This window comes from Pseudoalteromonas sp. SW0106-04, from assembly GCF_001293805.1.
Lineage (GTDB): Bacteria > Pseudomonadota > Gammaproteobacteria > Enterobacterales > Alteromonadaceae > Pseudoalteromonas > Pseudoalteromonas ruthenica.
In genome coordinates this window covers 115,343-173,013 of record NZ_BCAI01000006.1, presented here as the reverse complement: position 1 = coordinate 173,013, position 57,671 = coordinate 115,343, and the positions used below count along the sequence as shown (strand labels likewise).

Here is a 57,671-nt window from a genome sequence, read left to right as displayed (position 1 = left end):
GTCGCTAAAATCAACACCAGCATCAATAAAACTCTGCGCTAAATCCGCCATCATTTGTGGCTTAACCGACAACACGATGACATCGGCCTTTTTAATCGCTTCAACGTTATCCGAGGTGGTTTGTACACCAAAGTCAGCGGCGACCTTCGCGAGTTTTTCCTGATTACGGTTGGTAGCAATAATGCGTTCTTTCGCAAAACCGTTTTTCACCATGCCGCCAATAATGGCGTAGCTCATGTTTCCAGTACCAATAAACGCGATGGTTTTTTGTGACATATAAACCTCAACTTGTTGTGTTATTAGAATATACGATTCAACGTCCTAGATGCGCTCTCCAAATATAGCAGTGCCCACTCGGACCATGGTTGAACCGGCGGCGATGGCCGCATCCACATCAGCACTCATGCCCATGGACAAGGTATCTAGCTGTGGATATTGGGTCTGTAGTTTATCAAAGCAAGCCTTTAATTTCTCGAAAGATTGCAGTTGCGCATCGAAACTGTCGGTTTTTGCCGGGATTGCCATTAATCCGCGCAGGTGCAGCTGTCGACTATTGTCAACGAGTTCAGCCAACTGCGGCAATTGTGCTACTGAACAGCCAGACTTATTGTCGTCGTTATCGATATTCACTTGAATGAGAATATTGAGCGGTTTCATATTCGTGGGGCGCTGCTCATTTAAGCGCCGAGCAATTTTTTCCCTATCAACGCTTTGCACCCAATGGAAGTGCTCGGCAATCGCTTTGGTTTTATTACTCTGAATGGGGCCTATAAAATGCCATACTATTGTCTTATGGTCGTTCAGTGCTTGCACCTTCTCAACACCTTCTTGGACATAGGATTCAGCAAATTCTCGGTGACCATGATCAAAAGCCGCTAAAATATCTTCTAAGGGTTTTTTCTTAGAAACGGCGATTAAAGTGATGTCTTTTTCATCGCGATTGCATTTTTTTGCCGCCGTAGCGATTCGGGCGTAGGCGGCATCGAGTCGTTCTGCTATTGTAACCATAAAGTTATCAGTTAGTTGTGGAGTCCTGTTATGGATATTACTGAATTATTGGCCTTTAGTGTGCAACACAAGGCCTCGGATTTACACCTTTCAGCCGGTGTATCGCCGATGATTCGTGTCGACGGCGACGTGCGCCGTATTAACATTCCCGTGCTTGAGGCCAAGGAAGTCAGCGGCCTTGTCTACGACATTATGAACGATAAACAGCGCAAAGAATACGAAGAAAACCTAGAAGTGGATTTCTCGTTCGAGGTTCCTGACTTGGCGCGTTTTCGTGTTAACGCCTTTAATTCTAACCGAGGCCCAGCAGCGGTGTTTCGTACCATCCCCAATGAGGTGCTGACCTTGGATGATTTGGGTGCGCCGGAGATATTTAAAACCATCTCGGAAAACCCACGTGGTCTGGTATTGGTGACTGGGCCAACAGGTTCTGGTAAATCAACCACCTTGGCGGCGATGATTGATTACATCAATAAATCACGCCACGACCATATCCTCACCATAGAGGACCCGATAGAATTCGTACACCAAAACAAGCTAAGCTTGATTAACCAGCGGGAAGTTCACCGTGATACGCACAGCTTTAACAATGCCTTGCGCAGTGCGTTGCGTGAAGACCCCGACGTTATCTTGGTCGGTGAGCTGCGGGACTTAGAAACCATTCGTCTAGCGATGACCGCCGCAGAAACAGGTCACTTAGTGTTTGGCACCTTGCACACCACCTCAGCACCAAAAACCATTGACCGTATCATTGACGTCTTCCCCGGTGAAGAAAAAGACATGGTGCGTTCGATGCTTTCAGAATCATTGCGTGCGGTTATCTCGCAAACACTGTTGAAAAAAGTGTCGGGCGGGCGAATTGCGGCGCACGAGATTATGATAGGTATTCCAGCGATACGAAACCTTATTCGTGAAGATAAAATCGCGCAGATGTACTCGTCGATTCAAACTGGCGCTGCGCATGGTATGCAGACCATGGACCAGTGCTTACAAAACTTGCTAAACCGTGGCCTTATCAGCACACAGGCAGCACAGGCGAAAGCCCATGATAAGACCCAATTCGGAATGTCGGGTCAGTAGTAGGATTAACACCATGATACAACCTTTAGCGCATTATTTGCAGAAGATGATCGCCTTGCAGGCATCGGATTTATTTGTTTCTACTCATTTGCCGGTCAGTGCCAAAGTGAATGGCGAGCTTACTCCCCTTGATGACTATGTGCTCAGTGATGATGAGGCATTGACCTTGGTTGAGTCGGCAATGTCCGATAAACAAATCAATGAGTTTCACAACTCTAAAGAATGTAACTTTGCCATTGCCACCGATGAGGGGCGTTTCCGTATTTCGGCATTTTGGCAACGTGATCAGGCGGGGATGGTTATTCGTCGTATCGTTACCACCATACCCGATGTTAATGAACTCGGTTTGCCTTCAGTTCTTACCGATGTGATCATGAAAAAACGTGGTCTAGTGTTGTTCGTCGGTGGTACCGGCACCGGTAAGTCAACCTCATTGGCGGCACTGCTGGGTTATCGTAACCGCAACCAAAAAGGCCATATCCTCACCATTGAGGACCCAATTGAATTCGTCCACGAGCATAACAAAAGTATCATTACCCAACGTGAGGTTGGACTTGATACCGAGAGTTTTGAGGCTGCACTGAAGAGCTCGCTGCGTCAGGCGCCGGATGTGATTCTAATTGGTGAGATCCGCTCGCAAGAAACCATGGAATATGCGTTAAGCTTCGCTGAAACGGGCCACCTGTGTGTTGCTACCTTGCACGCCAACAATGCCAACCAAGCCATTGACCGTATTATGCATTTGGTGCCCAAGGAAAAGCACGACAAGCTCAAATATGATTTAGCCCTTAACTTGCGCGCTATTATTGCTCAGCAGCTGATCCCTACCACAGATGGTAATGGTCGTGTGGCAGCGATTGAGGTGTTACTAAACTCACCGATGATTGCCGAGCTGATCAAAAAAGGCGAAATCGGCTCCATCAAAGAGGTGATGGCTAAGTCCAAAGAAATGGGCATGCAAACCTTCGACCAAGCGCTGTTTGATCTGTACAAGCAAAATCTTATCAACTACGCCGATGCACTGCACCACGCTGACTCACCGAACGATCTTCGTTTGATGATTAAGCTTCGTAACAACGAACAACAAGGTGCAGGCTTCCTACAAGGGGTAACGGTGGACGGCCTTGGCGACGATAGCGATAGCTAAACGCTCAAGCGTAAGAAGTATCAGGGCGTTTTTTTACGCGCTGATACTCACCGTGCTACTGCCCGCTCAGGGCAGGGAGCAAAGTATTGACATCTATTTGCGTGATGATGTTTATACCGATTATGTGGCCTTTCTGGCTGGGCGCTCGCCCTTAGCCGTTAGCGACTTTAGCGGTAAGCGTGTGCGTCGGGATGTGGTCGATATGATAGTAGCGCAGCAAGCGCTGCGTCTAGGCGGCTTTGAGTACTCGTTTAATTACCGTGTCGGCAAGATTAATTTTCGTAATACGCGGTTGCTGGAACAAGGTAAATTATTAATTAGCTTTGATACCTATTGGCGTGCTGATGCGCTAATGCTTAGTGAAGCGGTTTTTGTCAGCGATGCGGTGATCCGTCAAGGTGAGTATTATGCGGGAATTTATAGTCACCCAGATAACACGCGAGTGCAGGGTATAACATCGCTGGCCGATATGACTGCACTCACCGCTGTATCCACGCCGCGCTGGCGCAGTGATTGGCGTACCTTGCAGGCACTGCCGTTAAAACGCATGATTAAAGAAGATGAATGGTTATCGCAAGCGCGTATGGTGTCAATGCAGTGGGTCGACTTTATGTTGATGCCACTGATGCCTCAGTATAATAATCATTACCAACTGGATAACATATCACTGAAGGCGCATCCGCACTTTGTTGTGCAAATAAAAGACAGTCGCCACTTCGTCGTGTCTCGTAATCACCCCCAAGGTCAGCAGGCTTTTAAAGCACTCCAAAAAGGGCTGGCCAAACTGCGCGAGCAGGGCCGAATTCGAGCAGCTTACGAGCAAGCGGGGTTTATACCTGATTTATCGCAGATGGCAGTGCTTAATAGCCCCCTTGAGCGGCAAAAAAGCTCTCCAGAATAAGCACCGCAGAGGCATTATCAATATTGCCTTTACTTAGGTTTCGGTAGCCGCCCTCGGCGAATAGCTGTTCCTTGGCGGCGGCCGTGGTTAGTCGTTCATCTTGGGTTTGTACTGGCAACCCCGTTTGATTGTGCAGGCGATTAGCAAACTTACGTGCCCGGCGCGTGAGCTCTTGCTCGCTGCCATCCATATTCAGTGGTAAACCTACTACTAACAAGTCTGGCTGCCATTCATCGACCAGCGCCCGAACATCATCCCAATTAGGAATACCATCTCGAGCCTTAATAGCGCGCAGGCCATTGGCGGTACCGGTTAACTCTTGGCCGATGGCGGCGCCAATACTCTTGGTACCAAAATCAAAGCCTATTACACTGCGTTGGCCCATTTTTAAGCCTGAGAACTCACTCATGCGTGACCCGCCTCCAAACTGAGCTTATTCGCATCAATCCCCATAAGTTCTAAAGCTTTATGCCAGCGCTCGTTGATGGGGGTATTGAAAATAACCTCGGGGTCGGCTTCCATAATTAGCCACGAGTTTTCCAACAGCTCTTGCTCTAACTGACCCTCAGACCAACCGGCATAACCTAAGGTGATGATAAATTGCTCCGGCGCATCCTCGGTGGTGAGACTCGCAAGGACGTCTTTGGAGGTGGTGATCATTATCTCGGAGCTTAAACTTTGCGATGACGCGTAGCCCGGCTTAGGCGTATGCAACACAAAGCCTCGGTCAGTTTTTACCGGTCCGCCAGCAAACACCTGGCGTCCAGCGGCTTGTTGGCTTTTATCGTTGTCGATGTCTATTTTGTCCAATAACTCGCCCACCGTGACATCAATAGGTTGGTTAATTACCAAACCCATGGCGCCTTCGTCGTTATGCTCGCAAATATAGGCCACTGCGTGTTTGAAAAATGGCTCTTGTAACGAGGGCATGGCGACCAAAAAGTGGTTGGTTAATGACTGCATAGACATCTCCACGATTAAGAGGTTGTTAAATTGCGCTCAAGCGCGTCAAAAAACAATGCGGTGACAGAAAAGTTGCTCTCAGCCTCTATTTCTTTAACGCATGTTGGCGCGGTAACGTTCACTTCAGTGAGTTTGTCACCAATAATATCCAGACCCACAAATAATAGTCCCTTGGCCTTTAGCGTTGGCGCCAGTGTCTCAGCGATACGGCGCTCATCATCGGTCAGAGGGCGCACCTCACCGCGACCACCAGCGGCAAGATTGCCTCGCGTTTCGCCTTTTTGAGGAATACGCGCTAAGCAGTAGGGAACCACTTCGCCATCAACGACTAGTACTCGTTTGTCGCCGTCTTTAATGGCGGGAATATAGTTTTGGATCATAGCATAACGCTTGCCATGCTCAGTCAGGGTCTCGATGATCACACCGATATTGGCGTCGTCTTCTTTGACTCGAAAGATAGAGGCGCCGCCCATGCCATCGAGTGGCTTCATAATGATGTCACCATGTTCAGCCAAAAAGGCGCGGATCTGCTTCGCCGAGCGGGTCACTAAGGTGTCTGGCGTAAATTCGCTAAACCAGGCGGTATAAAGCTTTTCGTTGGCATCACGCAAGCTTTGCGGTTTATTAACGACTAAGGCGCCGGCCAGTTCTGCGCGCTCTAAGATATAGGTGGCGTAGATGTATTCGGTATCAAAAGGTGGGTCTTTGCGCATTAAAATAATATCGAGATCGCCCAAGGCAATATCCTGTTGCGGCGCTAAGTCATACCACTTCTCGGCATTATCAAACACATGGGCGCGAGCAGCGTGAGCAAAAGCTTCACCTTGGCGCAGAAACAGATCGTCCATTTCCATATAATACAATTCATAGCCGCGCTTTTCGGCTTCCAGCATCATTGCAAAGCCGGTGTCTTTTTTAATATTAAACCCAGAAATTGGGTCGCTGATAATGCCCAGTTTAATTGCCATTGCTCTACTCGTTTAATCAATCTAATTATTTTATGGGGTTGGCGCGCAGTAAATTCAATTCGCTAAATCGCCAAACTGCATCTGTAACGCACTTAAGACCGTTAAAGCCGCCGTTTCTGTGCGCAAGACGCGTGGACCTATGCGAATATCCATAAAGCCATGCTCATGACTGCTGTGGATCTCTGCATCGCTAAAGCCGCCTTCAGGGCCAACTAAAAAGCGCACGCCTGCACTTGGCGGTGGCATCGTTTTAATGCTGTGCTGGGCGCGAGGATGTAACGTAAGCTTAGTGGCGTCGCTCGGCTGGGTTAGCCATTGCTCAAGAGCGATTGGCGGGTGAATGGTGGTAATACGATTACGACCACATTGCTCGGCTGCGGCGATGGCGATTTTCTGCCATTGTTGATGCTTCTTTGCTAAGCGCTCGCCATTGAGCTTAACCCCACAGCGCTCGCTAAATAGCGGAGTAATTTCGCTCACCCCGAGCTCCACCGACTTTTGAATGGTAAAGTCCATCTTATCGCCACGGGAGATCACTTGCCCAAGATGGATAGCAAGGGGGGATTCACATTCACTATCGATAAACTCTATACAGCGAACGGTCACGTATTTTTTGCTGCTATCAACGATTTCACAGTGATATTCACCGCCGTGGCCGTTAAACAGTCGCAGTTGATCGCCAACTTGCATGCGCAACACACGGCCTACGTGCCCAGCTGCATCATCACTTAAATTAAATTCTGTACCTAAAGCGCCTATGGTCGGCTCGAAAATATGCGGAATTCTCATTACGCTGTCCATCATCAGGATTTTGCGACAGTCTAAACTAGTCGCCTAAATGCGCAAGTATATCAGGATCCTGATTACAACTGAGGTGATTCTGGTGATAGGGCGTAGTCAGCGGTGTAAGGTGGTAGTCAGCGCCTTGCTTATTAATTAATAACCGGTTTTCATGTAACGAATCAATGACCCATTTAAAGGAATTGCTGGCACTTTCATAGGCGCAGGCAAATACCAGCACGCCAGCAACGCTATGGTGTCGCGAGGCGTAACTTGATAATTCAGCTACACTGATTTCGTTATCAAAGTCACAATAACAATAATCCTTTACCTGCTGGTCAAACATAAGCTTAACCATATGACGGGTGTTCGCTCCAGCAACTATCACTCCGTGCGCATCGGGATTAGCGCAAAAGGCTCGGCTCAACAGCGGATCGCTGTCGATGAGTAAATAGTTGCTAAGGTCCTTATCCATTCATTCTCTCCGTTGCCACTAGGCGAAAAACTGAATCAGCAAATAGCCCATGGCACAGTATACAGAAAACACCACTGCAGCAATGCCAACATTGTCTTGGTGATCAACCTCGACCCCGGTGTCGACACGATAAAGTACGATCAACAACACGGCGCGAGCCATGGCATTGACCAATAACCACATCAGACCGCAGTGCACAGCCAATGTAAAGACATTTTCTACCATCTTGCCGCTGTAGTAATTGGCGCTGGCTAGACCTGCGTAAAGGGCCAGAGCCATGCCTACAGATTTGCCTGCGTAACGAATACCGATTGAGGTATTTTCCAAGTTAAAGTTACTTTGCAGCGATGCGCCTTGGTTTACCTTAGCAAAGCGAGCTTCGCGCACTTTGCTATCTAGGGCAAATAAGCCCTGCAAAAATAAGAAGTTTACAAACACCACAAGCAAAGAATACATGCTGTTAGTTTGAGACCAACTGACCAAACCTATAACCACAATGCTATTTCCTAATAACATTCCCGAGTCGACTAAGGCGGCGCACACGTTCTGCTTTAAAATAGCCTTCTCTTCATTAAAACGACTGAGAATCCATTTTCGATGAATAGCTTGACCAACTTTTGTAAAAAGTAGCATCAGTATTAGCAAAAGGGGTACTTTCCACGGCTCTTCGCGCATCACCGTCAGTGAAAAGTCATCCACTAGGTAGCCGATAATCAGCACTAACGAGAGCAGGTAACTGGCATAGCTAATTCCCAGCGCAAAGTTATCACGCTGGGCGAGCTCTTCTTTTAAGGCCTGCCGCGCTCTGACTTGGGTGTAAATACGCAGTGCAAACAGCACCGCAGCAATAGCTACGAAGCTAATAGCAAAGGTATATAAGGACTCGTTTGACAAAGAAAAATACGTCATACTGGCAGCCGAAAAGGAACTTTGTTTTCATTCTAGTACGGTTGGCCCTAACTTAAAAGAGAGCGGTATCTATGCCTGCACCTTCTGGTTTTAATTCGCAATTACAGCAACTTGGTAAAGATCGCTATGAGCAGATATATGGCGACACAGAAATAGATAACGATTTGTTGCAACTGCTAGCGCTTAGCGACTTTGCCTACGATGTACTCAGTACCCATAAACAGTGGGGAGCGTGGCTTGTTGACCCCGAGCAACAGCAGTGTCGTGCGGTGCCGGATCCTTTGCCGCAGCAGTTAAGCGATGTGTCAGAAACTCAGGCATTGACCATGTTGCGTCGTTACCGCCAGCAGTATTGGCTAAAGGTTGCTTATCTCGATTTGGTATACGGCAACGACATCGCTGACTCCATGGCTTATGTGTCTGCTTTAAGTGATACGCTGATAGACGCAGCCAATCGATGGGCCTTCGCTCAGGTAGCCAAAGTTAATGGCGCGCCTGTGGACGAACATGGCCACCCGATCGCCATGATGATTTTAGGTATGGGCAAGTTGGGCGGAAAGGAGCTTAATTACTCGTCCGATATCGACCTTATCTTCACTTACCCCCTTAACACCCCCACCCAAGGTGGGCGGCGCAGTATTGAAGCGCAGGTGTTTTACACTAAGGTGGCGCAAAAAGTGATTGCTGCCTTAGACCAACATACCGTAGATGGGCGAGTTTTTCGCGTCGATATGCGTCTGCGTCCCTTTGGTGACAGTGGTCCTTTAGTCATGAGCTTTTCGGCTATGGAGGCGTACTATCAAGAGCAAGGCCGAGAGTGGGAGCGCTACGCTATGCTCAAAGGCCGACTCATTCACGCGCCATGTAATTATGTGCATGAGTTTAACGAGATGCTAAGACCGTTCGTTTATCGCCGATATATTGATTTCTCAGTGATTGAATCATTGCGCAAAATGAAATCACTGATTGCCCAAGAGGTGCGCCGTAAAGGCTTACAAGACAATATCAAGTTGGGCGCTGGTGGTATTCGAGAAGTGGAATTTATTGTTCAGGCACTGCAGCTGATCCGAGGAGGTCGAGAGCCGCAACTACAAACTCAAAGCTTAGCTAAAGCGTTGGCAGCACTGACAGAGCTCGGGGTTTTTACTGACGAGCAACAGCAGCAACTATGGCAAGACTATGCGTTGCTGCGCCAGGTAGAACAATACCTGCAAGCCTTTAATGATGAGCAGACCCAGCAATTACCGCAGTCACAACGTGATTGGCTGCGATTAAATACATTGCTCAATCAAGCTAACGAAGAACACAGTCGTGCAGTTATTGAGGCGGCGATGGGGCGCATACGCGATGAGTTTGAACAAGTCATTGGCTTTGAGCCAGAGCAGGGTGATGACTTGGATGACAGCTATACCCTGGCGTGGGAGCATAACGATACCGAGGCCCTCAGTGATGTGATTGCCAATGCCCAGCAGCGTATGAGCTGGCAGGGACCCCTGAATCACTTTCATGAGCGCGTAAGCAAACAGCCTATAGGTAAACGTGGCAGAGACACACTGGATAAATTAATGCCCCATGTGTTGCAACAGCTGCAGCATGCTCACGCATGTGGTGAAGTCGTGGCCTTGGTCACCAATGTGCTCGATAAAATTATGTCGCGCACCGCCTATTTAGAGTTACTACTTGAAAACCCAGGGGCTCTCCAGCAATTAGTACGCTTATGTGCGCACAGTCGTTGGATTGGCGAACATATTGCTCATTATCCGATTCTGTTGGATGAGCTTATTGACCCTGCGGAGCTTTACAACCCTTTCCCTTTGGATGCCTATAGTAACGAGATCCGCCAATATTTTTTACGCATTGATGAGCATGACTTAGAAATGCAGATGGAGGCGCTCAGGCAGTTTAAGCAAACCCAGCAATTACGTATCGCTGCGGCGGATGCGACCGGTGCGTTGCCAGTAATGAAAGTCAGCGACCACCTCAGCGCGTTAGCGGAGGCGATTATAGAGCAAGCAGTTAACCTTGCCTGGCAGCAAATGGTGGCGCGCTTTGGCAAAGTCCCCGGCACCGATGAGCAACATAAGGGCTTTGCCGTAATAGCCTACGGTAAGGCGGGCGGATTGGAGTTAGGTTATGACTCTGACCTCGATTTAGTTTTTGTTCACAACCACGATGGCGACAGCAGCACCGACGGTGATAAGTCGATTTCCGCACGGCAGTTTTATTTAAAACTAGCGCAGCGCTTGATGCACCTGTTTAACACGCGCACCAGCTCCGGCATTTTATATGAACTCGATACCCGCTTGCGCCCTGAAGGGTCATCTGGCTTGTTAGCCATCAATATTGAGAGCTTTCTTCACTACCAGCAAACTCAAGCTTGGACTTGGGAGCATCAAGCCTTGGTGCGTGCCCGCATGGTGTATGGAATCAGCGCGCTACGCCAGCGATTTAGTGAAATCCGTATAGAGATATTAGCGCAAGCGCGGCAGATAGCATCGCTTCGCGACGACGTGACCGCCATGCGGGAAAAAATGCGGCGGCATTTAAACCGGGAAAACGAGTTTATGCTTGATTTGAAGCAGGGTGTTGGTGGGATGACCGATATTGAATTCATCACTCAATTTTTGGTTTTGGCCCATGCGCACCACCATCCAGCATTACTCGAGTATTCAGATAATATCCGCATTTTGGAAACGGCGGCGCACTGTGGCTGTATCAGCGAACGTCAGACGCAGCAGCTTATACACGCTTATTGCCACTATCGGGGCTTATATCATGTACTGAGTTTACGCAATCAAGAGAAAATGGTTGCCAAAATAGAGCTGCAAGATGAAATCGCCTCGGTCAGCCAAATCTGGGAGCAACTTTTTGCTGCTCCCAAATGAGGGGCATTAAGCGCGAGACATCTTTTTACAGTTTTCGCGAATATAAGGTGAGGGGCGCTCGGTGATCACGGCCGCGCGCTCGCGGTGGCAATAGAAGGTCTGTACCTCGTATTCAAAATCACTGTCAATCGCTTTGCCCACTTGGTAGAGCGTTGATACAAAAGTGTCGTCTACGCGAAAAGGGTGCTTCACTACGTAGTCTTTATTTAAGTACCAGTAAAAGGCGATACCTTCTTCTTTGGCGAAGTCAGACATCACCTTGCGCAGTGTAGCCCCAGCGGCAAAGCGACGACTTTTAACTTGCCCTTGCCAGCGAATATCGGTGGGTTGCACCACACCGACACGTTGCTCCAGCATGCGCGTGATGTCGTCTTTAGGCTCGCCCAGCTCGATAACATACTTTTCACGTTCAGTGGCATTGCGCACGGTATTTTTGATGTTAGCGTAAAATTGTGACAACCCTTTGGCGGCTGGGTTGCTGTCTTCCCTTACTTGAAATACAGGGCCATCGCCGAGTAAAAAATAGGCGGCGGCTAAAATAAGAATAAAAGCCAGTGATAAATGTTTAATCCAAAACCACATAGCTACTCCTGATGATGTTGTTATTGTTAAGCATAGTTGGTCATTGTTGTTATTGACTAGCGATAATAAGACGGTGCATGCTCGTCAGGGCGCGTCTTAAAGCGCCGGTGTAGCCACATATATTGCTCAGGTGCATTATTTATGGCTTGCTCCATACGCTGGTTTACTTGCGTGACATCATGCACATCATCGCCACTGGGGAAGTTCTCTAGCGGAGGTTGCACCGCGAGGTGGTATTTCCCCTGTGCGTCTCGGCGAGTCATAATGCTCAGTGTTCGGCAATGGCGACTATTTGCAAATAATAGTGTACCTGTGGTGGTTGCTGCCTCTTTGACGGCAAAAAAAGGCGCAAAAACACTGCGATTGCGGCCATAATCTTGGTCCGGCAGGTAGTAGCAAAACTTTTTATCTTTTAGCGCTTTAAGTAAAGACTTAACATCACGCTTTCCAACCAAATACTCGTTCGAACGCAAACGTCCCTTGGCGGTAAAGTAATCCATTAAGGCATTGTTATGGGGGCGATAAAAAGCCACGCCTTGGCGCTCTAATCCCATTACGCGAGAGGCCATTTCTAAATGCAGAATATGAGGCACCAATAACAGCACACCTTTACCGTCTTTATTGGCTTGATCTACATGCTCTAATCCGGTGATGGACCCCATCACTCGTTTTACTCGCCATGCGGGCCACCACCATGCCATGGCACTTTCAAAAATGGCCATGCCGGTGTTTTCCATATTCTTAAGCACCAACTCGGCGCGCTCGGCTTCTGTTAACTCTGGGTAGCATAAGGCAATATTGACTTCAGCAATTTTTCGGCGCTTTTTTACCAAGCGATGTACTAAACGACCGAGGGCACGACCAAGCGCAAGTTGCCACGACTGTGGTAACCAGCTAAGGGTATAAAGTAAGAAGATGGACAGCCAGCTTGGCCAGTACTTGGGGGTTAAGAAGGCAAGTTGGAAAGTTGCTTTGTTGACCACTGTAGTTATTGTTCACCGTTGTAGATGGCCAACAGTATACGTTATTCATACAACAAAGCCAGTGCTGGGCACTGGCTTTGCTTTGTTGAACTTTGCTTGAGCTTAGCTTTGTGCTTTTAAGCCTTGGTTGATGGCTTTTAAGTCGTCTGCTGTCAATGTGCCAGCCGCTTGTTTAAGGGCTAGGGTAGAGACCACGTAACGATAACGCACATCGGCAAGGTTACGCTTGGCGTTATACAGGTTTTGCGTACTGATGAGGACATCCACTATGGTCCGTGTGCCCACTTCAAACCCGGCTTCGGTGGCCTGTAAAGCACTTTCCGCAGAAACCACGGCTTGCTCCAGTGCTTTATAGGTAGCGATATCGGCAACCACTTGATTGTAAGAGGTAATGGTTGAGCGCGTCACGGCACGTAGGGTCGCTTCGAGATCTTCACTGGCGGCCACGTACAATGCTCGAGCTTGTTTCGTCGAAGCTAGGGTTGCACCACCTGAGTAAATAGGCAGGTTAAAGCTTACGCCGATAGCTGTTTGGTCTTCACGAGGTGTGCCATCACGCACGATAGTGGAGCCCATAGAGTTAAGCTCGGTATCGGTTAATGAATCGCCGTAGGAGGCATTGAGCTGCAAAGTAGGGTAGTGGCCACTCTGGGCTAAGTCGATTTGCTGCTTGGCAATATCAACCGATGCTTTAGCTACTTGTAATTCAAGGTTATTCTCTTTTGCTAAGGCAACAAAATCGGTGTTGGCTTTAGTCGGCTTAACAGTAGAGAAGGTCTCGGTATCAAGCTGCTCAAGCTTGGCATGGTACTTACCGGTAATTTCGCGAAGCTTTTCACGTGCTGTTTCAACGTCATTCTTAGCGACGATTTCACGGGCCACTGAGTTATCAAATTGTGCTTGCGCTTCATGTACGTCGGTAAAGGCGGTGAGGCCGACGGCAAAACGCTGCTTGGTTTGCTCGAGTTGACGCTCAATGGCACGCTTTTCTGCTTGCACAAATTCGAGGGTGTCAATGGCAGCAAGTACCTCAAAGTAGCCTTGAGCAACACGAATAATTAAAGCTTGTTGCGCTTGATCATAAACGGTCTTTTGCTGTAGTGCTTGTTTTTCGGCAATATCTAGTGAGCGCCATGCGCTGAGGTCGAAAATAGATTGGCTAAGGCTAATTTCGCGGGAAAAGGTGTCATTTTCTGACTCCACCTGAACCAAGTTATTAAGGTCGCCCACCGTTTGGAAGCCATCGCTTTCGGATTTGCGATAGCCCATGCTGAAGCCAAGTTGGGGCAACAGCGCGCTCAGTGCGCGGTCTGTGTTATGCTCTTGTGCCTGGGCATTGGCTTTAGCTTTTAATACAACGGGATCGTTCTCAAGTGCAATTTCGTACACCTGCATTAGGTCTTCAGCATGACTGTAAGTGCTAAAGCTGCAGCTCAATGCAATCAGCGTGGTCAGTAGTGTCTTTTTCATTATCAGTACAGTCCTTAGAATATTCAGCGAATTAGGAGCATGTTATCGTGTTTCTCGCTATTTGCGAAAAGCAAAAACGTAAATTGACTGCGCTTAAGTGTAACAGAATATAATTTTCGCGGAAGGGTAAACGCGACCGTTGACTTATAAACTTTTTGGCCAAGTGGGGTGGTGAGTATAAAATGAATAAAATCAATCAGTTCGATAAAGGTGATGTGACCATTGAGAGCACCGAAGAAGTGTTTAAAGGTTTTTTCAAAATCGATAAGTACCGTTTCAAACACGCATTATTTGCCGGTGGCACCAGTGCAACCATTGAGCGTGAAATATTTGAACGCGGTCATGCTGTGGCCGTGTTGCCTTATGATCCAGCAACGCGTTCGGTGTTACTCGTTGAGCAAATTCGCATAGGCGCCTTGGCAACCAAAGACAACCCCTGGCTATTAGAGTGTATTGCTGGCATGGCTGATGGCAGTGAAGATTACCCGGCGGTAGTGCGTAAAGAAGCGCAAGAAGAAGCGGGTTTGGAATTGCAGCAATTGGACTTCATGCTGTCATACCTTTCGAGCCCCGGCGGGACAACAGAGCGGTTGTATTTGTATTTAGCGCAAACTGATTTATCAGGAATCGGCGGCACGGTGCACGGGCTGGATGATGAAGGTGAAGATATAAAAGTACATGTGATGGCTGTTGATGAGGCAATGGCGCGCCTAAACAACGGGGAAATTGATAACGCCGCTACAGTGATTAGTCTACAATGGTTAGCACTCAATGAGCAGCGAATTCAACAGCAATGGGGCGCTGAGTGACAGTACAAAGAAAAGCAGGGTACATTCAATCCCTGCCTAAATACCTCACTTTGTGTGAGCGCAACTATGCCAACGTGATGCGGATTTTGCCCAGTGCTGGCACAACGGGCGCATCGCAGTTACTCACTATCGCTAATGAGCAATATGAGGTTGTGATTGAGCAGGCTGCCAAATACACCACTGATATTTGTATTACTCAAGTGCAAGGAGCGGTGGAGGGCCTATTCACACCGCCAATGAATGTCCGTATTTATCACGATGCCAAGGTCGCAGAGGTAGTGCATCCAAACTACCATACGCGTATTAAACCATCTTATGGTTACCCGAACCCGAAAATGCATCATAAAGACGAAAAATACCAAGTTAATGCGTTTTTGCATGACTGGTTGAGTTTTTGTATGTCACATGGTGAAGCGGTTTTAGATTGGGATTGTAACAGTGGCTTGGTTTGACCCCCCTTATTTTTGCCCTGCCAGCACTGAGCTAAACTTCGCGCATTTTACCGATGCGCATTTATTTGCGCAGCCGCAAGAGCAGTACTTTGGTGTGCGCACAGCGCAGCATTTGCAACAAACGCTAGCGGCCATGACCGCTGAGGCATTTGATTTTGTTGTTTTCGGTGGCGATCTTACCCAAGACCACAGCCCTGAATCTTATCAACTGTTTGCTGAGCTGGTGGCCAATAGCGCGTTGCAGTGCCCGGTATTTTGGGTACCGGGAAACCATGACGAGCTTAGCCAACTCAATGCGATGACAGAGGGGCAAATTCGTCCTGAAAAGCGCATTGAGCATGCTTGTGGCCAGGTTTTACTGATTAATAGCAAAGGCGATACACCGGCAGGGTGGGTGGCAGAGAACCATTTGACTGAGCTTGGTGATGCCATTGACACAGCCGCTTCTCAGCAGGTGTTTATTACCCATCACCATCCATTGCCTATTCACGGTTATTTAGATAAGCATATTCTTGAAAATGGTGATGCGTTATTGCAATGCATCGAGACGCGTAGTCGCAGCGCAACTGTGTTACATGGCCATACACACCATGATTACCACCATGATTACCAAGGTGTTGAGGTGTTCGGCACCCCTGCAACCTCGGTACAATTTGTAAAAAATGCAGCGAGTTGGCAGCAAGAAAATCTCGGCCCAGGGTATCGTCGCGTGCGTCTCGTGGCCAATAAAGCGCCCATCACAGAGGTCAAATGGCTCGCAAATTAATTTATATTCATGGCTTCAATAGTTCTGAGCGCTCCCACAAAGCAGTGCAGCTTGGTGAGCACTTACGTACTTGGCAGGGGCAATATATTGTGCCACGTCTCAGCCATGACCCAGAGCAGGCGATCGCCCACTTGAGCGCGTTGGTGGATGAAGACACCGCCTTAATCGGCAGTTCGCTTGGTGGCTTTTATGCTACGTATTTATCGCAGCGTTATCATTTACCAAGCGTGGTGATAAACCCTGCCGTACGCCCTTTTGAGCTGCTCGATGAGTATCGCGGGGTGCAGTACAACCCCTATCAAAATTATAGCTATGAGCTGAATCACACTCACATGCAGGCCTTGCAGGGGCTTTATTTACAGCAATTAACTTCCCCCGAGCTGCTGTTTTTGTTACAACAAGAAGGTGACGAAGTGCTACCCTATGAGCAGGCTGTCGCTTACTATCAAGGTTGTAAACAACAAGTAGAAGCGGGTGGCAACCACAGTTTTATTGGGTTTGAGCGCTACTTTGCCCATATAATGCAATTTCTGAATATCTCTCTAACCACTAAGGCCGTTAACGAATAAAAATATGAGCCAGCAGAATTACAACGCCGAAGCAATTGAAGTATTAAATGGTCTCGAGCCGGTGCAACGCCGCCCGGGGATGTACACCGACACCACGCGCCCTAACCACCTCAGTCAAGAAGTGATCGATAACAGTGTTGATGAGGCGCTAGCCGGACATGCCAGTAAGGTAGATGTCATTTTACATGAGGATAACTCGTTAGAGGTCATTGATGATGGTCGTGGTATGCCGGTGGATATTCACCCTGAAGAGGGGATCCCAGGGGTTGAACTGATTTTAACTAAGCTTCACGCCGGTGGTAAGTTCTCTAACAAAAGCTATCAATTCTCTGGTGGTTTGCACGGCGTGGGTATTTCAGTGGTCAATGCGCTGTCAACACGTGTAGAAGTGACTGTGCGTCGCGACGGGCAAGTGTATGAGATTGCCTTCGCCGATGGCGATAAGGTGAAAGACTTAGAAGTCACCGGGACTGTGGGTAAGCGTAATACCGGTACGTCAGTTCGCTTTTGGCCCGACCCAAAGTATTTCGATTCTGCGAATTTTTCGCTTTCTAAACTCAACCATATTCTTAAAGCCAAGGCGGTACTGTGTCCTGGCTTGCGTATCCGCTTTATCAACAAGCAAAACAAAGAAACCCAGGAGTGGTACTACGAGGCGGGCCTGCAAGATTACATTAAAGACGCAACCAAAGACTTTGAAGCACTGCCTAAACAGCCATTTACCGGTGAGTTTAGTGGTGCCACGGAAGGAGTGGATTGGGCCTTGTTGTGGTTGCCAGAGGGCGGTGAGTCGATCACCGAAAGCTACGTTAACCTCATTCCCACCGCACAAGGAGGCACCCATGTTAATGGCTTGCGCCAAGGCTTGCTCGAGGCAATGCGAGAGTTCTGCGAATTCCGCAACTTGTTGCCCCGTGGTGTACGGCTGACGCCAGAAGATATCTGGGAAAAGTGCTCCTATGTATTATCGGTAAAAATGCAAGACCCACAATTCGCCGGACAAACTAAAGAAAAGCTGTCGTCACGCTCGTGCTCAGCGTTTGTCTCTGGGGTGGTTAAAGACTCCTTTAGCCTGTGGCTAAATGAGCACACCGACATTGCCGAGCTCCTTGCTGAGCTATGTATTAGTAACGCTCAAAAACGTATGCGCGCTGCCAAAAAAGTGGTGCGTAAAAAGGTAACGCAAGGCCCCGCTTTGCCCGGTAAGTTAACCGATTGCAGCAGTAACGAAAGTGAGCGCACTGAATTATTTTTAGTGGAAGGGGACTCAGCGGGCGGCTCAGCCAAACAAGCCCGGGATAGAGACTTCCAGGCGATTATGCCGCTGCGAGGGAAAATTCTGAATACTTGGGAAGTGGAATCCGGACAAATTTTAGCATCGCAAGAAGTGCATGATATCTCCGTTGCATTAGGTATAGACCCCGACAGCGACGATTTAAGTGGCTTGCGTTACGGCAAAATTTGTATTCTCGCCGATGCTGACTCCGATGGACTGCATATTGCCACCTTGTTATGTGCTTTGTTTGTTAAACACTTCCCCACCTTGGTGCGCCAGGGTCATGTTTATGTTGCCATGCCGCCTCTGTATCGCATTGATGTGGGTAAAGAGGTTTTCTATGCCCTAGATGAGGGAGAAAAAACCGGTATTTTGGATCGCATTGAAGCAGAAAAGAAACGCGGCAAGGTCAATGTGCAACGCTTTAAAGGCTTGGGGGAAATGAACCCGTTGCAGCTGCGTGAAACAACCATGGATCCGAACACTCGACGTTTGGTGCAGCTTACCCTTGAAGAGATGGAACACACCGTTGAGGTGATGGATATGTTGCTGGCGAAAAAACGCTCTGGCGATCGCCGCCAATGGCTTGAGAATCACGGCGATAAAGCGCAAGTTGAGGTGTAAAAAGAATCACTATCACGGCTAACATTACAGCCGAGTGTTAGCCGTTCACCTTCCCTTTACTTGCGGTGTGGTCTATTTAAACGAGACCATATTAAATTAAGGATAGCTATGAAACGCGTATTACTGCTTTGCCAGCATATACTCTTGCTTGTGTTTGTCGGCTCGGCGCTGGCAAGCGAGCCAGAGCAGTACTCCGACGGGTGGCTGAATCAGCAGCTCAAGCAATTGGATGAATACAGCGTTCAAGACCCTGTAGAAGCTGTTAACTTTACCGAACAACTACTCGATAACCACAGCGGGCTCAGTGCATTGCAACGCGCAGCGTTTGAACTTGAGCTGGTCAGCAACTACTTACTTGTAGGGCGCGACAGCGACGCACAGCGTTTAACCGATAAGCTCACCGCCACAGCGGATGAACTTAGGCCATCACAACAAGTACTCCTGTTGCTTGCCCGTGCGCAACTATTTGACCGCCAAGGCAAGCTAGACGCAGCGACTGAACTCTACAGCCAAGCCGAGCAGCAAGTTCAAGACCTGGCCCCTCTTCTTCAAGCTGAAGTGTACAGCGCCATCGGCACTTTTTACGTTTACAACGACCAAGAGATAAAAGCATTAGGCTATTTCTCTCGGGCTTATCGGTTGCTACTTGAACACGGCTCAGAGCTGCAAATCGCGTATCTTGAATCAAGTATGGCGAAAACCCATGAGTACTTGTTCGATTACGACCAAGCATTGGCTATGCAAACTAAAGCGCTTAATTATTTTAGCGAGCATGGTTTGTACTTCGATCAAATGGTGTCGCTGTTTAATATTGGTTCTATTTACATCGAACTCAATGACCCCCAAACAGCGTTGGAATACTTTCAAGCAATGTTGCCACTTGGGGCTAAACGCGACGACCCACAAGGTAAATACTTTACCTACTTTGGGTTGGCGCTTGCTTATGCGCAGATGGGGAAAACCGAACAAGCAGACCAAGCACTAGATAAAAGTGAGCACTGGGTTTGGGTGGTTGAAGATGCAGCTAATGAGCGTGCCCATCAATTTTTGCAAGCGCGTATTCGCTTGCAACAAAACCGCCTTGAAGAGGCTCAGCATATATTGCGCAACATTGAACAACAGCAGCAATCACAAGCAGAGCAAGGCAGTATCCATCGCAATTTGGAGTTGCTTGAATTAAAAGCGCAGTTGGCTAAGCGCCAGCAAGATTACCCAAGAGCGGTGGGTTTGTTAGAGCAGTATATAAAGGCCAGTGAACAACATTACGACAGTGTAGGAGCCGTGGCCAAAGCGCGCCATAAAGTGCAGTTTGATACCGAGCAAATAGAGCTTAATAACCGTATTTTGGCGCAGCAGCAGTCACTACAGAAGCTAGAACTTGAGGCTTCCGAGCGACAGCACCAACTACAGCAAGGAATCATTTTTCTCGGTGGTTTAGTGCTTATCACCGTGCTTGCTTTTTCTTGGCGACAATATCGTTTGCGACAGCGTTTTCGCGCGCTTGCGGTCACCGATAGTCTTACGGCGGTGGCAAACCGTCGCCATATCATGGATAAAGTCGATAGCTTGTGGCAAGACAATCAGCCTTTTTCTGTGATCGCTTGCGATATTGATCATTTTAAACGTATTAACGATGAGTTTGGGCATAGCGTTGGCGACGATGTATTAATCTGTGTGACCAAACGTTTTAGCTACATGGTACGCCAGAGCGATATGCTCGGGCGCACAGGGGGGGAAGAGTTTTTGGTGGTGTTGCCAGACACCGACCTTGAGCAAGCTGTTGAGATCGCAGAGCGTTTGCGCAATAGTTTGTGCTCGGATACAGTAAAAAGCAATAATCATGAGTTACGAGTAACGGCGAGTTTTGGGGTACTGCAGCGCAGTAATGATTATGACTCTGCCAAAGCGCTGCTCAGCGCCGTGGACAAACTACTCTATCAAGCAAAAAACAGCGGTCGAAATAAGGTGATTTATGAATAACAAACTTGTTAGTGCATTACTTGGGTTAACTTTCGCCAGCAGTGCGATGGCAACAGATATCACCGACAGACTGTCGGTTCCCGCAGGCTTCACCATCGAGCCGTACGCGCTAAATGTTGATAACGCGCGGCAACTAGCCATTTCCGAAAACGGTGTGGTCTATGCCGGTTCGCGTAAAGCGGGTAATGTTTACGCCTTAATTGATAAAGACCAAGACGGCCGTGCCGACAAACAGGTGCTGATTGCTGAAGGTCTTAACATGCCTTCGGGCATAGCCTATAAAGACGGAGCACTTTACGTTGCTGAGGTAGAGCGCATTATTCGCTTTGATGATATCGACAACAAGCTTGATAAAGCCAAACTAGAAGTGGTGTATGACAAGTTTCCCGATAAACGCCACCACGGTTGGAAGTTTATTCGCTTCGCTCCCAGCGGTGAGCTTATTGTGCCTGTTGGTGTGCCTTGTAACGTCTGCGCAGAAGACCCCGAGTTTGGCCGTATTTTCTCCCTGAACTTAGAGAGCAAAGAGCTTACCACCCTTGCAGAGGGGGTGCGTAACTCGGTTGGTTTCGATTACCATCCAGACAGTGGCAAACTGTGGTTTAGCGATAACGGTCGTGACATGATGGGTGATGATATTCCGCCGTGTGAAATTAACCGTATCGATGAAGTCGGGCAACATTTTGGCTTTCCATACTTCCACGGTGGTACAATCCCGGATCCGGAGTTCGGCAAAGGCAAAAACGCTGCCGATTACACTCAGCCAGCGCTAAATTTAGGTGCTCACGTGGCGCCACTAGGTATTCATTTTTACACAGGTGAGCAATTTCCAAGTGACTATGACAAACAGCTTTTTGTGGCTGAGCATGGTTCGTGGAACCGCAGTAAAAAAGCGGGCTACCGAGTGATGATGGCTAAGGTAGAAGATGGCCAAGTGACTGGCTACGAGCCATTTATTACCGGTTTTATGGAAAATGAAGAAACCTTTGGCCGGCCCGTTGCCATGGTGCAAATGGCCGATGGCAGCTTGCTGGTCTCCGATGATTACGCTAACGCGATTTACCGCGTGCACTACAACAAGAAGTAAGTTTGGGTAAGTATCAATGACACAAACAACGACCTTGTCACAACAAGGCATAGAGCAACTTACCATGGGGCGCTTCACCGAAGACGCCTACCTCAATTATTCCATGTATGTGATCATGGACCGGGCCTTACCTCACATTGGTGATGGTCTCAAGCCCGTGCAACGGCGCATTGTCTACGCAATGAGTGAGTTGGGGCTCTCTGCAGCGGCGAAATATAAAAAGTCCGCCCGTACTGTGGGTGATGTGCTGGGTAAGTATCACCCCCATGGTGATAGTGCTTGCTATGAGGCTATGGTACTGATGGCACAGCCTTTTTCATATCGTTACCCGTTAGTTGATGGTCAAGGTAACTGGGGCGCCGCCGACGATCCTAAGTCTTTTGCGGCGATGCGTTATACCGAAGCGAGACTGTCAAAATTCTCTGAGGTACTGTTAAAAGAGTTAGGCCAGGGCACCGCTGATTGGATCCCCAACTTCGATGGCACCATGAAGGAGCCTGAGGTACTGCCTGCGCGCTTACCGCACATTTTACTTAATGGCGTAACGGGTATTGCTGTGGGCATGGCAACCGATATTCCACCGCACAATGTGCGCGAATTGGCTAATGCCTGTTGTCTGTTATTGGACAAACCTAAGACCGAATTGGCGGAGTTACTGGAGCTGGTTAAGGCACCCGATTACCCCACCGAAGCGGAAATTATTACTCCCAAGGCGGACATTGAAAAGCTCTACACCAGTGGCCGTGGCTCACTGAAAATGCGGGCTAAATACCATATTGAGCAGGGCGAAGTGGTGATCACTGCATTGCCACATCAGTGTTCAGGCGCCAAGGTGTTAGAGCAAATCGCCAACCAAATGACGGCAAAGAAACTGCCGATGGTGGCCGATTTACGCGACGAGTCGGATCATGAGAACCCAACCCGCATCGTAGTGGTGCCACGCTCTAACCGGGTAAAAGTCGAGCCGCTGATGGCGCATTTATTTGCCACCACGGATTTGGAAAAGAACTACCGCGTTAACCTCAATATGATCGGCCTTGATGGCCGACCCCAAGTGAAAGATTTACGCAGTATTCTTAGCGAATGGCTTACTTTCCGCCGTGATACGGTACGTCGACGGTTGCAGTACCGCCTAGATAAAGTGCTCGCACGACTGCATATTCTCGAAGGCTTGATGATTGCCTACCTCAATATTGATGAAGTCATTGCTATTATTCGCAGCGAAGACGAGCCAAAGCCGGTATTGATGGAGCGCTATGGCCTCAGTGAAAAACAAGCTGAAGCAATTCTCGATTTGAAACTTCGCCACCTTGCTAAGCTGGAAGAAATGAAAATTCGCGGCGAGCAAGACGAGTTGGAACAAGAGCGTGACAAACTGCAGCTGATCTTAGGTTCAGAGCGCCGTATGTCGACGTTAATGAAAAAAGAAATTCAAGAAGCGGCCGAGCTATACGGTGACGCTCGCCGCTCGCCTGTAGTTGAACGTGAAGAAGCCAAAGCTCTGAGCGAGAAAGACTTGATCCCTTCAGAGTCGGTCACCGTGGTGCTCTCAGAAAAAGGCTGGGCGCGGGTGGCCAAAGGCCATGAAGTGGATGCCGAGGGCTTAAACTATCGCGCAGGCGATAAGTTTAAAGCCAGCGCCAAAGGCAAGAGTAATCAACCGGCGGTATTCCTCGACTCCAGTGGCCGTGCCTTTGCCACCGATGCACACAGTCTGCCCTCAGCGCGTAGCCAAGGTGAGCCGATGTCGGGGCGCTTTAATATCGCTACGGGCGCCACACTTGAACACGCGGTGATGGCAGAGAATGAGCAACTGTTACTGATGGCCAGTGATGCCGGTTACGGCTTCGTTGCTGAATTTGCCGATTTGGTCAGTAAGAACAAAAATGGTAAGGCACTGGTAAGTTTGCCCAAAGGCGGGTTGTTGCTCCAGCCTATTGCTGTAAACGATGTCAGTAAAGACTACTGCATGGCTATTTCCAGTGAAGGTCGCATGTTACTGTTCCCGTTACGAGACTTGCCTAAGCTCGCCAAAGGTAAAGGGAATAAGATTATCTCCATACCCAGTGCCAAGGTACAGGCGCGCGAAGAGTATGTGAAGTTACTCACCGTGGTTCCCGTGGGTGCTAGCGTGACCTTGCATGCAGGCAAGCGCAAACTAACGCTTAAGCCCGCAGACCTCGAACACTATTATGGTGAGCGCGGACGCCGAGGCAATAAGCTACCGCGCGGCCTACAGCGTGTGGATGGCTGTGATATAGAGCTGAGCGCCAAAGCCAGTGAAGCGCCCGACGAGGAAACGCTTAGCGAAGATTAAAAAAGAGGGCCTTGGCCCTCTTTTTACTTTAACTGCCTTTGTCACTTACAGGTCGAAGCGATCGGCGTCCATTACTTTAACCCAGGCTTTGATAAAATCGTGGACAAAGCGTTCTTTGTTATCGTCTTGAGCGTAAAACTCAGCATAACTGCGCAAGATAGAGTTTGAGCCAAACACCAGATCAACGCGGGTGGCGGTCCAGTTCACTTTGCCTGTGCTGCGCTCAACAATGTCATAAAGACCATCCTCTTTAGGCTGCCACTGGTATGCCATGTCGGTGAGGTTGACGAAGAAGTCATTGCTCAGCACCCCTTCACGGTCGGTAAACACACCGTGCTTGGAGCCACCATGATTAGTGCCTAACATACGCATTCCGCCTAATAACACGGTCATCTCCGGTGCCGTTAAGCCCATCAACTGCGTGCGTTCAAGTAACAATTCTTCCGCTGGAACGGCGTAGTCTTGCTTTAACCAGTTGCGATAGCCATCATGAATGGGTTCCAGTGGCTCGAATGACTCGCCATCGGTCATCTCATCGGTCGCATCGCCGCGCCCTGCGCTAAAGGGCACATTGATATCTATGCCCCCGGCTTTTGCCGCTTGTTCAATGGCTGCAGTGCCACCGAGAACAATAAGGTCGGCCAGGCTAATGGGTTTGTCTAAAGTGCTTTGCAATTGCGTCAAGGCATCAAGTACTCGGTTTAAGCGTTCAGGTTCGTTGCCAAGCCAATCCTTTTGTGGTGCCAGACGGATGCGCGCGCCATTGGCGCCGCCACGATAGTCTGAGCTACGAAAGGTGCGAGCACTGTCCCATGCGGTGCAGATAAGGTCGGCGGCACTCACTGGGCATGCCAGTATTTGCTGTTTAAGTTCAGCCTGCTCGGAACTACTAAGTACGTAATCGACACTCGGGATAGGGTCTTGCCAAATTAAATCTTCACTTGGTACATCGGCGCCGAGGTAACGAGATTTAGGGCCTAAATCACGATGGGTTAGTTTAAACCAAGCGCGGGCGAAGACATCGCTAAAGTAATCAAAGTCGTTGTGAAAGCGCTCGATGATTTTGCGATAGCTGGGGTCAAGCTTCATCGCCATATCGGCGTCGGTCATGATCGGGTTGCAGCGAATGGATGGGTCTTCGACATCAACGGGCTTATCTTCCTCTTTCATATCAATAGGCTCCCACTGCCAAGCGCCCGCAGGGCTTTTCTTGAGCTGCCATTCGTAGTTAAGCAGTAGGTGGCAGTACCCGTTGTCCCATTTTGTTGGGTAGGTGGTCCATGCTCCTTCTAATCCTGAGGTCACCGTATCGCGACCGATCCCGCGCTGGTGGTGGTTATTCCAACCCAGCCCCTGTTCGAAAACATCGGCGGCTTCAGGCTCGGGGCCAAGTATCTCGGCATCGCCATTACCGTGGGTTTTGCCGACGGTATGACCACCGACGGTCAAGGCTGCGGTTTCTTCGTCATCCATGGCCATGCGAGCAAATGTCTCTCTGACTTGCGCAGCGGTTTTGAGCGGGTCTGGTTCGCCATTAACTCCTTCAGGGTTGACGTAGATAAGCCCCATTTGCACGGCGGCGAGAGGGTTTTCCATACTTTGCGGCTTCTCAACATTGTCGTAGCGCTCATCGCTCGGTGCTAGCCACTCTTTTTCCGCACCCCAGTAAACGTCTTTTTCTGGGTGCCAAATATCCTCGCGGCCACCGGCGAAACCAAAGGTTTTCAATCCCATAGACTCATAGGCCATGTTGCCGGCAAGGATCATTAAATCGGCCCATGAGAGCTTGTTACCGTACTTTTTCTTGATAGGCCACAGTAATCGCCGTGCTTTATCCAAATTGGCATTATCGGGCCATGAATTAAGCGGAGCAAAGCGTTGGTTACCAGTACCACCCCCGCCGCGACCATCAGCAAGGCGATATGAACCTGCGGAGTGCCAAGCCATACGAATCATCAACCCACCATAATGGCCCCAGTCGGCAGGCCACCATGCCTGGCTGTCAGTCATTAGTGTTTTAAGATCGTTTTTCACCGCCTCTAAGTCGAGCTTTTTGAACTCCTCAGCGTAATTAAAATGCTCGCCGTAGGGGCTTGTTTTGCTATCGTGCTGATGCAAAATATCGAGGTTGAGTGCGTTGGGCCACCAATCAGTATTAGGTTTTGCTTGTGTGGTTTGGCTGCCATGCATCACTGGACACTTACCCATATCGTCCTCCTTAAGGAATCTAACGGTAATAAATTCATTCACTTACTATAGAGCTGTGGAGATGAACTAAGATTAAACAAGTGTAGTCTATAAGGCCTTAATGACAGCGAAATTGGAAACGATAAAAACCGATGCGTGGCATCGCTTTTTTCCAACACGTATAGCGCACTTAGTGAGAAAATAATAACAGCGTACAAGTGTTCGCTTAAAATAATTCGCCTATGTATAATGCCGACAATTCAGGTTATGTGGAGTTTATCGTGCTGGCTTTATTGCGTTTGTTAGCCATGGCTGTGTTTGTCCCCTTAAGCTTTATCGCGGGGTTTATTTTGTGTTTGGTACGCCCGTTTCACGGTGACAACGTGCGGGTGATTGGTAGCTGGTATGCAAAGATGCCTAAGTTGCTGGGAGTGAAAGTTGTTATTGAGAAAGATCCAGCCATTGTGACTGGTTCGCCTGCGGTCTATGTTGCCAACCATCAGAATAACTATGATTTATTTTTACTCCCCGGTGCGCTGCAGCGTAATACCGTAAGTTTGGGTAAAAAAAGCCTAAAATGGATCCCATTTTTTGGGCAAATTTATTGGTTGTCGGGCAATATTCTTATCGATCGTGCAAATCGTTCACGGGCGATGGCCACCATTGCTAAAACCACCGAAAAACTCAAAAAAGGCGGGTTATCACTGTGGATGTTTCCAGAGGGCACCCGTAGTTATGGTCGTGGCTTGTTGCCATTTAAAACCGGCGCGTTCCACACCGCACTCAATGCCAAGGTCCCTGTGGTGCCGGTAGTAATGAGCGATACCCACAAAACCATCAAGCTAAATCGCTGGGATAATGGTACTATTTACATCAAAATGCTGGCGCCACAATTATTGGATGCCTCGATGAGCCCGCGCGAATATGCGGATCATTTCCATGCCTTGATGGCTCAGACACTGGCGCAATTGAATGAGAGAACATAATGGAAAACTGGCGCGAAATTAGCGAAGAAATTGTCGAATCTTTACTTGAAGATGGCTCTAATCTGGAAATTTTATATGAGGTAGAACACCACTTTGTGTGTGAAGATTTTAATGCCCTAGAAAACGCCGCTTTAGCTGCTTTTAAGGCTGGCTTTGATGTGGAAGAACCGGCTGAGTTGGAACTCGAAGAAGGGGGAACTATCTGGGGCTTTGATGTGGTGGTTGAGTCTGAGCTCGATGCCGACGTTATTATGGAAGATGTTGATAAGCTGGTAGCCATTGCCGCTGATAACGGCGTGGAATACGATGGCTGGGGCACTTACTTCCAAGACTAAAGGGTGGTTTTAACCACCTTTTATGGACTTTATTTACCATTTAGTGGTAATTTTATCTGAGTTTATTCAGCTTTCGTACAGTCCTCTATGTTGATCTCCTTACCTATTAGCGAGCTAAAACCCGGCATGTTTGTTGACCGGGTAAATAAGCAGGCCCAAGGTGCGTCAATAAAGATAAAAACCCGGGGCATGGTCAGAGATGCTTCCATCATTAAGCGCCTGCTGAGTGAGGGAGTGGAAGAGCTGACCATCGATTTCGCACAAAGCGATATCCCCATTCCCACGCATTTAAAACCCAAGTCTAAGAAAGAGCACACTGGCGAGTCACAAGATATCGCAAGCCAAGCAGAAAAGCCGAAGCTTAGTGACCGTGATCACAGTCAGGCGACGTTAGAGCAAGAGTTCCTCATCGCTAGCACTTGCTATGATCAAAGCTTGGGTAAACTGCGTGCCATGTACAACGAGCTGACCTCAGGCATGCAAGTCAATATGGCACTACTCAGTGGTATCGCTGATGATATTGTTGACTCAGTTTTTCGTAATCCAGACGCTATGGCCGCGCTGACACTGCTGCGCGATAGAAATAGCTACACTTGGCGTCATATGATGAATTGCGCCATTTTGACCGCTATTTTTGCCAAATATTTAGGTTTCGAAATTAATAAAGTGCGGCAAATGGCGTTAGCAGCCTTGTTGCATGACATTGGTCTTGCCAAAGTACCGCAAGGAATTCTATCAAAGCCAGGTAAACTCACTGAGCTTGAAACCAAGGCGGTACGTAAACACGTGGCGCTGAGTCTAACCATGCTTAAGGGGCAAAAGCACATCTCCAGCATGATGTTAGAAATGGTTGTTAACCATCATGAACGTTTAGACGGCAGCGGCTACCCGCGTGGTATCAAAGCCGATAAATTATCTCGTGAAGCACGTATTTTAGCGCTGGTGGATGTGTATGCGGCGATGGTGGCAGATAAGCCCTATAAAAAAGGTGAGGAGCCGCTAACGGCACTGCGTTTCTTATTAGCGCAAAAGGCGATGTTTGACCAAGCCTTGGTGCAGCGCTTTATAAAATGTGTCGGGATCCATCCAGTGGGAACCTTGGTCAAACTTACCAATGAGCGTTTGGCATTAGTAGTGCAGGGCAACGAGGCTAATCCTATCAAACCTAAGGTACGGGTGTTTTATAACACTCAGCACCGTCACCACATTACCGCCAAAGACGTCGATTTGAGTGTCAGCAAAGACGATATTAAAATCTTGGGTAGCACCTCTCCCTTAGAGTTTGACCTTAATTTGTCTCGTTTGTTAAAGGAGCACTTGCTGCCTTAGCATGCTCGCACTGCTTTTTTCCTTGGCGCTTAGCGGCGATTAATGCGCCACTAAAACAACTTCCCGTTAGTATAAACCATACCATGGTGCCTTGTGTCGTATGCAGGGCAATACAACACAGTCCCAAACTTACCAGCGAGGCCAGCATTGAAGCGAGCCAATATTGGCTTACGGGGTTGTCGCACTCGCCTTGATGGTGGCAGGCGCAGTAGTTCGCACGTAAAAATGCAAATACACTGATAGCGCAAAACACCAGCGCAACCAAAATAAGCATTATAACGAGCACCATAGGACATTCCTGTTCACTTTTTTATACCCGCAGTGTAGCGATATTAGATAAATAGTCAATGATAATGAGAATTTATATCATTTGAGTGTTTGAGGTCTAATCAGTCTTTAAAATCGTAAAATTATGTAAATATCGCCCTTAAATTACGCTATGTTAACTATATTTAACAGTTTTTTTGCATGAAATACGCTAGTGTATGCCAGTTAAAATGACAACAATGAGAAAGAAGTATGCAATTCAAAAAGACAATTTTAGCGGCTTCATTGGCGCTATTATCAACAGAATCTTTCGCTGCCGCTTTTCAGCTGGCAGAGCAAAATGCGTCAGGCTTAGGCCGCGCCTACGCTGGTGAAGCAGCCATTGCTGATGATGCATCTGTGGTTGCCCGTAACCCCGCACTGATGTCGCAATTTGAAACGGCACAGTTGAGCGTGGCGGCAATTTATGTCGAGCCAGACGTGAGCCTTGAAGGCGAAAGCACCAACAATGGCCTAAACCCTAACGTGTTAAACGACGATAGCATCGCCCCTAGCGCGGTGATCCCTGCCGGTTACTTTGTACTCCCGGTAAACGATAAGGTGGCAGTGGGCTTTGGTGCCTTCTCTAACTTTGGTCTAGCTACTGAGTTTGCCAGTGATTATGCCGCAGGTCAGCTTGCTGGTGAAACTGAAATCGTCACCATTAACTCTAATGTATCGGTTTCTTATAAAGTGGACGAAGCTCTGACCTTGGCACTGGGTGTTAACCACATATACGCCGATGCAAAAATTGTCCGTAACCTTGGCGCAAACCCGCTAGGTGCACCAGCAAACCTAGAAGCGGTTCACCTTGAGGGCGACGACTATGGCTTTGGCTGGAATGTAGGCCTGGCCTATGACCTAGATAGTGACAACCGTCTTGGCTTCCATTATCGCAGCGAAACAGACCTCACATTTGAAGGTGACTACACCAATCAGCTTCCGGCAGCATTGGGCGGCCTTAATGGGCAAACTTTACCTGGTACGGTTGATTTAACCCTGCCAGCGATTGCTGAATTCTCAGGCTCACACCAGTTAAACCAAGATTATGGCCTACACTACAGTGTGCTTTGGACAGGCTGGAGTAGCTTTGACAAGCTTGAAGCCTATGTGCCAGTGAGTGAGGGACCGGTATTTAGCAAAAACGAAGACTTCTCGGATTCAATCCGTGTGTCAATCGGTGGTGACTACCAGCTAACAAACGATATTAAATTGCGTGCTGGTTTAGCCTTTGATGAATCGCCAGTGGCGCAGAAGCATCTGTCTATCTCTATCCCAGATACCGACCGCTTCTGGCTCTCTTTTGGTGCAGAGTGGTTTATCGATGAAGCGTCTAGCGTTGATTTAGGTGCCAGTATTTTACGCGGTAAAACCCAAAACTTTGTTGAAGGTGACAACCTAGGGCAGCAATGGGGCTTTGAGTCTGAAGGCCATGCTTACCTGGTTGGTGCACAGTACAACTACAGCTTCTAAGAGACGCTGAGATGAAAAAGCCAAGCAACCGCTTGGCTTTTTTGTGCTTGTTTGTATGGGGCGGGGACATAAAAAACGCGAGCCTGAGCTCGCGTTAAGATTGTTGCCTAATAGTTTTTACAGGCTTTCGATTTTTGCTTTTTGCTCGAGCAACTTCGCCTTGGCTTCGCTGTACTCTGCAAGCTTCGACTTTTCTTTTTCAAGTACGGCTTCAGGCGCATTGTTGACAAACTTCTCGTTAGCGAGCTTTTTCTCAACTTGAGCCAGACCTTTTTCAGCTTTTTCCAATTGCTTAGCAATACGTGCTAACTCAGCGTCTACATCAATCAGCCCGGCCATGGGGATCATGATCTCGAGTTGACCCACGTAGGCGGTCGCACACGCTGGCGCGTCGTCGACGTTATCAAGCACGGTCACATCTTCTAACTTGGCTAGAGCGGCTAGGAAAGTCTGATTTTCTTGTAAACGACGAGTATCCTCGGCAGAAGCCTGAGCAAGCAACACGCTCAATGGTTTGCTTGGGCTAATGTCCATTTCACCGCGAATATTACGAATGGCGACAATAAATTGTTTCATCCACTCTAAATCAGCCATCGCGGTGCTATCGACTTTATCTTGCTCAAACGCAGGGAACGCTTGGGTCATAATGGTATCGGCTTTGATACCTGCAAGCGGAGCCACACGCTGCCAAATAGTTTCGGTGATATATGGCATTAGCGGGTGCATCAAACGCAGTAGCCCTTCAAGCACAGTGATCAGCGTATGACGGGTGCCGCGTTGCTGGATCTCGGTGCCTTTAAATAACACCGGTTTAGTCAGCTCGAGGTACCAGTCACAGAACTGGTTCCAGGTGAACTCGTAAATTGTGTTAGCAGCAAGGTCAAAACGGTAGTTGTCCAAGTGTTCAGTAAAGGTTTTCACGGTTTGTTGGAACTGCCCTTGAATCCAGCGATCCGCCAGCGAGTACTCGCGCTGTGCATCGTTGAAGCCGCAATCTTGCTCTTCGGTGTTCATAAGCACGTAACGGCTAGCGTTCCACAGCTTGTTACAGAAGTTACGGTAACCTTCTAGGCGGTTCATATCCCAGTTGATATCACGACCTGTTGACGCCATGGCTGCAAGAGTGAAACGCAAGGCATCGGTGCCATGCGGCTCAATGCCCTCAGCGAAGGTTTTACGAGTGTTCTTTTCGATTTTCTTTGCCAGTTGTGGCTGCATCATGTTGCCGGTGCGCTTAGTCACTAGGCTTTCCAAATCGATGCCGTCAATCATGTCCAGTGGGTCAAGCACGTTGCCCTTAGACTTCGACATTTTATCGCCATTCTCATCGCGAATCAGGCCAGTCACATACACGGTTTTAAATGGTACCTGAGGCTTGCCATTGTCATCTTTGATGAAATGCAGAGTCATCATAATCATACGGGCAACCCAGAAGAAAATGATGTCGAAACCAGTGACCAACACGTTAGACGGATGGAATACTTTTAAGTCTTCAACGTTGTTCGGCCAACCAAGGGTTGAGAAGGTCCACAATGCTGATGAGAACCAAGTATCGAGTACGTCGTCATCTTGGCTGAGCGTGACATCGTCATCGAGGTTATGCTCGCGGCGCACTTCTGCTTCATCGCGTCCAACATACACGTTGCCGTTGTTGTCGTACCACGCTGGAATACGGTGGCCCCACCATAGCTGGCGTGAAATACACCAGTCTTGAATGTCGCGCATCCAAGAAAAGTACATGTTTTCGTATTGCTTTGGTACGAACTCAATATCACCGTCTTCAACGGCTTTGATAGCTGGCTCGGCCAGTGGTGCAACGCGCACATACCATTGGTCGGTAAGTAGGGGTTCAATCACCACCCCAGAGCGATCGCCGTAGGGCACGGTTAAGCTGTGATCGTCAATCTTTTCTAATAACCCAGCCTGCTCGAACTCAGCAACCACTTGCTTACGCGCATCAAAACGGTCTAAGCCGTGGAAGCGCTCAGGGATAGGGGCATCTAACTGCAGTGGTTTGCCATCAAAGGTAAAGGTTTCGCCTTCGCTTAGAATTGCCGCATCTTTGTTGAATACGTTAATCATCGGCAACTGGTGGCGTTTACCGACTTCATTGTCGTTGAAGTCATGCGCTGGGGTGATTTTCACACAGCCGGTGCCTTTTTCCATATCGGCATGCTCATCGGCAACGATAGGAATACGGCGGTTGACGATAGGCAGCAAGATTTCTTTGCCAATGAGGTTCTGGTAACGCTCGTCATCAGGGTTCACGGCCACACCAGTATCGCCGAGCATGGTTTCCGGGCGAGTGGTGGCGACGACGATGTAATCTTTGCCATCCTGAGTTTTGACGCCATCGGCCAACGGATAGCGCATATTCCACATATGCCCTTGTTTATCTTTGTTTTCAACTTCAAGGTCAGAAATCGCGGTGTGTAGTTTTGGATCCCAGTTAACCAGGCGCTTACCACGATAAATTAAGTCGTCTTTATACAGGCGCACAAAGACTTCTTTAACCGCTTCAGATAGGCCGTCATCCATAGTGAAGCGTTCACGGTCCCAATCCACCGAGGCGCCTAAACGGCGCAGCTGCTTGGTGATGGTGCCGCCAGATTCATTCTTCCATTGCCAGATTTTATCGATAAAGGCATCACGACCTAAGTCATGGCGTGTTTTATCCTCTTCGGCGGCGAGTTTACGCTCGACCACCATTTGTGTCGCGATCCCAGCATGGTCGGTACCAACCTGCCACAATGTGTTATTCCCTTGCATCCGCTTGAAACGGATTAAGGTATCCATGATGGTGTCCTGGAAGGCGTGGCCCATATGTAGGCTGCCGGTGACATTTGGTGGTGGGATCATAATTGAGTATGAGTCGCCCTCACCACTTGGCTTAAAGTAGCCGTTTTCTTCCCACTTCTGATAGAGGGATTGTTCAATATCTTGCGGATTATAGGTTTTATCCATTGCCCAGAACCTTAACTTAAACTTTTTGTGTTGCCAGCTGCGCGCCTAAGTCGCGTAACTGCTTATATCTTGCTCGTGCTTGGTGTTTGCGTGTGTCATCGGCTGGCACAAAGTCAAACACCGTATCAAAGCGACGTATAAAATCGGGCACGCTTGATGCTAAGTTGATCAGTACACTGCGCCGTGACACAGGCGGGGTTTGCCCTATCTCCACAGCGGTACCAGCGCGAGGCCCTTCTCCTTGGAGGTTGTGGGGCACAAAGCTATCGGCGTCAAATGCCCATAGGTGCTGATCAACAAGATGAGCATCGTCGCGATTATCAACAAAGATAAATACCCGTTGTCCTTGGCGATATTGCTCGCACGCCAAGCGAGCGCCAAGATCAAAATGAGCCGGTACGTCGCTGCCCGGCTCATCGGCATGTTCTAGCAGGTAAAATAACGCGTGCATTGCGCCCTCTACGCGGCTCGTTAATCCGCCAATTTTGACACAATCACGCCCCTGCATCAATGAATAAGCCCCTTAAAAAAGGGGCTTGAAGTGATATCGCAGTGATTAATCTTGCGGGTTATCCAATACCCCAGCGCGGTTAATCAAATATTGCGTTAGCATTGGCACAGGACGCCCCGTGGCGCCTTTGGTTTTGCCGCCGCTGCGCCATGCCGTACCGGCAATATCTAAGTGCGCCCAGTTATACTTTTTGGTGAACTTAGATAAGAAGCAGGCAGCGGTAATAGTGCCTGCGGCGCGACCGCCTAAGTTAGTGAAATCAGCAAACGGGCTTTCTAACTGCTCATGATAGTCATCCCATAGCGGCAGCTGCCAAGCACGATCGCCACTTTGCTCAGAGGCTTTGAGAAGGTCATGTGCCAAAGGATTATGGTTAGAGAGCATGCCGGTTGCATGAGCACCCAGGGCAATGATACACGCGCCAGTAAGGGTGGCTACGTCAATCACGGTATCGGGGTCGAATGCCTCCACATAGGTGAGGGCATCACACAGTACTAAGCGTCCCTCGGCGTCGGTATTAAGGACTTCAACGGTTTGCCCCGACATCGTAGTTAGAATATCACCCGGGCGATAGGCATTAGAGCTGGGCATGTTTTCACAACCTGCAAGCACACCAATCACATTAATGGGCAGTTGCATTTTGGCAACGGAGCGCATGGTGCCGATAACCCCAGCTGCGCCGCCCATGTCGTATTTCATCTCGTCCATGGCTTCGCCTGGCTTAATTGAAATACCGCCGGAGTCGAAAGTCAGGCCTTTGCCTACCAACACTATCGGCGCCGCGCCTTCTGCGCCGCCATTATAGTGAATCACCGACATCACTGACTCGTTAGCACTGCCACGGCCTACGGCAAGGTACGAGTGCATGCCGAGTTCTTCCATTTCTTGCTCGCCGACCAAGTTAACGGTGACGTTCTCGAACTCTTCTTCTAAGCTTTTCGCTTGCTCGCCTAAGTAACGTGGGTTACAGATATTTGGCGGCATATTGGCGACATCTTTACAGAGTTTGGCTCCTGAAGCGATAGCTAAACCATGCTCAATAGCACTTTCGCCAATCGGCAATTCGCGGCGCGTTGGTACGTTGAAAACAATTTTCCGCAGTGGTCGGCGTGGATCGCTTTTTTTACTTTTCAGCTGGTTAAAGGTGTATAAGCAGTCTTGTGTAGTCTCAACAGCTTGGCGTACTTTCCAATACGTATCACGGCTTTTTACATGCTGCTCTGTTAAAAAGCACACCGCTTCCATGGCCCCAGTCTCGTTCAGGGTATTAATGGTTTTGGAAATGATTTGCTTATACTGTTTGTCGTCTAGCTCGCGCTCTTTACCACAACCTACAAGTAGTACGCGCTCACTTAGCACATTCGGTACATGGTGTAATAATAGCGTTTGCCCCGGCTTGCCTTCTAAGTCGCCGCGACGTAAAAGGTTAGAGATGTAGCCTTCACTGATTTGATCCAGTTGCTCGCCGATAGGGGATAAGCGGCGTGGCTCGTAAACACCCACTACAATACAAGCGCTGCGTTGCTTCTCTGGGCTACCACTTTTTACGCTAAATTCCATTGTGACTCCTAATTAGAGGAAAAGTCAGCCCTTGGGGCGTTTGCCAGCCAAGGCGCTGTTCACCTACTTACTATTGTCGTGAACTATTTACGCATTTATCAATCCACTAACTAAAGTGTAGACAATTACATGCCTTAGGTATGATATTTAATGCGCTTGACATATAATAAAGTGACTAAAACAACTAGTTTACTCAAATTTTCCTACTATGCCAGTGAAACACGACGTTTTTAGGGGCGGACATTGCTGATTTTTCGATACTTAACCGCTGAAGTTTTCAAGTCTCAGGTTGCTGTTTTCTTGACCTTAATGACCATTTTTATCAGCCAAAAATTCGTCGTGATTCTAGGCGATGCATCTGAGGGCAGTATTCCTGCAAAATTAGTGCTTTCTATGGTGGCACTAAAGCTGCCGCAATTAGCCTCGTTGATTCTGCCGCTGAGTATCTTTTTAGGTATTATCCTCGCTTATAGCCGCGTGTATGCTGACAGCGAAATGACGGTCCTTAAAGCCTGTGGCGTCAGTGAATGGTATGTGGTGCGTATTACCTTAATCTCAAGCACCGCTTTGGCGATTTTAGCCGGTGCCATGACCTTGTATTTGGCCCCTTGGGCCAGTGAAAAGGAATACCAGTTAAAGGAGCGGGCACAAGCCGATGCCGGTCTTTCTGCCTTGCGTGCCGGGCGCTTTCAGGAAACAGGGAATGAAAAAGCGGTGGTCTTTATTCATGATATGGACGATGGCGGACGCGTTTTAAATAAGGTGTTTGTGGCGCAGTTGCCTCGGGGTGAAGGTCAGCAACAGTCTCAGGTCGTGTATGCTGAGCAAGGGCAGGTAATCGAGCGAGACAACGGTGAACAACAGTTGATCCTGCGTCAGGGGCAGCGCTACGAAACCCAGGCCCGCGCACTGAACATGCAACATACCGAGTTTGATAGCTATCAGGTGCAAATCCGCGAGCAAGCCATTGAACACCAGCGTCGCAAGCTGGAAGCCGTGCCCACCGCCAAGTTGTTAGAGCAAGATAGCAATGAGGCTATCTCGCAGTTTCAATGGCGCTTGGCTATTCCGTTGTCTATTCCGTTATTAACGCTTATCGCCGTACCTTTGAGCGTGGTGAACCCGCGCCAAGGTAAATTTGCCAAGCTAGTGCCGGCGATCAGCCTGTACCTAGGGTATTTTATTTTATTGAATGCCGCTAAGTTTGCCTTGGAAGATGGCAAAATTCCGCCCTCGATTGGCCTATGGTGGGTGCATCTTAGTGCGCTGTTTATTGGTGCATTTCTTATTATCAAAGGGCGACCGCTCGGCGTGTGGCTGCGCTCCATCCTAACTAAACGAGAGGCCGCAGTATGAAAACACTCGATTGGTATTTAGGGCGCAGCATTATGCAAACCACGGGGTTCGCCCTATTGGTTCTGGTGGGGATCAGTACCCTCATTAAATTTATTGAGCAGCTTAAATCAGTGGGTCGTGGCAGCTACGACATTATGGATGCGCTGTTATATACCTTGTATACCGTGCCTGGCGATGTGGTGGTCTTTTTCCCTATGGCGGCGTTGATAGGCGGACTCACAGGGCTTGGGGCTTTGGCCTCAAACAGCGAGTTGGTCGTGATGCAAGCGGCGGGCATGTCACGCTTACAGGTCATTGCCTCGGTGATGAAAACGGCGGTGGTATTAGCCTTGTTGATGATGGCCATGGCCGAATGGGGCGTCCCCAAGGCCGAGCAAACCGCCAAACAGCTGCGTTCGCATGCTATTTATGGCGGCGATGTATACAGCGCCAAACAAGGCGTGTGGGCCAAAGATGGTGATGTTTTCGTCAACATTGAGGATGTTGACCAACAAGGGCAACTCAATGGCGTGCGTATGTATCACTTTGATAAAGGCTTAGAGCTGGAAAAGATCACCTTTGCTGATCGAGCGCTTTATCGCGAAGGTGGCTGGATGCTGCGTAAAGTCAAAGAGTTACATGTTGATGCGGCACAAATTAGAGAAAGCTTCGCCGAAGAACAATTTTACGACTCACAGCTCACCGCTGAAAAATTAGGAGTGGTATCGGTGAAGCCTGAAACCTTGTCATTCAAAGGGCTGTGGTCTTACTTGCAGTATTTGCAGCACAACGACCAAGACACCACCGCTTACGAGTTGGCATTATGGCGCAAGATTATGCAGCCCGTGTCTTTGGCTGTGATGCTGCTTGTTGCGCTGTCATTTATTTTTGGGCCGCTGCGCACCGTAACCATGGGCGCGCGTATTGTGATGGGGGTGGTCACAGGCATTGCTTTCCACCTGACCGACCGTATCTTCGGCCCTATCGTGACGGTGTATCAGATCCCCGCGTTTGTGGGGGCGGTGCTACCGAGCATGTTGTTTATTATCTTCTCAAGCTATCTACTGAAGCGGCGCAATTAAACGCCGCTTGCCTTGCTTAATCTAGTGCTTGGTAAATTTTCTTGTTGTCTTCTTTGCTTAAGGTAACCACTTCACAGCCAGATAAGTAGTCCTGCAGGGCGCGTTTGTTCTTTATATCAACCAAAACCAGGATATTACCTAAGCCAAGTAACGCGCACAGGCTACGCCATGCGCTTTGCCAAAAGCCTGGAAGGCTGCCATCGAGCCGGCGCACTTGCATACGCCATGCGCGCATACCGATTGTTTGCCCACTCTTACTCCAGAAGTAGCCAAAAAAGCTTAGGCTTACTAAGACTAAAAGCACATCACGGAGCACATAGAGAACGGTATTTTGTTGAATCAACGCTGCCACATCTTCCGCCTCACCTAAGCTTAACCAACCTAGCGAGATAGCGCCTTGTACAACAAGCAAGTACACCACCGTGGTCAGCATGGCAAATGCGATAACCACAAGGCCATCATAAATTAATGAGGCGATACGTCGGGCAAACCCAGTGCGTGCATAATCAGCAGACATGACAACATTCCTAAGCGATAAAATCGGCGACAGTGTAGCAAACCCCCTGCACAAAGGCGACGCTCTTCGTGCTCGCTCGACAAGGTGGTCAGACCTGCTATAGTCAGTGACATAACTCCACTGCCGCACTGTGAGAAAAATAAATGAATAACAAAAGCCTAGCAGATACACACTCGGTATTTAATCAACCCAAGCCGTTAGCGAATTACAATGCCTTTAGCGCCGATGAGGTGTTGCAATACTGGTTAACGCGGTTCGGTGGCAGTTGGGGGGCGCCCATGCTTTGCAACTTTGGTGAAGGCATAGGTGGGTCACTATTAGAGGCCGGCATCCTTGCTAATAAGCACCTTCCCGAATTTGTTAGTCATAGCCGTTTTGGTGAGCGCATTGATCAAGTCGATTATCACCCCGCTTATCATCAACTGATGCGCCATGCAGTGCAAAGTGGTCACTGTGCGCTACCTTGGTTGGAAAGCAAAAGCGGGGCGCATGTGGTGCGCGGGGCACTGGCTTTTTTACACAGCCACGCCGACCCAGGCTCGGGCTGCCCGTTAACCATGACTTTCGCCAGCGTTCCGGCAATCGCGGTACAAAAAGAGGTGGCCGATCGGTGGCTGCCCAAGATTTTGTCGCGTCACTATGATGAAAGCAATAAGCCTTGGTATGAAAAGCAAGGCGTGACCATAGGGATGGCAATGACCGAAAAACAAGGTGGCAGTGATGTGCGAGCAAATACCACCTACGCCACCCCCGTAGCTGCGAGCGGGCCGGGGCAATTGTACGAGATTGTGGGTCATAAGTGGTTTTGCTCGGCGCCGATGTGCGATGGCTTTTTGGTGTTAGCCCAGGTAGAGCAACAGCTTTCATGCTTTTTAGTTCCCCGTTGGCGCGAGGATGGCAGCAAGAACCCAATGCATATCCAGCGCCTTAAAAATAAATTAGGGAATCAATCTAACGCCAGCTCCGAGGTGGAATTTCGCGGCGCCCATGGGTGGCTATTGGGTGAGCCAGGGCGCGGCATCGCCACCATCATTCAAATGGTGGCTTTAACGCGCTACGACTGCATGCTGGGCTCTTCGGCACTGATGGCGCAAGCAGCGAAAGAAGCGATTTGGCATACCCATGAACGCCAAGCCTTTGGCAAAGGTCTGCACCAGCAACCGCTTATGCGCAACGTATTAGCCGATTTAGCCATTGAGGCCGAGGCTGCTTTGGCTATCTCTATGCGTATCGCTAATGCATTAGATAACCAAGATGATCACCACCATCGAGCGTTAGTACGCAGCGCCACCGCTATCGGTAAGTATTGGATTTGTAAACGCGCCGTACAACATACCTATGAGGCCATGGAGTGTGTTGGTGGGGTGGGGTATGTAAACGACAATGTGCTCAGCCGTTTATATAAAGAGGCCCCGGTGAACGCCATTTGGGAGGGCTCGGGCAATGTGCAGTGTTTAGACTTATTGCGGGTGCTGAATAAAGAGCCGGATACGCTAAAGGCCTTACTGCGGGAATTAGAGCAGGCTAAGGGGCAGTATGCACAATTCGATGAGCGGTTAGAACAGTTACAGGCCCAGCTTGGTGATAAAGGGGCGATTGAAATACATGCGCGGCAAATTATGGAAAGCTTAGCCCTACTTTGGCAGGGTGCAACCTTGCTTATTTACGGCGACCCCTTAATTGCCGATGCCTTTGTGCGCTCGCGCTTAGCGCCACAAAGCCACCATCAATATGGCACACTCAATGAAAATATTGATATGCAGGCAATTATTAAACGCTTTATGCCTAAGTGCTGATATTGTTAAACATCGATGCTCATGCTTGGTTGTTTATTCAGCAGTTGACACATTAATAACATAAAACGCTTGCCGCGCTTTTCATTCTTTGTATAATGCACGGCATAGAGATGAAGGCAGATAAACAAAGCCTTTGCTCTGAAGTGGTTTTTCTTTATCTTCTCGTTGAGAAGGTCAAAGAAAAAAGATGCCAGTGTGATGGAATTGGTAGACATGACGGATTCAAAATCCGTTGCCTTCGGGCGTGGCGGTTCAAGTCCGCCCACTGGTACCACTTTTGATAACCCTAGCCGATTGGCTAGGGTTTTTTTATGCCTGAAATTTGATATCAACTTACCTAATGTAGCCAACCTTAAGCAATGAGCCGCAGCCCACTATGTGAGCTCTATTTTATACGCTTTTAAATAACGTTGTTCTTCATGTAGTTAAAGTGACAAGGGGCTTCAAGAATAATCGAGAAGCGCTTTGTTTAAACAGCCTCCTTATTGTAACCTTTGTGCGATCTGCGCCATTTTTTAAGGCACTATAAAGTTCGGAACTGAGCGTAATGGAAGAGGACTCAGCTCGGGTACCGGTACTTTACAAATATCTTATCTACATTGCGATGAACTAGGAGAGCCTGATGAGATTGGCATTATTAGCATGTATGGTTTTTCTTGGTGCATGTACTTCCCTAGAGGGAGATTTTGAAAAAGCGGTTTCATTTGGAGTTGTCACTGAGGTAAACGATTATTCAAACCAAGTTGATAAATCATTGTATGTGCGCATGTACCAAGCCCCAGTTTATGAAGAGCAATGTTTTATCGAAACACATGGGGTGTGTAAGTATCAATATTATTTAAGTGTTGCGACCTTTGATGAGTACCCGCAGACAAATCTATTTACCTTGACTCACCAAGGAGAGGTAACAGATATCAACTGGTTAAGTAATGATGAAATAGATACCGCAACGCTGCAATTGACTATGTCGAATTACACCGCAGCAGCGCTGAAAAATAATCCATCTTTGACTGTAAAAAAAGAGGTGCTTCGTGTCACATTGACACCGCACCAAATTGAAGAGCATAACTAAATCAGGTCGTGCTCTTCAGTCTGCAACTTCATTTTCTCCTTTATCCATCCAAGCCCTATCGCCGCAATGAGCACTGCTACACAGTGGTGCACTTAACTCAAATAGGGTGATTAAAGGTGGCAATTCATCCGAACTAAGTTACTCTATTAGCGGGACAAATAATAAAAAAGGAAGCAATAACAATGACTCGGGTGTTTAGTGCGGTGGTATTGGCGACGGTCATTCTCGGTGGCTGTACTAGCGTTCCGCAACAGGCGATTACCGCAAATCAGCAAGTCTCGAAAGGCATCGCCGCGATTGGGGATAATGGTTTGGCCATGGTGGATGCGTGGGAGCACTCTGCTTATGCGATGCTTGATGAGCGCTGGCATAAGGTGTATGCCAAAGCGGAGCAAAGTTATCGTGGCAAACGACAGCTGGCTGATAATGATAATCTCAACTCACAGCAACGTGAAGATGTGGCTGGTTTGGCGGCCCTTATCCGCACGCAAGTGCGAGGCAGCATTCACGATGAAGCCGATAGGATGCGTCGCACTATTCATGGCAATGTGCAAGCAACCCTTGAAGCGAATGAAAGCATCACCGAGTTACTTATTAGCGCTAATTCGGTATTGAGTTTGCAGCAAAGCGCCATAAAGGAGGTGGGTGATTTACTGCCGATCCCGCCAACAATTAGCACCTTTATTGATAAATCATTACAAAGCGCAGGCCTTTAATAACAGGATAGAATAATGAGCCTAAACGATTTAAGAGGCGAGTTCGCCGACGATATCACCCAGATTGCTGCTGATTTAAGCAATTCCTTACCCATGTCGAAGCCACAACTTCGTAGTGCCTTTAGTGATGATGAACTAAAAGAGCTGCACGAGATGATTGCGGCTGTGCATCAGGCGACTTCAGAGCATGATAAGCAGTTGGCATTAGCAGATAATGCTAAAAGTGTGTTGGCGTTGTTAAAAACCCTTGGTGTGGGGGTGTAGCGTCCTATTAGAGCTCTTAGTGGCAAAGCTTGGGGCTACCAAGGCACTTTGCCAATGAGCATATCTTTAAACATGACCCAGTCGCCAATCAAGCTGTAAACTGGATGGCGAAAGGTAGCAGGGCGATTTTTCTCGAAAAAGAAATGACCCACCCATGCAAAGCCGTAACCGGCCACAGGCATCGCCCACAACCAAATGTAGCTGCCGCTGAACACAGCAAAGCCTAATATCGCCAGCACCACTAAACTGCCGATAAAATGTAAACGTCGGCACACAGGGTTTTCGTGCTCTTGTAAGTAATAAGGGTAAAACGTTTTAAAGCTATTAAAGTTCTTTTTATCAATTGCTTGGGGCATATTCTTCTCCAATGCGGCTATGACTTTAGCCTAGCTTTATTTTTGCATTAATGACAACAGTTCTTTCCTTAGTTGTTTTAGTTATATCTGATAACGACCCTAATTTGCCCCCGGGATGGCGTGATAGTGGGCAGATCCGTTACACTTAGTCTATTACAAGTCCGTTGTTCGTAAGTTGGTGGATATGCCCATGCGTCATGAAATCTGGCAGCAGCTCAGAGAAGAAGCAAATCAAGTTGTAACTAAAGAGCCATTATTGGCCTCGCACGTATACTCGTGTGTGCTTAATCATGAATGCCTTGGCTCGGCGCTAAGCTTTATCGTGGCCAACAAACTCGCCGATGCGGTGGTGTCAGCGTTTACCATTCGCGAGCTATTTGACCAAGCGTTTGTGGACTGCGATACCATGCTTACTCATGTAGCAAACGATATTAAAGCCGTTCGCGATCGTGACCCGGCGGTGGATACTTATTTAACGGTGATCTTAAACCTTAAAGGCTTTCACGCCATTCAAGCGCACAGGTTGGCTCATTGCTTGTGGCGTCAAGGGCGCATCGAGCTGGCTCGTTTTATACAAAGCCGCTGCTCAGAGGTGTTTGGTGTTGACATTCATCCCGCGTGCCGTGTTGGTCACGGCATCATGTTTGACCATGCGACAGGTATTGTTATTGGTGAGACAGCGGTGATTGAAGACAATGTATCTATTTTGCAGTCGGTCACTTTAGGCGGTACAGGTAACGAGTCTGGCGATCGCCACCCTAAAATTCGTGCCGGGGTGCTGATTGGCGCCGGGGCGAAAGTTCTGGGCAATATTGAAGTGGGTGAGGGTGCGCGTATTGGTGCCGGCTCGGTAGTATTGAGCTCAGTGCCGCCGCATATGACCGCCGTTGGCGTTCCCGCTAAATTGGTGGGCAAACCGGACTGTCCTTGTCCAGCGGAAAGCATGAATCAAAACTTTTTAGATGACGAACAAGAGAATCAATCGCATACTAGTGCCATGTTGTAGTGGCACTAGAGTGAAAAGGGATGAATAAACAACTTGTTATAACTGCACTGGGGGCATTCTCGTTGGGCTTCGGAGGCGGTTATATGGTGTTCTTCGAGCCATCACCCGTGCCAGCAACGCAGCCCGCACCATCAAGTGATGCTCAACTTGTAACTCATCCCCCTCAGCTCGCGGCGCTGCCTGAATCACCTCAAACAGCATTAAAAAAACAGCAGCCGCCACCCGCTACCGATACGCCAGAGGTCGCCCCCGAACAACCCCAGGGTGCCGCTAACAGTAACAGCGACATTGATACTTTACGCCGCGAATTGGCGGCCGCTAAGCAAACCATTGCTACCTACAAGCATATTCTGGATGCGCCCAGTGACATGGAGGCCGAACTTAAAGAGCGATTTACCCATCAAGAGCGAGACGAAGCTTGGGCCTATGAAGTTGAGACCAAAGTGAGTGACTTTGTTTACAGCCAAGGGTTGGCGTACAAGATTAAACTCGATACCGCCCAATGTAAGCAAACGGTGTGTCGCCTGCAGTTCTCAGCCCAAGAAGACGTTGAACTCGACCCGCGTGACGATTGGCACAATATTCAAAATACTCTAATGGAACAGCCGTGGTGGCAGCAGTTTCACCGCACCAATTCGCGCAGCTCCGAAGAGGGTCTTAATCTTTGGGTTGAACGCCTACCACCGTCGTCGTAACCTCACCATCGGCCACGCGCGTATGCAGTACTTGGCCCCGTTGTACTTGCTGTACTGACTTAATAATTCCCGTGTCGGCGCGCGTAATGCTGTAGCCGCGCCCAAGTACGGCCAAAGGGCTAATGCTATCGAGGCGAGTAGCGAGGTGGCTCAGTTCGCTTTGAGCGCGATAGAGTTGTTCTTTTTGGCTTGCCATTAGACGGCTCGACAGTTGCTGCAATTGATATTTGGCGCTGGCTACCCGTTGTGCTGGGTTGGCGCGTTGCAAACGCATACTAAGCTCGCCAAGGTGCTGTTGCTGGTGGTTAAAACGCTGCTCCATGGCGCGGTGTAGACGCATTTGCAACTCATCTAAACGCTGCTGCTGTTGCATTAACTGATTAGCTGGATGCTGGTGTGATAAACGGCTTTGTAGTTGCTGCAATTGCTGTTGATAGGCCGCTAAGCGGTGTCGCCATGCGCTGTGTAGCTGCTGCTTTTTATGCGCTAAAAACTGCTTAATTTGTTCGCTATCGGGACTCACTAACTCGGCCGCCGCCGAGGGGGTCGCCGCACGTATATCAGCAACAAAGTCGCTGATAGTGGTATCTATTTCATGACCCACGGCACTGATCACAGGTAATTCACTGGCAAAAATAGCGCGAGCCAATTGCTCGTGATTAAAGCACCACAAGTCTTCTAAGCTGCCGCCACCGCGCCCCACAATTAATACATCAACCTCTTTGCGGGCATTGGCTAGAGCAATTTTATCGATGATCCCTTGATGGGCACTATCACCTTGCACTTGGCAAGGGTAAATAACCACTTCAAGCTGCGGTGCGCGGCGCTTTAATACGGTTAAAATATCCTTTATAGCGGCCCCAGTGCTGGACGTGACAACACCTACTTTATTGATGCTGCTAGGCAACGGCTTTTTGTAACTAGAGTTAAAGAGCCCTTCACTAGCCAAGCGCATTTTTAAGGCTTCAAACTGTTGTTTAAGCAGCCCCTCGCCAGCGGCTTCCATGCGCTCGACGATGACTTGGTAGTCACCGCGCGGTTCATACAATGAGACTCGTGCATGTACTTGCACCTGGTCGCCATTCTTTGGGCGAATTTGTGCATAGCGGTTGTTGCCGCGCCACATCGCTGCGCGTACTTGGGATTTATCGTCTTTTAAGGAGAAGTACCAATGTCCAGAAGCGGGGGCAACAAAGTTAGAAATTTCACCATTAAGTACTATGCTGGCAAAGCCACGTTCTAACACGGTTCGGATTTCGCGGTTTAGGCGCGATACGGTGTATACGGCAGCTGGCGTATTAGCGTGGGGTTGTGAATACATAGAACGACCCAAGAGAGCGAAAAAGTTGTCGCCACTTTATCATAAATAAACGGCGAATTTTATTTACTCGCCCTATTATCGCTGATAAAATGCCGCCGCAACTCCATCCAATCACCAATTCGTGAGAAGTTGCCAATGCTTAGGATCGCTAAAGAAGCTCTTACCTTTGACGACGTACTTTTAGTACCTGGTCATTCTACTGTTCTACCGCACACAGCGGACCTTACCACTCGCCTTACTCGCGGCATTAAGCTGAACCTCCCGCTTGTTTCTGCATCTATGGATACAGTGACTGAAGCGCGTTTAGCCATTGCTCTAGCGCAAGAAGGTGGACTGGGCTTTATTCATAAAAACATGACCATCGCCGAACAGGCGGCCAATGTACGTAAAGTAAAAACGTACGAGGCAGGGGTTGTGTCGCAACCTGTGACCGTACCAGCGGACCTGACTATCGCTGATGCACAAGCACTGGCGATTGAGAAAGGCTTCTCTGGTTTCCCGGTGACCGACAAAGACAATAACCTTCAGGGTATTGTTACCAGCCGTGATATGCGTTTTGAAACTCAGCTGAGCAAGCCTGTTTCTAGCGTGATGACCAAAAAAGAAGACCTTGTTACCGTAAGCGAAAATGCTGATCGTGACCAGATCCTCGGGCTGATGCACGAGCACCGCATTGAGAAAATCCTAGTTGTTGATGACGCTTTTAAACTGAAAGGCATGATCACAGTGAAGGATTACCAAAAAGCCATGGACAAACCAAACGCCTGTAAAGACGAGCAAGGTCGCTTACGCGTCGGTGCTGCAGTGGGTGTGGGTGCTGGTACTGACGAGCGCATCGCTGCATTGGTTGAAGCCGGTGTTGATGTGCTACTCATCGATACCTCTCATGGCCACTCGCAAGGGGTTATTGACCGCGTCAAAGAAACGCGTGCAGCTTACCCAGATTTACAAATCGTTGCTGGTAACGTAGCAACAGCTGAAGGCGCTATTGCCCTTGCTGATGCTGGCGTGGATGCCGTGAAAGTGGGCATCGGCCCAGGCTCTATCTGTACTACGCGTATCGTGACTGGTTGTGGTGTACCCCAAATTACCGCTATTTCAGATGCTGTTGAGGGCCTTAAAGGACGTGATATTCCTGTTATTGCCGATGGGGGGATTCGCTTCTCAGGCGATATTGCTAAAGCGCTGGTTGCCGGTGCATCGTGCGTCATGGTGGGGTCAATGCTTGCGGGTACTGAAGAGTCGCCAGGCGAGGTTGAGCTGTATCAAGGACGCTACTATAAATCTTACCGTGGCATGGGCTCATTAGGTGCGATGGACCAAAAAGAAGGGTCGTCAGATCGCTATTTCCAAACTTCGAAAGAAGCCGAGAAATTGGTACCAGAAGGCATCGAAGGCCGCGTGGCTTACAAAGGCCCGATTGGCAATATCATCCACCAACAAATGGGGGGTCTGCGCAGCTCCATGGGCCTAACTGGCTCGGCCTCCATTGAAGAGATGAACACTAAGCCACAGTTTGTACGCGTTACCTCGGCCGGTATGGGCGAGTCGCACGTACACGATGTGCAAATTACTAAAGAAGCGCCCAATTACCGCCTAGGCTAGGCGCGAAAACGGTGCACTCAGGGCTAGCAACTGCTAGCCCTGCTTAATTTCGGTTAGCGTAAAGGACCTGGTTGCACTGGGTCCGCCATCATTTAATTTAGATGAGACAGCAATGAGCAAAGACATCCATGATTCCCGTATATTGATCCTCGACTTTGGTTCGCAGTACACCCAGCTGATCGCCCGCCGCGTGCGTGAAATAGGCGTTTACTGTGAATTATGGGCGTGGGATGTAACGGAAGAGCAAATTCGTGAATTTAACCCGCAAGGCATCATTCTATCTGGTGGCCCTGAATCTACAGTCGAAGAGGGCAGCCCGCGTGCGCCTGACTACGTATTTGAAGCGGGTGTTCCGGTACTGGGTGTGTGTTATGGCATGCAAACCATGGCGGCGCAGCTTGGCGGCAAAGTTCACGGCTCTGACAAGAAAGAATTTGGCTATGCGCAAGTGGAAAAAGTGGGTAACTGTGCCTTGTTTGAAGCCATTGAAGATCACCTTGGCGACAACGGTAACGGTCTGCTTGATGTATGGATGAGCCACGGCGATAAAGTAGAAGAAATTCCCCCTCAGTTTGCTACCACAGCGAGAACAGACACCTGTCCCCATGCAGCGATGTCATGGGAAGAAAAACGTTTTTATGGCGTGCAGTTCCACCCAGAAGTGACTCATACACTTCAAGGCCTGCGTCTGTTAGAGCGCTTTGTGGTTGATATCTGTGGTTGTGAAAAGCTTTGGACACCCGCGCAAATCATCGAAGATGCCGTCGAGCGTATTCGTGAAAAAGTGGGTGACGAAGAAGTGATCTTAGGCCTATCCGGTGGGGTAGACTCGTCTGTCGTAGCGATGCTTATTCATAAAGCCATTGGCGATAAACTAACTTGTGTGTTTGTTGACAACGGCCTGTTACGCTTGAACGAAGGCGAGCAGGTGATGGATATGTTCGGCGACCACTTTGGCCTCAATATCATCAAAATAGATGCCGAAGAGCGCTTTTTGAAAGCCTTAGAAGGGATTGATGAGCCAGAAGCTAAACGTAAAGCCATTGGTTACACCTTTGTTGATGTATTCAATGAAGAAGCGGGCAAACGTGTGAATGCGCAGTGGTTGGCGCAAGGAACTATCTACCCAGATGTAATTGAATCAGCCGCCTCGGCGACCGGTAAAGCCCATGTCATCAAGTCACACCACAATGTTGGTGGTTTGCCAGAAGACATGAAGCTGGGCCTTGTTGAGCCGCTGCGTGAATTGTTCAAAGACGAAGTACGCAAGATAGGCCTTGAGCTGGGTCTTCCTTATGACATGTTGTATCGCCACCCATTCCCAGGCCCAGGCCTAGGTGTACGGGTACTGGGTGAAATTAAGAAAGAGTATTGCGACTTGCTCCGTCGCGCTGATGCTATTTTCATCGAAGAGCTGCACAAGGCGGAGCTTTATCACAAAGTAAGCCAAGCCTTTACGGTGTTCTTGCCAGTGCGCTCGGTCGGGGTGATGGGTGATGCGCGTAAATACGACTGGGTGGTGAGCCTACGTTGTGTTGAAACCATCGACTTTATGACCGCGCGTTGGTCACACTTACCCTATGAGTTCCTTGGTAAGGTGTCTAACCGTATCATCAACGAAATCGACGGTATTTCTCGCGTGGTGTACGACATCTCAGGTAAGCCGCCGGCGACTATCGAGTGGGAATAGTGGTTTAGCCTCACGGCGAAAGAACAACCATATTAAAGCGGCATGCAAGCAATTGCATGCCGTTTGTTTATTTTAAAAGCAGTTAAACCGGGTAAGCGTGATTTTTTCTTTACCTTTTTAAAAACCTCATTATAATGCGTCGACATTGCAGGGGCGTAGTTCCAATTGGTAGAACAGCGGTCTCCAAAACCGACGGTTGGGAGTTCGAATCTCTCCGCCCCTGCCACTTCTTTCTTTTCTAGCTTTGCGCTAAACTGGCTCTCGCCAAAACGACTTAATCATTACTATGCATCCAGATATTGCCGATATACTTGCGATTCAACCTGTGCGTTTACGCAGCAGCGACGCAACAGCGCCCGTTGCACATGTCAATTCGGCCAATGCAGAGCCACTAAACAACAAAGTGGCACAAGATATTTTACGCTGCTTGCCACAAGGTGCTGCCGTTTATATTAGTGATGTACCAAGCCCACAAGTGCAGGGGCTGAGCGTTTATTTGCCCGCAGCAACGCTGGCGGTCACTCAAAAGCAGGCGTTGTGGCAGCAGTTATCGAATGTGATTGACGAGTACAGCCATGCAAGTGAGTGAGCTGCCGTTGGAGCATATCCAGGCGGTATGCGTTATTGAAAATGCCTGTCACAGCCACCCGTGGAGCGAAAAGCTGATACGCTCATGCCTAGGTGGGCGTTATTTCAACGCCGGGCTCTATGATGGTTCTGAGCTGGTAGGCTTTTATATAGCCGAGCAAGCGGGTCCAGATTGCACGCTAATGGACATTTGTATTGCCCCAAATAAGCAAGGGCAGGGGCTCAGTAAAGCGCTAATGAGCCACCTTATAAACCAAGCAACAGCACGCCAATGCGAGGCCATCTTTTTAGAAGTACGAGCGAGTAATGAGGCTGCCACCGGCCTTTATCAGCGCAGTGGCTTTGTGATTAATGGTCGACGCAAAGGGTATTACCCAGACGGCGAAGATGCATTGTTAATGATGCGCAAGCTAGATGTAGTACAGCCTTAAGCGCCCCCTTCAAGCATATATCTCTTGTTATCCTAAGCTACCTGCTTTTAATTTAAGCTAGTGCAACCAGATAATTTGTTACAACTTAGATAAGGTGTCGATCTCAACACCTTGATAGTATTAGCTAAAAATGACACTTACCGAACACGATGAGAACGACGTGTCGCTATTGTAGCTGCTGCGCAGACCGCCTATTTTTTAGCAACGCATTGCCTTCGCTTGTTGGGTTAAGTGATGATGTGTCAAAGGCTGAGGACCACCGTATTTGGATTGCCCCTCATGTGCCGGTGACACTGTCATCAAAGCAGTACTTCAATGCTCATGACCCGGCCATGGCGGCCATTCATGGAATTATTGGCGCGCATAAACACGCGCAGTGATTAGCTTGGCTCGACATCTTGCTCAAGCACATAGCGAATGGCGTGTTCGAGCTTAAGTACGCTGTAGTCATGGCTGTCATGGTGGCCTTGACGTAAGACCTGCTCGAGCTCGCCCGCTGCTTCGGCAATGGCGAAGAAACCAAAACAGCTGGCGCTGCCTTTGATGCTGTGAGCCAGTGACTGCAACTGTTCCCAATCCCCGTCATGGTGGTGGCCAAGCACCTCATCAAGGTACTCAGGCAGTTTTTCCTTATAATTGGCATTAATTTGCAAAAAACGCTCGCTTTGCAAAATATCGTCCCACTGTGAAGCTGCTTCTTGTTGGATGCTCAAATAGGTGGCTAACGTATGCTCAAGCTCTTGTTTATCAATAGGCTTTCCTAAAGTCTTATCACAGCCAGCACCGAGGTAGCGCTCAATATCATGCTTCATCACGTTGGCAGTTAAGGCGATAATAGGGCCATCATAAGCGGCATGGCGGAGCATTTTGGTGGCCTCTTCACCGCCCATAACGGGCATTTGCATATCCATAAGAATCAACTGATAGTCTTTGACCAAGGCCTTTTCCACCGCCTCTGCGCCGTTGTTGGCAAAGTCAGGTTCAATCCCCCAGCGCTCAAGTAGCAGTGATATTAATGCCTGGTTATCTTTATTGTCTTCCGCCACAAGAATATCGCCATCAAAGCGCTGCTCGCTCAGGGCGGGGCGTTCGCTGTAAACTGGCTGCATTTGTGCGTGGTCGTAGTAATAATCTTGTTCGGTATATTGTTGATAGCAAGCAACATGAATAGTGAATTGACTGCCGACCCCTTGTTGGCTTTGTGCCCAAATATCACCGCCGAGTAGCTGTGCCAAGTTTTTAGCAATACACAGGCCAAGGCCGCTGCCGCCAAAACGTCGTGTAGTGGTGGCATCGGCTTGTTCAAAGGGCTTAAATATACGGTCCAGTTCTTTATCTGAAATACCAATACCCGTGTCGGTAACAACAAACTCCAGCATGCCACTTTGATAGCGAATGCTCATATGCACGCCACCTTGGGTGGTGAACTTCACCGCATTAGTGAGAATGTTTAAAAGGATTTGCTTTAATCGCGTTTGATCGCTGCTTAAATACTTAGGCAGCGGGAAGTGATAGTCGATATCGAATTGCAGTTGTTTTTGCTGCGCTTGCGGCTCGACGATGGACTCTAGATCATGGAGTAATTCATAGAGCGACACCGGTTCATGATTCATATCCAATTTCTCAGCTTCGATTTTCGATAAGTCGAGAATGTTATTAATCAGTTCCAGCAGGTGACGTGAGTTGCGCAGTACCGTAGCGAGCTGGGTGTGCACTTTTTCTTCTTTTATCTTGTTGTTATCTAGCAGCTGCTCGGTGAAGCCCATAATTGCCGTCAGCGGAGTGCGGATCTCATGGCTCATATTGGCTAGGAAGCGACTTTTAAGTTGGTTGGCTTGCTCGGCTTGTTCAATGGCGAGCTCTAACGCCTTATTGGTTTTTTCCAGCTCCAAGGTACGCGCTTCTACCTTTTGTTCCAAGGTGTTTTTGTATTCTTCGAGCTCTCCCTGGGTGTGGTAGATTTTATTAACCATGTGATTGAAATCACTAAAGAGTTGGCCTACCTCGTCCTTGCGATCATCGGGTAGGCGTACGGCAAGGTCATTCTCGCCAACGCGGTGACTGGCCGCCCCCAGCTGTTCGATAGGGTTTAACAGCAAGTTACGTACAACAATAAAAATGAGTATTGGCAGAGTGATAACAGAGATCATCACAATTAAGGCGGTGATCAAGCTAATGACTTTGCCAGACTCGTACAGTAATTCTTTCGGAATACTGGTAATGAAATAGTGGCCTCCGGCCATTTGCACCGCATACACCAAGCGTTGTGTGTGATCAATACTGTGTAAGGCGAGCTCGTTGAGGCGACCATTATCGGCCCATAAGCTAATTTTACGCAGCTCTTCGCTGGCGATACTCTGGCCTCGCAGGGCGTGGTTAGAGCTAAATAGAATTTTCCCTTGCTCAGTGAGCATCAAGTTGAGGGTATTGTTGTAGGGAGACTCTAAAATCGCTGTATTAAGTACTGTTGGCTGCACGCGCATGATTACATAGCCCAATAAAATAGGGCGCTCTAAGTGGTAATCTGGGGTAAATACCTTTTGCACGAAGTACAGTGTGGTTTCGCCGCGTTCATTTTGCACCATAAATTGCTGTCGGCGCAGGGAACTGGCGCTAAGTTTCTCAAAAAATGGGTATACCTGCGGTGCGGACTCTAATTTCGTTGAAAAGTAAGCGTAACTTTTTTGCTGTGGCGACACTAAGTTAATACTGAGTATATCTGGGTAAGCTTGGGTGTAGCTGCCAAACACATCCATTAGCGCCGCTAAACGTTCGGTGTAGCGGTCGCTGCTTTGATGTATTTCCGGCACAAAGTCTTGCAGTACTGGTGAGCTTGTTAACAGTTCGGTGGTCGAGTGATAGACATTTAGAGAGTGAAACACCTTATTTTGCTGCTGCTCGACAAAGCGGCTTACAATGAGCTGTGTTTGCTGTTGTGAGCTTGAAGTTACGTTGGTCAAGGTAAAGCCACCTAAAAACAGCAAGGGCAAAATCACCACCGGAGTGATATACCATAGTAATCGTATACTTAACTTACTGGTTTTCATGGTACGGGTGCGGCTCCTTGCAACGTAAAAAACAGCTTACTAACTCAAACGAACGAAAAATTATACAAAATTGCTTAGCAATAATACACATGGCAATGCGTAGAAGTCACTTTTGTCGGTATTAGGCGCTTTTGTGTGCATGCTAAAGTCGGTATAATCACGCGTAATAATCTCTAAATTAATTCCCGGCTTGGTTCGCGTTTAGTGCCGGGTCGACTATTCATAAGTGACCGCATGTCAGAGTTAACACAACAAATTAGTAAACGTCGTACTTTTGCGATTATTTCACACCCCGATGCGGGTAAAACCACCATTACCGAAAAAGTTCTATTATTCGGACAAGCCATTCAGAAAGCGGGCACAGTTAAAGGCCGAGGGTCAAACCAACACGCTAAGTCAGACTGGATGGAAATGGAAAAAGAGCGTGGCATCTCGGTGACCACCTCGGTAATGCAGTTCCCTTACAACGAGCGTTTAGTTAACCTGCTAGATACCCCAGGGCACGAAGACTTCTCTGAGGATACCTACCGTACTTTGACCGCCGTGGACTCGTGTTTGATGGTGATTGATGCCGCTAAGGGTGTTGAGGACCGTACTCGTAAGTTAATGGAAGTCACCCGTTTACGTGACACCCCCATCGTCACCTTTATGAACAAACTGGACCGTGATATCCGTGATCCAATGGAGTTATTGGATGAGGTGGAAACTGAGCTTAATATGATGTGTGCCCCCGTAACCTGGCCCATTGGCTGTGGTAAGGAATTCAAAGGGGTTTATCATTTGCACCGTGACGAGACGATTTTGTATCAAAGCGGTCAAGGCCATACCATTCAAGAACTGCGTATCGTTAAAGGGCTGGATAACAGTGAATTAGATGAGGCGGTGGGTGAGAGCTTAGCGCAACAACTGCGCGAAGAAATTGAGCTGGTGCAAGGAGCGTCCAACGAATTCGATTTAGAGTTATTTTTGAGCGGTGAGTTAACCCCAGTTTACTTCGGTACTGCGTTGGGCAACTTTGGCGTTGATCATATGCTTGATGGCTTGACCGAGTGGGCTCCGGCCCCCTTACCGCGCGCCACCGATGATGGCAACAAAGTGGGTGCTGAGCACGAAAAATTCACCGGCTTTGTGTTTAAAATTCAGGCTAACATGGACCCAAAACACCGTGACCGTATTGCCTTTATGCGCATTGTCTCGGGTAAGTACAGCCAAGGTATGAAGATGAACCACGTGCGTATAGGCAAGCAAATCAGTATTTCTGATGCGGTGACCTTTATGGCCGGTGACCGCGAGCGTGCTGAGCACGCCTACGCCGGGGATATTATTGGCTTGCACAACCATGGCACCATTCAAATTGGTGATACTTTCACCGACGGAGAAAAGCTTAAGTTCAGCGGTATTCCTAACTTTGCACCGGAGTTATTCCGTCGGATTCGCCTTAAAGATCCACTTAAGCAAAAGCAGTTGCTTAAGGGCCTAGTACAGCTATCGGAAGAGGGCGCGGTGCAGGTGTTTAGACCGCTTGCAAATAACGACTTAATTGTTGGCGCCGTTGGGGTGCTGCAGTTTGATGTTGTGGTTGCACGCTTAAAAGCCGAATACAAAGTGGATGCCATCTATGAAAGTGTCAACGTTAATACGGCGCGTTGGGTAAGCTGTGATGATGTGAAGAAATTTGAAGAGTTCAAACGCAAGTGTGAGCAAAACCTCGCCCTAGATGGCGGGGATAACCTGACATACATCGCCCCAAGTCGCGTAAACTTGAACTTATCCATGGAGCGTTACCCAGAGGTAACCTTTAGCGAAACGCGCGAGCACTAAAGCGCCACTGAGCAACTGTATTAATCGTGGCCAGCCCTCGCTGGCCCTTATTGCAAGGTAACTGCAACTATGAACATTAAGCAAATTTTGATTGAAAAAGCCAACGCTGCGATGATCGCTGCGGGACTTGAGCAAGGCACGAATCCAGCGGTGACGCAAAGTACGCGCCCGCAATTTGGTGATTACCAAATTAACGGTGCCATGGGCGCCGCGAAAAAGCTAAAAACTAATCCGCGTGAACTAGCGCAAAAAATTATCGATAACCTGGATGTGAGCGATATCGCCGCCGAGGTCGAAATAGCAGGCCCAGGCTTTATTAACATTCACCTCAAACCGGCGTTTTTAGGTGCCAGCGTCGAAGCTGCAAGCCAAGACGATACACTCGGTGTAGCGCAGCACCCGCAAGCGGATACAGTGGTGGTGGATTACTCATCGCCCAACCTTGCCAAGGAAATGCACGTGGGCCATTTACGTTCCACCATTATCGGTGATGCCGTGGTACGTGCCTTGGAGTTTCGTGGTGATAAAGTAATACGCCAAAACCACATGGGCGATTGGGGTACGCAATTTGGTATGCTTATCGCGCATTTGGAAGACATGCTTAATGAGGGCGTTGATCTAGAGTCCGTAGCGCTTGCTGATTTAGAGACTTTCTATCGTGACGCTAAAAAGCGTTTCGACGACGAAGCCGGCTTTGCTGATAAGGCGCGCGAGTATGTTGTACGCCTACAACAAGGCGATGCGCACTGTAATAAGCTGTGGCAACTTTTCATTGATACCTCGGTAAAGCACTCCGAAGAGGTATACAAAAAGCTGAATGTCACCCTGACTCGCGATGATATCAAAGCGGAAAGTGCCTACAACAGTGAGTTGCAGCGCATGATTGAGGTGCTTAAAGAAAAAGGACTGGCGCAGGAAGACCAGGGTGCGCAAGTGGTCTTTTTAGATGAGTTAGCCAATAAAGACGGTGAGCCATCGGTGTTCATCGTGCAGAAATCCGGCGGTGGCTTTTTATATTCAACCACAGACCTTGCCGCCTGTGATTATCGCTCTAATGAATTGCAAGCCGACCGTATCTTGATTTTCGTTGATGCTCGTCAAAGCCTGCACTTTAGCCAAGTTGAGCTGACTGCTCGTAAGGCCGGCTTTTTACGCGAACAAACCAGCTATGAGTTCTGTCCTTTTGGCACCATGATGGGCGAGGACGGTAAACCGTTTAAGACCCGTACTGGCGGTACCGTTAAACTTGCCGATTTACTTGATGAAGCGGTGACCCGCGCCAAAGCAAAGTTAGCCGATAGCGACTCTCCTCATAGTGCGCAAGAGCAAGAAGAAATCGCCCGGAAAGTGGGAATTGGCGCGGTAAAATACGCCGACCTATCGAAAAACCGTACCAGTGACTACATCTTTAACTGGGATACCATGTTGAGCTTTGAGGGAGCCACGGCGCCTTATCTGCAATATGCCTATACCCGAGTGAAAAGTATTTTCCGTAAAGCCGGCATTGATAGCAGCACTCATCAAGCACCGGTTGTGATTGCTGCGCCGCAGGAAAAAGCGCTGGCTATCAAGCTGATGCAATTTGAAGAAGTGCTGGACCAAATGATCAGCGATGCCACACCACACGTACTATGTGGGTACTTGTATGAGCTGGCGAGCTTGTATATGAGCTTCTACGAAGCGTGTCCGGTACTTAAAGAGGGCGTCAGCGACGCAGATAAAAATAGCCGCTTAGTGCTGTGTTCATTGGTAGCAAAAACCTTGCACAAAGGGTTAGACCTACTCGGCATTGAGGTGATGGAGCAAATGTAATCAGCTCAACGTTTGCTGGTACTTTGCCCTCTTATCGACCGAACCGCGCGGTTTATCCAAAGTAGGCTGGTGGGGAGGTCGATTACACACATCCCCCAATAGGCTTTGTTTTAGAACAGGCTGAGTGACTGGGAGGTGACATAGCTCGGTTGATTGTAGGGTATTCTTGGCGCTTAGTGAGAAGGAATGAATATGAAATTGGAAGATATTCGTCGTGAGTATTTGCAAGGTGGGTTAGATGAAACCATGCTCGATGCGACGCCAGTAGCACAGTTTGAAAAGTGGTTACAACAAGCCATTGATGCGCAAATCCCCGATCCGACGGCTATGGTTGTGGCTACCGTTGACGAGCAGGGTCAGCCTTCGCAGCGTATTGTGTTGCTTAAGCATGTCGATGAGCAAGGGTTTGTGTTCTTCACCAATACCGGCTCACGCAAAGCGCAGGAACTTGCCCAGAATAACAAAATTAGCCTGCACTTCCCGTGGCACATGTTTGAGCGTCAAGTCATTGTTTACGGCGAGGCCAAACCGTTGCCAACATCGCGAGTGGCAAAATATTTCTTATCGCGGCCAAAAGAAAGCCAGTTAGCGGCATGGGCTTCTAGCCAAAGCCGGCCGGTGTCATCACGTCAGGCGCTTATGGAAAAGTTTGCGCAAATGAAAAGTAAATTTGCTAAAGGTGAAATCCCGCTGCCTGATTTTTGGGGAGGATACTGTGTCGAGCCGACTAAGGTTGAGTTTTGGCAAGGAGGAGCGCACCGTCTTCATGATCGCTTTATGTATCGTCGTCAGCCAGATGGGAGCTGGCGTGTCGAGCGCCTAAACCCTTAAATGC

At 48.7% G+C, this 57,671-nt stretch carries 53 protein-coding genes and 2 tRNA genes (2 of these 55 running past the window's edge); 35 read left to right on the top strand and 20 right to left on the bottom strand.

Annotation, left to right across the window (positions count from 1 at the left end):
* Both proC and W04_RS09125 read right to left on the bottom strand, forming a co-directional pair.
* Positions 1–276, bottom strand: partial view of a pyrroline-5-carboxylate reductase gene (proC, locus tag W04_RS09130; RefSeq protein WP_053910608.1) — the beginning only. Its footprint begins 546 nt before the window's first position; 276 of the gene's 822 nt are visible here — the first part of the coding sequence; the start codon lies at positions 274–276; its stop codon lies beyond the left edge, outside the window.
* Between the two features lie 45 nt (positions 277–321).
* On the bottom strand, positions 322–1,008 hold the full coding sequence (locus tag W04_RS09125) for a YggS family pyridoxal phosphate-dependent enzyme (protein ID WP_053910607.1): 687 nt from the start codon (positions 1,006–1,008) through the stop codon (positions 322–324).
* A 30-nt stretch (positions 1,009–1,038) separates the two neighbouring features.
* Between W04_RS09125 and W04_RS09120 the strand changes: the two genes are divergently transcribed.
* Genes W04_RS09120 through W04_RS09110 form a run of 3 tightly spaced genes read left to right on the top strand, consistent with a single transcriptional unit; the run spans position 1,039 to position 4,136 of the window.
* Positions 1,039–2,088, top strand: coding sequence for a type IV pilus twitching motility protein PilT (locus W04_RS09120; protein ID WP_022946317.1), 1,050 nt, complete (start codon positions 1,039–1,041; stop codon positions 2,086–2,088).
* A 13-nt stretch (positions 2,089–2,101) separates the two neighbouring features.
* The gene (locus tag W04_RS09115) at positions 2,102–3,235 is read left to right on the top strand and encodes a PilT/PilU family type 4a pilus ATPase (protein ID WP_022946316.1); all 1,134 of its coding nucleotides are present in this window, start codon (positions 2,102–2,104) and stop codon (positions 3,233–3,235) included.
* A complete protein-coding gene (locus tag W04_RS09110; protein ID WP_231658092.1) occupies positions 3,213–4,136 on the top strand; it encodes a hypothetical protein in 924 nt (307 codons plus the stop codon). Before W04_RS09115 ends, W04_RS09110 begins: the two co-directional genes overlap by 23 nt.
* On the opposite strand, the gene ruvX is transcribed toward W04_RS09110, so the two are convergent.
* From ruvX to W04_RS09080, 6 genes are read right to left on the bottom strand one after another with little or no spacing between them, the layout of a single operon-like run.
* Positions 4,096–4,545, bottom strand: coding sequence for a Holliday junction resolvase RuvX (gene ruvX / locus W04_RS09105; RefSeq protein WP_053910606.1), 450 nt, complete (start codon positions 4,543–4,545; stop codon positions 4,096–4,098). The two genes, W04_RS09110 and ruvX, sit on opposite strands and share 41 nt — an antisense overlap.
* On the bottom strand, positions 4,542–5,099 hold the full coding sequence (locus W04_RS09100; protein WP_053910605.1) for a YqgE/AlgH family protein: 558 nt from the start codon (positions 5,097–5,099) through the stop codon (positions 4,542–4,544). Before W04_RS09100 ends, ruvX begins: the two co-directional genes overlap by 4 nt.
* 14 nt (positions 5,100–5,113) lie before the next feature.
* On the bottom strand, positions 5,114–6,067 hold the full coding sequence (gene gshB, locus W04_RS09095; protein WP_045979570.1) for a glutathione synthase: 954 nt from the start codon (positions 6,065–6,067) through the stop codon (positions 5,114–5,116).
* A gap of 54 nt (positions 6,068–6,121) precedes the next feature.
* A complete protein-coding gene (gene rsmE / locus W04_RS09090; RefSeq protein WP_053910641.1) occupies positions 6,122–6,856 on the bottom strand; it encodes a 16S rRNA (uracil(1498)-N(3))-methyltransferase in 735 nt (244 codons plus the stop codon).
* Between the two features lie 37 nt (positions 6,857–6,893).
* Positions 6,894–7,322, bottom strand: a complete 429-nt coding sequence (locus W04_RS09085) for a hypothetical protein (RefSeq protein WP_053910604.1) — start codon at positions 7,320–7,322, stop codon at positions 6,894–6,896.
* Between the two features lie 18 nt (positions 7,323–7,340).
* The gene (locus W04_RS09080) at positions 7,341–8,231 is read right to left on the bottom strand and encodes a hypothetical protein (protein WP_022946309.1); all 891 of its coding nucleotides are present in this window, start codon (positions 8,229–8,231) and stop codon (positions 7,341–7,343) included.
* A gap of 71 nt (positions 8,232–8,302) precedes the next feature.
* On the opposite strand from W04_RS09080, the gene glnE reads away from it, so the two are divergent.
* Complete coding sequence (glnE, locus tag W04_RS09075; RefSeq protein WP_053910603.1) at positions 8,303–11,116, top strand: bifunctional [glutamate--ammonia ligase]-adenylyl-L-tyrosine phosphorylase/[glutamate--ammonia-ligase] adenylyltransferase; 2,814 nt, start codon at positions 8,303–8,305, stop codon at positions 11,114–11,116.
* Between the two features lie 6 nt (positions 11,117–11,122).
* Here the strand turns inward: glnE and W04_RS09070 are convergent, their stop codons facing one another.
* From W04_RS09070 to tolC, 3 genes are all read right to left on the bottom strand, one after another.
* Positions 11,123–11,698 carry a TcpQ domain-containing protein gene (locus tag W04_RS09070; RefSeq protein ID WP_022946307.1) on the bottom strand — a complete coding sequence of 192 codons (576 nt, stop codon included), beginning with the start codon at positions 11,696–11,698 and terminating at the stop codon, positions 11,123–11,125.
* A gap of 56 nt (positions 11,699–11,754) precedes the next feature.
* Positions 11,755–12,681, bottom strand: coding sequence for an LpxL/LpxP family Kdo(2)-lipid IV(A) lauroyl/palmitoleoyl acyltransferase (gene lpxL / locus W04_RS09065; protein ID WP_053910602.1), 927 nt, complete (start codon positions 12,679–12,681; stop codon positions 11,755–11,757).
* Positions 12,682–12,783: 102 nt separating this feature from the next.
* Positions 12,784–14,151, bottom strand: coding sequence for an outer membrane channel protein TolC (gene tolC / locus W04_RS09060; RefSeq protein WP_053910601.1), 1,368 nt, complete (start codon positions 14,149–14,151; stop codon positions 12,784–12,786).
* A 182-nt stretch (positions 14,152–14,333) separates the two neighbouring features.
* On the opposite strand from tolC, the gene W04_RS09055 reads away from it, so the two are divergent.
* From W04_RS09055 to parC, 8 genes are all read left to right on the top strand, one after another.
* On the top strand, positions 14,334–14,960 hold the full coding sequence (locus tag W04_RS09055; RefSeq protein WP_022946304.1) for an NUDIX domain-containing protein: 627 nt from the start codon (positions 14,334–14,336) through the stop codon (positions 14,958–14,960).
* A complete protein-coding gene (locus W04_RS09050; protein ID WP_045979564.1) occupies positions 14,957–15,412 on the top strand; it encodes a DUF1249 domain-containing protein in 456 nt (151 codons plus the stop codon). The genes W04_RS09055 and W04_RS09050 overlap by 4 nt, the downstream gene beginning before the upstream one ends.
* Positions 15,399–16,178, top strand: coding sequence for a metallophosphoesterase (locus tag W04_RS09045; RefSeq protein WP_053910600.1), 780 nt, complete (start codon positions 15,399–15,401; stop codon positions 16,176–16,178). Before W04_RS09050 ends, W04_RS09045 begins: the two co-directional genes overlap by 14 nt.
* A complete protein-coding gene (locus W04_RS09040) occupies positions 16,163–16,747 on the top strand; it encodes a YqiA/YcfP family alpha/beta fold hydrolase (protein ID WP_045979562.1) in 585 nt (194 codons plus the stop codon). Before W04_RS09045 ends, W04_RS09040 begins: the two co-directional genes overlap by 16 nt.
* A 4-nt stretch (positions 16,748–16,751) precedes the next feature.
* A complete protein-coding gene (gene parE / locus W04_RS09035) occupies positions 16,752–18,647 on the top strand; it encodes a DNA topoisomerase IV subunit B (RefSeq protein WP_053910599.1) in 1,896 nt (631 codons plus the stop codon).
* 108 nt (positions 18,648–18,755) lie between these two features.
* Positions 18,756–20,627, top strand: a complete 1,872-nt coding sequence (locus W04_RS09030; RefSeq protein ID WP_053910598.1) for a GGDEF domain-containing protein — start codon at positions 18,756–18,758, stop codon at positions 20,625–20,627.
* Positions 20,620–21,714, top strand: coding sequence for a sorbosone dehydrogenase family protein (locus tag W04_RS09025; RefSeq protein WP_022946298.1), 1,095 nt, complete (start codon positions 20,620–20,622; stop codon positions 21,712–21,714). The genes W04_RS09030 and W04_RS09025 overlap by 8 nt, the downstream gene beginning before the upstream one ends.
* A gap of 16 nt (positions 21,715–21,730) precedes the next feature.
* On the top strand, positions 21,731–24,031 hold the full coding sequence (gene parC, locus W04_RS09020; protein ID WP_053910597.1) for a DNA topoisomerase IV subunit A: 2,301 nt from the start codon (positions 21,731–21,733) through the stop codon (positions 24,029–24,031).
* Between the two features lie 45 nt (positions 24,032–24,076).
* Here parC and katG read toward each other — a convergent pair whose 3' ends face one another.
* On the bottom strand, positions 24,077–26,239 hold the full coding sequence (gene katG, locus W04_RS09015) for a catalase/peroxidase HPI (RefSeq protein WP_053910596.1): 2,163 nt from the start codon (positions 26,237–26,239) through the stop codon (positions 24,077–24,079).
* Positions 26,240–26,499: 260 nt separating this feature from the next.
* Here katG and W04_RS09010 point away from each other — a divergent pair, with 260 nt between their 5' ends.
* The 3 genes from W04_RS09010 to W04_RS09000 all read left to right on the top strand — a co-directional run bounded on the left by W04_RS09010 (position 26,500) and on the right by W04_RS09000 (position 28,868).
* Positions 26,500–27,204 carry a 1-acylglycerol-3-phosphate O-acyltransferase gene (locus W04_RS09010; RefSeq protein WP_045979703.1) on the top strand — a complete coding sequence of 235 codons (705 nt, stop codon included), beginning with the start codon at positions 26,500–26,502 and terminating at the stop codon, positions 27,202–27,204.
* A complete protein-coding gene (gene rraB / locus W04_RS09005) occupies positions 27,204–27,539 on the top strand; it encodes a ribonuclease E inhibitor RraB (protein ID WP_053910595.1) in 336 nt (111 codons plus the stop codon). The genes W04_RS09010 and rraB overlap by 1 nt, the downstream gene beginning before the upstream one ends.
* 87 nt (positions 27,540–27,626) lie before the next feature.
* Positions 27,627–28,868, top strand: coding sequence for an HD-GYP domain-containing protein (locus W04_RS09000; protein ID WP_022946293.1), 1,242 nt, complete (start codon positions 27,627–27,629; stop codon positions 28,866–28,868).
* On the opposite strand, the gene W04_RS08995 is transcribed toward W04_RS09000, so the two are convergent.
* Positions 28,828–29,157 (bottom strand): hypothetical protein, encoded by a 330-nt coding sequence (locus tag W04_RS08995; RefSeq protein WP_053910594.1) that lies wholly within the window; start codon positions 29,155–29,157, stop codon positions 28,828–28,830. The two genes, W04_RS09000 and W04_RS08995, sit on opposite strands and share 41 nt — an antisense overlap.
* Before the next feature lie 230 nt (positions 29,158–29,387).
* Here W04_RS08995 and W04_RS08990 point away from each other — a divergent pair, with 230 nt between their 5' ends.
* Entirely contained in the window at positions 29,388–30,647 is a 1,260-nt protein-coding gene (locus W04_RS08990; protein WP_045979556.1) for an outer membrane protein transport protein, read from the top strand.
* Between the two features lie 117 nt (positions 30,648–30,764).
* On the opposite strand, the gene W04_RS08985 is transcribed toward W04_RS08990, so the two are convergent.
* From W04_RS08985 to pepA, 3 genes are all read right to left on the bottom strand, one after another.
* Positions 30,765–33,611: a valine--tRNA ligase gene (locus tag W04_RS08985; RefSeq protein WP_053910593.1), complete on the bottom strand. Its 2,847-nt coding sequence runs from the start codon at positions 33,609–33,611 to the stop codon at positions 30,765–30,767.
* Positions 33,612–33,627: 16 nt separating this feature from the next.
* Positions 33,628–34,062, bottom strand: coding sequence for a DNA polymerase III subunit chi (locus W04_RS08980; RefSeq protein ID WP_053910640.1), 435 nt, complete (start codon positions 34,060–34,062; stop codon positions 33,628–33,630).
* 105 nt (positions 34,063–34,167) lie between these two features.
* On the bottom strand, positions 34,168–35,682 hold the full coding sequence (gene pepA / locus W04_RS08975) for a leucyl aminopeptidase (RefSeq protein ID WP_053910592.1): 1,515 nt from the start codon (positions 35,680–35,682) through the stop codon (positions 34,168–34,170).
* Positions 35,683–35,925: 243 nt separating this feature from the next.
* Between pepA and lptF the strand changes: the two genes are divergently transcribed.
* Both lptF and lptG read left to right on the top strand, forming a co-directional pair.
* The gene (gene lptF / locus W04_RS08970) at positions 35,926–37,038 is read left to right on the top strand and encodes an LPS export ABC transporter permease LptF (RefSeq protein ID WP_022946286.1); all 1,113 of its coding nucleotides are present in this window, start codon (positions 35,926–35,928) and stop codon (positions 37,036–37,038) included.
* Positions 37,035–38,099 carry an LPS export ABC transporter permease LptG gene (gene lptG, locus W04_RS08965; RefSeq protein WP_053910591.1) on the top strand — a complete coding sequence of 355 codons (1,065 nt, stop codon included), beginning with the start codon at positions 37,035–37,037 and terminating at the stop codon, positions 38,097–38,099. Before lptF ends, lptG begins: the two co-directional genes overlap by 4 nt.
* A 16-nt stretch (positions 38,100–38,115) precedes the next feature.
* On the opposite strand, the gene W04_RS08960 is transcribed toward lptG, so the two are convergent.
* Positions 38,116–38,616, bottom strand: a complete 501-nt coding sequence (locus W04_RS08960) for an RDD family protein (protein WP_053910590.1) — start codon at positions 38,614–38,616, stop codon at positions 38,116–38,118.
* Positions 38,617–38,759: 143 nt separating this feature from the next.
* On the opposite strand from W04_RS08960, the gene W04_RS08955 reads away from it, so the two are divergent.
* From W04_RS08955 to W04_RS08935, 5 genes are all read left to right on the top strand, one after another.
* Complete coding sequence (locus W04_RS08955) at positions 38,760–40,412, top strand: acyl-CoA dehydrogenase family protein (protein WP_053910589.1); 1,653 nt, start codon at positions 38,760–38,762, stop codon at positions 40,410–40,412.
* 189 nt (positions 40,413–40,601) lie between these two features.
* Positions 40,602–40,686: transfer RNA gene (locus tag W04_RS08950), tRNA-Leu, on the top strand.
* Positions 40,687–41,034: 348 nt separating this feature from the next.
* Positions 41,035–41,484, top strand: a complete 450-nt coding sequence (locus W04_RS08945; RefSeq protein WP_053910588.1) for a hypothetical protein — start codon at positions 41,035–41,037, stop codon at positions 41,482–41,484.
* A 182-nt stretch (positions 41,485–41,666) separates the two neighbouring features.
* Positions 41,667–42,200: a hypothetical protein gene (locus W04_RS08940; RefSeq protein WP_053910587.1), complete on the top strand. Its 534-nt coding sequence runs from the start codon at positions 41,667–41,669 to the stop codon at positions 42,198–42,200.
* 15 nt (positions 42,201–42,215) lie between these two features.
* Positions 42,216–42,464: a hypothetical protein gene (locus tag W04_RS08935; protein WP_022946281.1), complete on the top strand. Its 249-nt coding sequence runs from the start codon at positions 42,216–42,218 to the stop codon at positions 42,462–42,464.
* 35 nt (positions 42,465–42,499) lie between these two features.
* On the opposite strand, the gene W04_RS08930 is transcribed toward W04_RS08935, so the two are convergent.
* Positions 42,500–42,820 (bottom strand): Mpo1-like protein, encoded by a 321-nt coding sequence (locus tag W04_RS08930; protein WP_045979544.1) that lies wholly within the window; start codon positions 42,818–42,820, stop codon positions 42,500–42,502.
* 190 nt (positions 42,821–43,010) lie between these two features.
* On the opposite strand from W04_RS08930, the gene cysE reads away from it, so the two are divergent.
* Positions 43,011–43,826: a serine O-acetyltransferase gene (gene cysE / locus W04_RS08925; RefSeq protein WP_045979543.1), complete on the top strand. Its 816-nt coding sequence runs from the start codon at positions 43,011–43,013 to the stop codon at positions 43,824–43,826.
* Between the two features lie 20 nt (positions 43,827–43,846).
* Positions 43,847–44,521 carry a hypothetical protein gene (locus W04_RS08920; RefSeq protein WP_053910586.1) on the top strand — a complete coding sequence of 225 codons (675 nt, stop codon included), beginning with the start codon at positions 43,847–43,849 and terminating at the stop codon, positions 44,519–44,521.
* Here the strand turns inward: W04_RS08920 and xseA are convergent.
* A complete protein-coding gene (gene xseA / locus W04_RS08915; protein WP_053910585.1) occupies positions 44,484–45,842 on the bottom strand; it encodes an exodeoxyribonuclease VII large subunit in 1,359 nt (452 codons plus the stop codon). The genes W04_RS08920 and xseA overlap by 38 nt on opposite strands.
* A 135-nt stretch (positions 45,843–45,977) precedes the next feature.
* Here xseA and guaB point away from each other — a divergent pair, with 135 nt between their 5' ends.
* From guaB to W04_RS18875, 6 genes are all read left to right on the top strand, one after another.
* Positions 45,978–47,447, top strand: coding sequence for an IMP dehydrogenase (gene guaB, locus W04_RS08910; RefSeq protein WP_022944336.1), 1,470 nt, complete (start codon positions 45,978–45,980; stop codon positions 47,445–47,447).
* Positions 47,448–47,559: 112 nt separating this feature from the next.
* On the top strand, positions 47,560–49,137 hold the full coding sequence (gene guaA, locus W04_RS08905) for a glutamine-hydrolyzing GMP synthase (protein WP_022944337.1): 1,578 nt from the start codon (positions 47,560–47,562) through the stop codon (positions 49,135–49,137).
* A gap of 149 nt (positions 49,138–49,286) precedes the next feature.
* A tRNA-Trp gene (locus W04_RS08900) sits at positions 49,287–49,363 on the top strand.
* A gap of 60 nt (positions 49,364–49,423) precedes the next feature.
* Positions 49,424–49,726 carry a hypothetical protein gene (locus tag W04_RS08895; RefSeq protein ID WP_053910584.1) on the top strand — a complete coding sequence of 101 codons (303 nt, stop codon included), beginning with the start codon at positions 49,424–49,426 and terminating at the stop codon, positions 49,724–49,726.
* Positions 49,713–50,156, top strand: a complete 444-nt coding sequence (gene rimI / locus W04_RS08890) for a ribosomal protein S18-alanine N-acetyltransferase (protein WP_053910583.1) — start codon at positions 49,713–49,715, stop codon at positions 50,154–50,156. Before W04_RS08895 ends, rimI begins: the two co-directional genes overlap by 14 nt.
* 239 nt (positions 50,157–50,395) lie before the next feature.
* Positions 50,396–50,536 (top strand): hypothetical protein, encoded by a 141-nt coding sequence (locus tag W04_RS18875; RefSeq protein ID WP_157576374.1) that lies wholly within the window; start codon positions 50,396–50,398, stop codon positions 50,534–50,536.
* On the opposite strand, the gene W04_RS08885 is transcribed toward W04_RS18875, so the two are convergent.
* Positions 50,537–53,203, bottom strand: coding sequence for an ATP-binding protein (locus W04_RS08885; RefSeq protein WP_053910582.1), 2,667 nt, complete (start codon positions 53,201–53,203; stop codon positions 50,537–50,539).
* A 234-nt stretch (positions 53,204–53,437) separates the two neighbouring features.
* Here W04_RS08885 and prfC point away from each other — a divergent pair, with 234 nt between their 5' ends.
* The 4 genes from prfC to W04_RS08865 form a co-directional block, all read left to right on the top strand.
* Complete coding sequence (prfC, locus tag W04_RS08880) at positions 53,438–55,024, top strand: peptide chain release factor 3 (protein WP_022944342.1); 1,587 nt, start codon at positions 53,438–53,440, stop codon at positions 55,022–55,024.
* 69 nt (positions 55,025–55,093) lie between these two features.
* On the top strand, positions 55,094–56,836 hold the full coding sequence (argS, locus tag W04_RS08875) for an arginine--tRNA ligase (RefSeq protein ID WP_053910581.1): 1,743 nt from the start codon (positions 55,094–55,096) through the stop codon (positions 56,834–56,836).
* Positions 56,837–57,028: 192 nt separating this feature from the next.
* On the top strand, positions 57,029–57,667 hold the full coding sequence (gene pdxH / locus W04_RS08870; protein ID WP_022944344.1) for a pyridoxamine 5'-phosphate oxidase: 639 nt from the start codon (positions 57,029–57,031) through the stop codon (positions 57,665–57,667).
* On the top strand, positions 57,668–57,671 hold the beginning of the coding sequence (locus W04_RS08865) for a TatD family hydrolase (RefSeq protein ID WP_053910580.1). The gene runs 764 nt beyond the window's last position; the window shows 4 of its 768 coding nt (coding positions 1–4); it begins with the start codon at positions 57,668–57,670; the stop codon falls past the right edge of the window.

What these genes read in the sequence shown, in the direction of transcription:
- xseA (WP_053910585.1), bottom strand. Translation starts at nt 45,842, where the DNA reads ATGTATTCACAACCCCACGCTAATACGCCAGCTGCCGTATACACCGTA.
- cysE (WP_045979543.1), top strand. Translation starts at nt 43,011, where the DNA reads ATGCGTCATGAAATCTGGCAGCAGCTCAGAGAAGAAGCAAATCAAGTT.
- W04_RS08980 (WP_053910640.1), bottom strand. Translation starts at nt 34,062, where the DNA reads ATGCACGCGTTATTTTACCTGCTAGAACATGCCGATGAGCCGGGCAGC.
- W04_RS08920 (WP_053910586.1), top strand. Translation starts at nt 43,847, where the DNA reads ATGAATAAACAACTTGTTATAACTGCACTGGGGGCATTCTCGTTGGGC.
- W04_RS08955 (WP_053910589.1), top strand. Translation starts at nt 38,760, where the DNA reads ATGAATAACAAAAGCCTAGCAGATACACACTCGGTATTTAATCAACCC.
- W04_RS08990 (WP_045979556.1), top strand. Translation starts at nt 29,388, where the DNA reads ATGCAATTCAAAAAGACAATTTTAGCGGCTTCATTGGCGCTATTATCA.
- W04_RS08885 (WP_053910582.1), bottom strand. Translation starts at nt 53,203, where the DNA reads ATGAAAACCAGTAAGTTAAGTATACGATTACTATGGTATATCACTCCG.
- W04_RS08895 (WP_053910584.1), top strand. Translation starts at nt 49,424, where the DNA reads ATGCATCCAGATATTGCCGATATACTTGCGATTCAACCTGTGCGTTTA.
- W04_RS09000 (WP_022946293.1), top strand. Translation starts at nt 27,627, where the DNA reads ATGTTGATCTCCTTACCTATTAGCGAGCTAAAACCCGGCATGTTTGTT.
- W04_RS08960 (WP_053910590.1), bottom strand. Translation starts at nt 38,616, where the DNA reads ATGTCTGCTGATTATGCACGCACTGGGTTTGCCCGACGTATCGCCTCA.
- rsmE (WP_053910641.1), bottom strand. Translation starts at nt 6,856, where the DNA reads ATGAGAATTCCGCATATTTTCGAGCCGACCATAGGCGCTTTAGGTACA.
- pdxH (WP_022944344.1), top strand. Translation starts at nt 57,029, where the DNA reads ATGAAATTGGAAGATATTCGTCGTGAGTATTTGCAAGGTGGGTTAGAT.
- parE (WP_053910599.1), top strand. Translation starts at nt 16,752, where the DNA reads ATGAGCCAGCAGAATTACAACGCCGAAGCAATTGAAGTATTAAATGGT.
- W04_RS08945 (WP_053910588.1), top strand. Translation starts at nt 41,035, where the DNA reads ATGAGATTGGCATTATTAGCATGTATGGTTTTTCTTGGTGCATGTACT.
- guaA (WP_022944337.1), top strand. Translation starts at nt 47,560, where the DNA reads ATGAGCAAAGACATCCATGATTCCCGTATATTGATCCTCGACTTTGGT.
- W04_RS09025 (WP_022946298.1), top strand. Translation starts at nt 20,620, where the DNA reads ATGAATAACAAACTTGTTAGTGCATTACTTGGGTTAACTTTCGCCAGC.
- argS (WP_053910581.1), top strand. Translation starts at nt 55,094, where the DNA reads ATGAACATTAAGCAAATTTTGATTGAAAAAGCCAACGCTGCGATGATC.
- W04_RS09115 (WP_022946316.1), top strand. Translation starts at nt 2,102, where the DNA reads ATGATACAACCTTTAGCGCATTATTTGCAGAAGATGATCGCCTTGCAG.
- W04_RS08935 (WP_022946281.1), top strand. Translation starts at nt 42,216, where the DNA reads ATGAGCCTAAACGATTTAAGAGGCGAGTTCGCCGACGATATCACCCAG.
- guaB (WP_022944336.1), top strand. Translation starts at nt 45,978, where the DNA reads ATGCTTAGGATCGCTAAAGAAGCTCTTACCTTTGACGACGTACTTTTA.
- W04_RS08995 (WP_053910594.1), bottom strand. Translation starts at nt 29,157, where the DNA reads ATGGTGCTCGTTATAATGCTTATTTTGGTTGCGCTGGTGTTTTGCGCT.
- W04_RS08930 (WP_045979544.1), bottom strand. Translation starts at nt 42,820, where the DNA reads ATGCCCCAAGCAATTGATAAAAAGAACTTTAATAGCTTTAAAACGTTT.
- W04_RS09125 (WP_053910607.1), bottom strand. Translation starts at nt 1,008, where the DNA reads ATGGTTACAATAGCAGAACGACTCGATGCCGCCTACGCCCGAATCGCT.
- parC (WP_053910597.1), top strand. Translation starts at nt 21,731, where the DNA reads ATGACACAAACAACGACCTTGTCACAACAAGGCATAGAGCAACTTACC.
- katG (WP_053910596.1), bottom strand. Translation starts at nt 26,239, where the DNA reads ATGGGTAAGTGTCCAGTGATGCATGGCAGCCAAACCACACAAGCAAAA.
- gshB (WP_045979570.1), bottom strand. Translation starts at nt 6,067, where the DNA reads ATGGCAATTAAACTGGGCATTATCAGCGACCCAATTTCTGGGTTTAAT.
- pepA (WP_053910592.1), bottom strand. Translation starts at nt 35,682, where the DNA reads ATGGAATTTAGCGTAAAAAGTGGTAGCCCAGAGAAGCAACGCAGCGCT.
- rimI (WP_053910583.1), top strand. Translation starts at nt 49,713, where the DNA reads ATGCAAGTGAGTGAGCTGCCGTTGGAGCATATCCAGGCGGTATGCGTT.
- W04_RS09070 (WP_022946307.1), bottom strand. Translation starts at nt 11,698, where the DNA reads ATGTGGTTTTGGATTAAACATTTATCACTGGCTTTTATTCTTATTTTA.
- rraB (WP_053910595.1), top strand. Translation starts at nt 27,204, where the DNA reads ATGGAAAACTGGCGCGAAATTAGCGAAGAAATTGTCGAATCTTTACTT.
- W04_RS08985 (WP_053910593.1), bottom strand. Translation starts at nt 33,611, where the DNA reads ATGGATAAAACCTATAATCCGCAAGATATTGAACAATCCCTCTATCAG.
- W04_RS09100 (WP_053910605.1), bottom strand. Translation starts at nt 5,099, where the DNA reads ATGCAGTCATTAACCAACCACTTTTTGGTCGCCATGCCCTCGTTACAA.
- W04_RS09040 (WP_045979562.1), top strand. Translation starts at nt 16,163, where the DNA reads ATGGCTCGCAAATTAATTTATATTCATGGCTTCAATAGTTCTGAGCGC.
- ruvX (WP_053910606.1), bottom strand. Translation starts at nt 4,545, where the DNA reads ATGAGTGAGTTCTCAGGCTTAAAAATGGGCCAACGCAGTGTAATAGGC.
- glnE (WP_053910603.1), top strand. Translation starts at nt 8,303, where the DNA reads ATGCCTGCACCTTCTGGTTTTAATTCGCAATTACAGCAACTTGGTAAA.
- prfC (WP_022944342.1), top strand. Translation starts at nt 53,438, where the DNA reads ATGTCAGAGTTAACACAACAAATTAGTAAACGTCGTACTTTTGCGATT.
- W04_RS09085 (WP_053910604.1), bottom strand. Translation starts at nt 7,322, where the DNA reads ATGGATAAGGACCTTAGCAACTATTTACTCATCGACAGCGATCCGCTG.
- W04_RS09030 (WP_053910598.1), top strand. Translation starts at nt 18,756, where the DNA reads ATGAAACGCGTATTACTGCTTTGCCAGCATATACTCTTGCTTGTGTTT.
- W04_RS09055 (WP_022946304.1), top strand. Translation starts at nt 14,334, where the DNA reads ATGAATAAAATCAATCAGTTCGATAAAGGTGATGTGACCATTGAGAGC.
- lptG (WP_053910591.1), top strand. Translation starts at nt 37,035, where the DNA reads ATGAAAACACTCGATTGGTATTTAGGGCGCAGCATTATGCAAACCACG.
- W04_RS09080 (WP_022946309.1), bottom strand. Translation starts at nt 8,231, where the DNA reads ATGACGTATTTTTCTTTGTCAAACGAGTCCTTATATACCTTTGCTATT.
- W04_RS08940 (WP_053910587.1), top strand. Translation starts at nt 41,667, where the DNA reads ATGACTCGGGTGTTTAGTGCGGTGGTATTGGCGACGGTCATTCTCGGT.
- W04_RS09120 (WP_022946317.1), top strand. Translation starts at nt 1,039, where the DNA reads ATGGATATTACTGAATTATTGGCCTTTAGTGTGCAACACAAGGCCTCG.
- tolC (WP_053910601.1), bottom strand. Translation starts at nt 14,151, where the DNA reads ATGAAAAAGACACTACTGACCACGCTGATTGCATTGAGCTGCAGCTTT.